The 57,056-nt window shown below is 46.8% G+C and carries 57 protein-coding genes and 1 riboswitch (2 of these 58 cut by a window edge); of the genes, 15 read left to right on the top strand and 42 right to left on the bottom strand.

Annotated features, from left to right (window positions below):
* Positions 1–864: the 5' portion of a thiolase family protein gene (locus tag C9J03_RS07435; protein ID WP_044621121.1), read on the bottom strand. The gene continues 339 nt to the left of window position 1, outside the view; only the first 864 of its 1,203 coding nucleotides appear in the window; it begins with the start codon at positions 862–864; its stop codon lies beyond the left edge, outside the window.
* 148 nt (positions 865–1,012) lie between these two features.
* Between C9J03_RS07435 and C9J03_RS07430 the strand changes: the two genes are divergently transcribed.
* Genes C9J03_RS07430 through C9J03_RS07410 form a run of 5 tightly spaced genes read left to right on the top strand, consistent with a single transcriptional unit; the run spans position 1,013 to position 5,986 of the window.
* Positions 1,013–1,405 (top strand): MerR family transcriptional regulator, encoded by a 393-nt coding sequence (locus tag C9J03_RS07430; RefSeq protein ID WP_044621122.1) that lies wholly within the window; start codon positions 1,013–1,015, stop codon positions 1,403–1,405.
* 23 nt (positions 1,406–1,428) lie between these two features.
* Positions 1,429–2,598 carry an isovaleryl-CoA dehydrogenase gene (locus C9J03_RS07425; RefSeq protein ID WP_044621123.1) on the top strand — a complete coding sequence of 390 codons (1,170 nt, stop codon included), beginning with the start codon at positions 1,429–1,431 and terminating at the stop codon, positions 2,596–2,598.
* Positions 2,599–2,607: 9 nt separating this feature from the next.
* The gene (locus tag C9J03_RS07420) at positions 2,608–4,212 is read left to right on the top strand and encodes a carboxyl transferase domain-containing protein (protein ID WP_044621124.1); all 1,605 of its coding nucleotides are present in this window, start codon (positions 2,608–2,610) and stop codon (positions 4,210–4,212) included.
* Positions 4,213–4,221: 9 nt separating this feature from the next.
* Complete coding sequence (locus C9J03_RS07415; protein WP_082060475.1) at positions 4,222–5,064, top strand: enoyl-CoA hydratase-related protein; 843 nt, start codon at positions 4,222–4,224, stop codon at positions 5,062–5,064.
* A complete protein-coding gene (locus tag C9J03_RS07410; RefSeq protein WP_044621125.1) occupies positions 5,057–5,986 on the top strand; it encodes a hydroxymethylglutaryl-CoA lyase in 930 nt (309 codons plus the stop codon). Before C9J03_RS07415 ends, C9J03_RS07410 begins: the two co-directional genes overlap by 8 nt.
* Positions 5,987–6,138: 152 nt before the next feature.
* Here the strand turns inward: C9J03_RS07410 and C9J03_RS07405 are convergent, their stop codons facing one another.
* Positions 6,139–6,420 (bottom strand): hypothetical protein, encoded by a 282-nt coding sequence (locus C9J03_RS07405; protein WP_044621126.1) that lies wholly within the window; start codon positions 6,418–6,420, stop codon positions 6,139–6,141.
* Positions 6,421–6,739: 319 nt separating this feature from the next.
* On the opposite strand from C9J03_RS07405, the gene C9J03_RS07400 reads away from it, so the two are divergent.
* Positions 6,740–7,825, top strand: a complete 1,086-nt coding sequence (locus C9J03_RS07400) for a hypothetical protein (RefSeq protein ID WP_052829618.1) — start codon at positions 6,740–6,742, stop codon at positions 7,823–7,825.
* A gap of 146 nt (positions 7,826–7,971) precedes the next feature.
* Here C9J03_RS07400 and C9J03_RS07395 read toward each other — a convergent pair whose 3' ends face one another.
* From C9J03_RS07395 to C9J03_RS07350, 10 genes are all read right to left on the bottom strand, one after another.
* Complete coding sequence (locus tag C9J03_RS07395; protein ID WP_039460106.1) at positions 7,972–8,160, bottom strand: hypothetical protein; 189 nt, start codon at positions 8,158–8,160, stop codon at positions 7,972–7,974.
* A gap of 111 nt (positions 8,161–8,271) precedes the next feature.
* Complete coding sequence (locus C9J03_RS07390) at positions 8,272–8,823, bottom strand: GNAT family N-acetyltransferase (RefSeq protein ID WP_044621127.1); 552 nt, start codon at positions 8,821–8,823, stop codon at positions 8,272–8,274.
* Positions 8,824–8,941: 118 nt separating this feature from the next.
* Positions 8,942–10,966 (bottom strand): elongation factor G, encoded by a 2,025-nt coding sequence (gene fusA / locus C9J03_RS07385; protein ID WP_044621128.1) that lies wholly within the window; start codon positions 10,964–10,966, stop codon positions 8,942–8,944.
* Positions 10,967–11,305: 339 nt separating this feature from the next.
* Positions 11,306–12,484 (bottom strand): tetratricopeptide repeat protein, encoded by a 1,179-nt coding sequence (locus C9J03_RS07380; protein WP_044621129.1) that lies wholly within the window; start codon positions 12,482–12,484, stop codon positions 11,306–11,308.
* Positions 12,481–13,098 carry an energy transducer TonB gene (locus tag C9J03_RS07375; protein WP_044621130.1) on the bottom strand — a complete coding sequence of 206 codons (618 nt, stop codon included), beginning with the start codon at positions 13,096–13,098 and terminating at the stop codon, positions 12,481–12,483. Before C9J03_RS07375 ends, C9J03_RS07380 begins: the two co-directional genes overlap by 4 nt.
* The gene (locus tag C9J03_RS07370; protein ID WP_044621131.1) at positions 13,098–13,502 is read right to left on the bottom strand and encodes an ExbD/TolR family protein; all 405 of its coding nucleotides are present in this window, start codon (positions 13,500–13,502) and stop codon (positions 13,098–13,100) included. Before C9J03_RS07370 ends, C9J03_RS07375 begins: the two co-directional genes overlap by 1 nt.
* Positions 13,502–14,062 carry a MotA/TolQ/ExbB proton channel family protein gene (locus C9J03_RS07365; protein ID WP_082060476.1) on the bottom strand — a complete coding sequence of 187 codons (561 nt, stop codon included), beginning with the start codon at positions 14,060–14,062 and terminating at the stop codon, positions 13,502–13,504. Before C9J03_RS07365 ends, C9J03_RS07370 begins: the two co-directional genes overlap by 1 nt.
* Positions 14,062–15,393, bottom strand: a complete 1,332-nt coding sequence (locus C9J03_RS07360; RefSeq protein ID WP_044621132.1) for a MotA/TolQ/ExbB proton channel family protein — start codon at positions 15,391–15,393, stop codon at positions 14,062–14,064. The genes C9J03_RS07365 and C9J03_RS07360 overlap by 1 nt, the downstream gene beginning before the upstream one ends.
* A 1-nt stretch (position 15,394) precedes the next feature.
* Entirely contained in the window at positions 15,395–16,156 is a 762-nt protein-coding gene (locus C9J03_RS07355) for a DUF3450 domain-containing protein (protein ID WP_044621133.1), read from the bottom strand.
* A gap of 194 nt (positions 16,157–16,350) precedes the next feature.
* The gene (locus tag C9J03_RS07350) at positions 16,351–18,444 is read right to left on the bottom strand and encodes a TonB-dependent siderophore receptor (RefSeq protein WP_044621134.1); all 2,094 of its coding nucleotides are present in this window, start codon (positions 18,442–18,444) and stop codon (positions 16,351–16,353) included.
* A 270-nt stretch (positions 18,445–18,714) separates the two neighbouring features.
* Here C9J03_RS07350 and C9J03_RS07345 point away from each other — a divergent pair, with 270 nt between their 5' ends.
* Complete coding sequence (locus tag C9J03_RS07345) at positions 18,715–19,155, top strand: hypothetical protein (protein ID WP_044621135.1); 441 nt, start codon at positions 18,715–18,717, stop codon at positions 19,153–19,155.
* 45 nt (positions 19,156–19,200) lie between these two features.
* Here C9J03_RS07345 and C9J03_RS07340 read toward each other — a convergent pair whose 3' ends face one another.
* Positions 19,201–20,583 (bottom strand): ATP-binding protein, encoded by a 1,383-nt coding sequence (locus tag C9J03_RS07340; RefSeq protein WP_044621136.1) that lies wholly within the window; start codon positions 20,581–20,583, stop codon positions 19,201–19,203.
* A 246-nt stretch (positions 20,584–20,829) separates the two neighbouring features.
* On the opposite strand from C9J03_RS07340, the gene C9J03_RS07335 reads away from it, so the two are divergent.
* Positions 20,830–21,459 carry a hypothetical protein gene (locus tag C9J03_RS07335; RefSeq protein WP_044621137.1) on the top strand — a complete coding sequence of 210 codons (630 nt, stop codon included), beginning with the start codon at positions 20,830–20,832 and terminating at the stop codon, positions 21,457–21,459.
* A 24-nt stretch (positions 21,460–21,483) separates the two neighbouring features.
* On the opposite strand, the gene C9J03_RS26465 is transcribed toward C9J03_RS07335, so the two are convergent.
* Both C9J03_RS26465 and C9J03_RS07325 read right to left on the bottom strand, forming a co-directional pair.
* On the bottom strand, positions 21,484–21,993 hold the full coding sequence (locus C9J03_RS26465; RefSeq protein WP_044621138.1) for a hypothetical protein: 510 nt from the start codon (positions 21,991–21,993) through the stop codon (positions 21,484–21,486).
* Positions 21,994–22,041: 48 nt separating this feature from the next.
* Complete coding sequence (locus C9J03_RS07325; RefSeq protein WP_044621139.1) at positions 22,042–22,563, bottom strand: nicotinate-nicotinamide nucleotide adenylyltransferase; 522 nt, start codon at positions 22,561–22,563, stop codon at positions 22,042–22,044.
* Positions 22,564–22,745: 182 nt separating this feature from the next.
* Between C9J03_RS07325 and nadE the strand changes: the two genes are divergently transcribed.
* Entirely contained in the window at positions 22,746–23,582 is an 837-nt protein-coding gene (nadE, locus tag C9J03_RS07320; RefSeq protein ID WP_044621140.1) for an ammonia-dependent NAD(+) synthetase, read from the top strand.
* Positions 23,583–23,635: 53 nt separating this feature from the next.
* Here nadE and C9J03_RS07315 read toward each other — a convergent pair whose 3' ends face one another.
* The 10 genes from C9J03_RS07315 to C9J03_RS07270 all read right to left on the bottom strand — a co-directional run bounded on the left by C9J03_RS07315 (position 23,636) and on the right by C9J03_RS07270 (position 33,346).
* Positions 23,636–24,151: an HD domain-containing protein gene (locus tag C9J03_RS07315; protein ID WP_044621141.1), complete on the bottom strand. Its 516-nt coding sequence runs from the start codon at positions 24,149–24,151 to the stop codon at positions 23,636–23,638.
* Between the two features lie 200 nt (positions 24,152–24,351).
* Complete coding sequence (locus C9J03_RS07310) at positions 24,352–24,522, bottom strand: YoaH family protein (protein WP_082060477.1); 171 nt, start codon at positions 24,520–24,522, stop codon at positions 24,352–24,354.
* 67 nt (positions 24,523–24,589) lie between these two features.
* The gene (locus tag C9J03_RS07305; protein WP_197078545.1) at positions 24,590–25,795 is read right to left on the bottom strand and encodes an NnrS family protein; all 1,206 of its coding nucleotides are present in this window, start codon (positions 25,793–25,795) and stop codon (positions 24,590–24,592) included.
* A 156-nt stretch (positions 25,796–25,951) separates the two neighbouring features.
* Positions 25,952–26,815: a DUF2861 family protein gene (locus tag C9J03_RS07300; protein ID WP_052829620.1), complete on the bottom strand. Its 864-nt coding sequence runs from the start codon at positions 26,813–26,815 to the stop codon at positions 25,952–25,954.
* A 6-nt stretch (positions 26,816–26,821) separates the two neighbouring features.
* Entirely contained in the window at positions 26,822–27,484 is a 663-nt protein-coding gene (locus tag C9J03_RS07295) for a response regulator transcription factor (RefSeq protein ID WP_044621142.1), read from the bottom strand.
* Entirely contained in the window at positions 27,459–28,898 is a 1,440-nt protein-coding gene (vxrA, locus tag C9J03_RS07290; protein ID WP_044621143.1) for a sensor histidine kinase VxrA, read from the bottom strand. The genes C9J03_RS07295 and vxrA overlap by 26 nt, the downstream gene beginning before the upstream one ends.
* A 280-nt stretch (positions 28,899–29,178) precedes the next feature.
* Complete coding sequence (gene pntB, locus C9J03_RS07285) at positions 29,179–30,555, bottom strand: Re/Si-specific NAD(P)(+) transhydrogenase subunit beta (protein WP_044621144.1); 1,377 nt, start codon at positions 30,553–30,555, stop codon at positions 29,179–29,181.
* 10 nt (positions 30,556–30,565) lie between these two features.
* Positions 30,566–32,122 carry a Re/Si-specific NAD(P)(+) transhydrogenase subunit alpha gene (gene pntA / locus C9J03_RS07280; RefSeq protein ID WP_044621145.1) on the bottom strand — a complete coding sequence of 519 codons (1,557 nt, stop codon included), beginning with the start codon at positions 32,120–32,122 and terminating at the stop codon, positions 30,566–30,568.
* Positions 32,123–32,558: 436 nt separating this feature from the next.
* Positions 32,559–32,840, bottom strand: a complete 282-nt coding sequence (locus tag C9J03_RS07275) for an HlyU family transcriptional regulator (RefSeq protein ID WP_044621146.1) — start codon at positions 32,838–32,840, stop codon at positions 32,559–32,561.
* 314 nt (positions 32,841–33,154) lie between these two features.
* Positions 33,155–33,346 carry a hypothetical protein gene (locus C9J03_RS07270; protein ID WP_039461026.1) on the bottom strand — a complete coding sequence of 64 codons (192 nt, stop codon included), beginning with the start codon at positions 33,344–33,346 and terminating at the stop codon, positions 33,155–33,157.
* Between the two features lie 269 nt (positions 33,347–33,615).
* Here C9J03_RS07270 and C9J03_RS07265 point away from each other — a divergent pair, with 269 nt between their 5' ends.
* Complete coding sequence (locus tag C9J03_RS07265) at positions 33,616–34,560, top strand: hypothetical protein (protein ID WP_044621147.1); 945 nt, start codon at positions 33,616–33,618, stop codon at positions 34,558–34,560.
* Positions 34,561–34,653: 93 nt separating this feature from the next.
* Positions 34,654–34,826: riboswitch (FMN riboswitch) on the top strand.
* 160 nt (positions 34,827–34,986) lie between these two features.
* Entirely contained in the window at positions 34,987–35,664 is a 678-nt protein-coding gene (gene ribB, locus C9J03_RS07260; protein ID WP_044621148.1) for a 3,4-dihydroxy-2-butanone-4-phosphate synthase, read from the top strand.
* A 352-nt stretch (positions 35,665–36,016) separates the two neighbouring features.
* Here ribB and C9J03_RS07255 read toward each other — a convergent pair whose 3' ends face one another.
* Positions 36,017–37,780 carry a bifunctional metallophosphatase/5'-nucleotidase gene (locus C9J03_RS07255; RefSeq protein WP_044621149.1) on the bottom strand — a complete coding sequence of 588 codons (1,764 nt, stop codon included), beginning with the start codon at positions 37,778–37,780 and terminating at the stop codon, positions 36,017–36,019.
* A 173-nt stretch (positions 37,781–37,953) separates the two neighbouring features.
* Here C9J03_RS07255 and C9J03_RS07250 point away from each other — a divergent pair, with 173 nt between their 5' ends.
* Complete coding sequence (locus C9J03_RS07250; RefSeq protein WP_044621150.1) at positions 37,954–38,883, top strand: YeeE/YedE thiosulfate transporter family protein; 930 nt, start codon at positions 37,954–37,956, stop codon at positions 38,881–38,883.
* A gap of 62 nt (positions 38,884–38,945) precedes the next feature.
* Here C9J03_RS07250 and C9J03_RS07245 read toward each other — a convergent pair whose 3' ends face one another.
* Positions 38,946–39,338: a VOC family protein gene (locus C9J03_RS07245; protein ID WP_044621151.1), complete on the bottom strand. Its 393-nt coding sequence runs from the start codon at positions 39,336–39,338 to the stop codon at positions 38,946–38,948.
* A 251-nt stretch (positions 39,339–39,589) separates the two neighbouring features.
* On the opposite strand from C9J03_RS07245, the gene C9J03_RS07240 reads away from it, so the two are divergent.
* Positions 39,590–41,281: an ATP-dependent endonuclease gene (locus C9J03_RS07240; protein ID WP_044621152.1), complete on the top strand. Its 1,692-nt coding sequence runs from the start codon at positions 39,590–39,592 to the stop codon at positions 41,279–41,281.
* Between the two features lie 5 nt (positions 41,282–41,286).
* Here C9J03_RS07240 and C9J03_RS07235 read toward each other — a convergent pair whose 3' ends face one another.
* From C9J03_RS07235 to C9J03_RS07175, 13 genes are all read right to left on the bottom strand, one after another.
* Complete coding sequence (locus C9J03_RS07235) at positions 41,287–41,787, bottom strand: DUF3833 domain-containing protein (RefSeq protein ID WP_197078546.1); 501 nt, start codon at positions 41,785–41,787, stop codon at positions 41,287–41,289.
* A 53-nt stretch (positions 41,788–41,840) separates the two neighbouring features.
* Complete coding sequence (locus tag C9J03_RS07230) at positions 41,841–42,362, bottom strand: chalcone isomerase family protein (protein ID WP_044621154.1); 522 nt, start codon at positions 42,360–42,362, stop codon at positions 41,841–41,843.
* A gap of 48 nt (positions 42,363–42,410) precedes the next feature.
* Positions 42,411–42,902, bottom strand: coding sequence for a DUF2878 domain-containing protein (locus C9J03_RS07225; protein WP_197078547.1), 492 nt, complete (start codon positions 42,900–42,902; stop codon positions 42,411–42,413).
* A 61-nt stretch (positions 42,903–42,963) separates the two neighbouring features.
* The gene (locus C9J03_RS07220) at positions 42,964–44,199 is read right to left on the bottom strand and encodes an SAM-dependent methyltransferase (RefSeq protein WP_044621156.1); all 1,236 of its coding nucleotides are present in this window, start codon (positions 44,197–44,199) and stop codon (positions 42,964–42,966) included.
* Positions 44,196–45,053: a DUF1365 domain-containing protein gene (locus C9J03_RS07215; RefSeq protein WP_044621157.1), complete on the bottom strand. Its 858-nt coding sequence runs from the start codon at positions 45,051–45,053 to the stop codon at positions 44,196–44,198. The genes C9J03_RS07220 and C9J03_RS07215 overlap by 4 nt, the downstream gene beginning before the upstream one ends.
* Positions 45,053–46,402 carry an NAD(P)/FAD-dependent oxidoreductase gene (locus C9J03_RS07210; RefSeq protein ID WP_082060478.1) on the bottom strand — a complete coding sequence of 450 codons (1,350 nt, stop codon included), beginning with the start codon at positions 46,400–46,402 and terminating at the stop codon, positions 45,053–45,055. The genes C9J03_RS07215 and C9J03_RS07210 overlap by 1 nt, the downstream gene beginning before the upstream one ends.
* A complete protein-coding gene (locus C9J03_RS07205; RefSeq protein WP_231580581.1) occupies positions 46,399–47,142 on the bottom strand; it encodes an SDR family NAD(P)-dependent oxidoreductase in 744 nt (247 codons plus the stop codon). The genes C9J03_RS07210 and C9J03_RS07205 overlap by 4 nt, the downstream gene beginning before the upstream one ends.
* The gene (locus C9J03_RS07200) at positions 47,142–47,573 is read right to left on the bottom strand and encodes a nuclear transport factor 2 family protein (protein ID WP_044621158.1); all 432 of its coding nucleotides are present in this window, start codon (positions 47,571–47,573) and stop codon (positions 47,142–47,144) included. The genes C9J03_RS07205 and C9J03_RS07200 overlap by 1 nt, the downstream gene beginning before the upstream one ends.
* A 45-nt stretch (positions 47,574–47,618) precedes the next feature.
* Positions 47,619–49,049, bottom strand: a complete 1,431-nt coding sequence (gene phrB, locus C9J03_RS07195; RefSeq protein ID WP_044621159.1) for a deoxyribodipyrimidine photo-lyase — start codon at positions 49,047–49,049, stop codon at positions 47,619–47,621.
* On the bottom strand, positions 49,036–49,860 hold the full coding sequence (locus C9J03_RS07190) for a MerR family transcriptional regulator (RefSeq protein ID WP_052829621.1): 825 nt from the start codon (positions 49,858–49,860) through the stop codon (positions 49,036–49,038). The genes phrB and C9J03_RS07190 overlap by 14 nt, the downstream gene beginning before the upstream one ends.
* Positions 49,850–50,797, bottom strand: a complete 948-nt coding sequence (locus tag C9J03_RS07185; protein ID WP_044621160.1) for a YbgA family protein — start codon at positions 50,795–50,797, stop codon at positions 49,850–49,852. Before C9J03_RS07185 ends, C9J03_RS07190 begins: the two co-directional genes overlap by 11 nt.
* A 108-nt stretch (positions 50,798–50,905) precedes the next feature.
* Positions 50,906–51,220 (bottom strand): divalent-cation tolerance protein CutA, encoded by a 315-nt coding sequence (gene cutA, locus C9J03_RS07180; protein ID WP_044621916.1) that lies wholly within the window; start codon positions 51,218–51,220, stop codon positions 50,906–50,908.
* Between the two features lie 102 nt (positions 51,221–51,322).
* Positions 51,323–53,350, bottom strand: coding sequence for an alpha-amylase family glycosyl hydrolase (locus C9J03_RS07175; protein ID WP_044621161.1), 2,028 nt, complete (start codon positions 53,348–53,350; stop codon positions 51,323–51,325).
* Positions 53,351–53,789: 439 nt separating this feature from the next.
* Here C9J03_RS07175 and C9J03_RS07170 point away from each other — a divergent pair, with 439 nt between their 5' ends.
* The gene (locus tag C9J03_RS07170; protein ID WP_039460994.1) at positions 53,790–54,140 is read left to right on the top strand and encodes a hypothetical protein; all 351 of its coding nucleotides are present in this window, start codon (positions 53,790–53,792) and stop codon (positions 54,138–54,140) included.
* Between the two features lie 80 nt (positions 54,141–54,220).
* Here the strand turns inward: C9J03_RS07170 and C9J03_RS07165 are convergent, their stop codons facing one another.
* Positions 54,221–55,126 carry an AraC family transcriptional regulator gene (locus tag C9J03_RS07165; protein ID WP_044621162.1) on the bottom strand — a complete coding sequence of 302 codons (906 nt, stop codon included), beginning with the start codon at positions 55,124–55,126 and terminating at the stop codon, positions 54,221–54,223.
* Between the two features lie 83 nt (positions 55,127–55,209).
* On the opposite strand from C9J03_RS07165, the gene C9J03_RS07160 reads away from it, so the two are divergent.
* Entirely contained in the window at positions 55,210–56,595 is a 1,386-nt protein-coding gene (locus C9J03_RS07160) for an MATE family efflux transporter (protein ID WP_044621163.1), read from the top strand.
* 140 nt (positions 56,596–56,735) lie between these two features.
* On the opposite strand, the gene C9J03_RS07155 is transcribed toward C9J03_RS07160, so the two are convergent.
* Positions 56,736–57,056, bottom strand: partial view of a hypothetical protein gene (locus C9J03_RS07155; RefSeq protein WP_044621164.1) — the 3' portion only. The gene runs 846 nt beyond the window's last position; 321 of the gene's 1,167 nt are visible here — the last part of the coding sequence; the start codon falls outside the window, past its right edge; the stop codon is at positions 56,736–56,738.

The raw sequence follows: 57,056 nt of genomic DNA, 5'->3' as shown, positions 1-57,056 counted from the left end.
AAACTCAGACGGATGCCGTGCATGGCTGGCATGGGCGGCGATAACAGCTAAAGGCTTGTGGCCCTGCTGCCTAGCAAGTTTGCCGTCCATTAAGATAAGCGCGGCAGCTCCGTCGGAGATGGAACTGGAATTGCCGGCCGTCACCGTTCCCCCCTCAGCAAACGCCGGGCGAAGGACGGGAAGTTTGGTCAGATTAATTTCATTAGGGTGCTCATCTCGGCAAACAACCACGTCCCCTTTGGGGTTGGCAACCTTGATCGGGATGATTTCACTCTCAAACCACCCCTGCTCTTGGGCAATCAACGCCCTTTCCACCGACTTAACCGCCCATTTATCCATACTCTGGCGGGTGTAATGGCGCTCATCGGCCACTTTTTGGGCATAAACACCCATCAGATCACCATCGTAGGCATCCTGCAAACCATCAAGGAACATATGATCATGCAATGTACTGTGCCCTAATCGCAGGCCGGAACGAATCTTGCTCTGCAGATATGGCGCATTACTCATGCTCTCCATCCCACCGGCAACTTCGGTCTGATTGGTTCCCGCCAGAATAGCATCGTGGCCCAGCATGACACTCTTCATACCAGACCCACACACTTTGTTGATGGTGGTACAGCCAATATTGTCTGGTATCCCTGCTTTTAGCGATGCTTGTCTGGCAGGAGCTTGCCCACAGCCAGCCAGTAGCACATGGCCGATCAATACTTCATCTATCATTTCTGGCGAAAGCCCGGAATGCTCTAATGTGCCTTTGATGGCAATACTACCCAACTCGGAAGCGCTAAATGACGATAGCTCCCCTTGAAAACTGCCGATAGGTGTTCGGTTTGCCGCGATGACCCACACTTCCTTACCCATATCAAAGCCCTCTTGGTGTGCTGTATCTCTGCAGGCGATTTCTTGACGTTTACGTAAGCATAGCACTAACATTTACGTAAACGTTAAGAAACAATTCCAATACACATTGCAGCTGTAAAGCCATTACCTAACATTGGGGGCAAGCAAGGTGGAAACGTTCAAAATAAGCGAGTTAGCCAGAGAATTTGACATCACCACCAGAAGCATCCGTTTCTATGAAGATGTGGGATTATTGCAACCCGAACGGCAAGGTAATACACGCATCTATCAACGCCGCGACAAAATCAGGCTCAAACTGATTTTACGTGGCAAAAGGCTGGGTTTCTCTCTGGCCGAAATTCGTGAACTGTTTGATTTGTACGACACCAACCAAAGCTCATCGCAGCTCAACAAAATGCTCAATATCATCGACACCAAACAAGAGGTACTGCAACGCCAGCTTGAAGATATCAACGTGGTGATGACAGAGTTACAGATTGCGCGGGACAAGTGTCTGCAGGCTTTAAATACTCAAGTTGCCAATAATCAGCACAAGCCTTAATCCCTCTTACAACCGGAGCGCTTATGAGAGATAGCTTCACTCCCTTAAATTATGGCCTCGGTGAGACCATCGACCTGCTACGCGAGCATGTCAATGGTTTTGCTGAGCAGGTCATTTGCCCTCTCGCGACAGACATTGATAAAGCCAACCAGTTTCCCAACCATCTTTGGCCGTTAATGGGTGAAATGGGATTGTTGGGCGTCACTGTCAGCGAGGAGTATGGTGGTGCCGATATGGGCTACCTTGCCCATGTTGTGGCGATGGAGGAGATCAGTCGTGCATCGGCCTCTGTCGGATTGAGCTATGGCGCCCATTCCAACCTCTGCGTCAATCAAATATATCGCCATGGCAGCGATGAGCAGAAAGCCAAATATCTCCCCCCACTGATCAGTGGTGATCATGTCGGTGCGTTGGCAATGAGCGAACCCAATGCAGGGTCGGATGTCGTCAGCATGCAACTCAGAGCCGAGAACCATGGTGATCATTTTATTCTCAACGGCAGCAAAATGTGGATCACCAACGGTCCTGACGCCGATACCATTGTGGTCTACGCAAAAACCGCACCGAATAAAGGCTCACACGGTATTTCCACCTTTATCATCGAGAAACAATTTCCAGGCTTCAACCATGCGCAAAAACTCGACAAGCTTGGCATGCGCGGATCCAACACCTGCGAATTAGTTTTTGATAACTGCGTAGTACCGGCAGAAAACGTGCTCGGGGAGCTCAACAAAGGCGTGCAGGTTCTTATGAGCGGCCTGGATTACGAGCGTGTGGTTTTGGCCGCAGGCCCCCTTGGGATCATGAGAGCCTGCATGGATCTTGTGCTGCCCTACGTTCACGACAGAAAGCAGTTTGGTCGCTCAATTGGCGAGTTCCAGCTCGTCCAGGCTAAAGTCGCTGATATGTATACCCGAACCAATGCGGCCCGCGCCTATGTCTATACCGTCGCTAAGGCGTGCGATCGCGGTGAAGCCACCCGCAAGGATGCTGCCGGTGTCATTCTCTATGCAGCAGAAATCGCAACCCAGCTCGCACTCGACACGATCCAGCTGCTGGGAGGAAACGGCTATATCAATGAGTTTCCTGCAGGACGCCTGCTCCGCGATGCCAAGCTCTATGAAATTGGTGCAGGTACATCAGAAATACGCAGGATGTTGATTGGACGCGAGCTTTTTGAAGAATCCAAGTAAGGACGGAAGATGGCAATAATAAAGTCTACAGTCAACCGAGACGATACCTTTTTCTCTAACAATTTTAAAAAACTGGCCGAAGTTGTCGACCAGCTGCAGACACATGTTGAAGCCATCAAACAAGGCGGTGGTACAAGCTCGCAACAAAAACAGCAGGACAAAGGCAAGCAACCGGTGCGAAGCCGAATCCAGGCGCTACTCGATCCTGGTAGCGAATTTCTCGAAATCGGCCAATTTGCTGCTTGGAATGTTTACTCCGAACCGATCCCTTGCGCAGGGGTCGTCGCAGGGATAGGCCGGATCGAAGGGATAGAATGCATGGTGGTAGCCAATGATCCGTCGGTCAAAGGGGGAACCTACTACCCCCTGACAGTAAAGAAACACCTTCGAGCGCAAGAGATTGCGGAACGGTGCAACCTGCCCTGTATCTATCTGGTCGATTCCGGTGGTGCCAACCTGCCCCATCAAGCCGATGTGTTCCCCGATCGCGATCATTTCGGTCGAATTTTTTACAACCAGGCAAGGATGTCCGCCAAGGGTATCCCGCAAATAGCCGTTGTTATGGGATCCTGTACCGCAGGTGGGGCCTATGTCCCCGCAATGGCCGATGTTTCTATTATCATCAAAGAGCAAGGCACTATTTTCCTTGCGGGTCCTCCCCTGGTAAAAGCGGCGACTGGCGAAATCGTCACTGCAGAGGAGTTAGGCGGTGCCTATGTACACTGCAAAACTTCAGGGGTCGCCGACTACTTTGCCAACGACGAGCAACATGCGATAGAACTGGCAAGGCAAGCTATCGAAAGTTGTGGCCTTCCTTCGTTTGCACCATTGAATCAAAGTGCCGCGGCTCCACGTTATCCTGCAGACGAACTGTTTGGTATTGTCGGCACCGACTTGCGCACACCATTTAACATCAGGGAAGTGATCGCACGTATTGTCGATAACTCAGAATTCGATGAGTTCAAGACACTATACGGTACTACGCTGGTATGTGGTTTCGCCAAAATCTTCGGCCAACAAGTAGGCATTGTCGCTAACAATGGCATTCTGTTCTCAGAATCAGCTCAAAAAGGTGCTCACTTTATCGAGTTATGTTGCAAGCGCAAAATCCCCCTGCTGTTTTTACAAAACATCACCGGTTTTATGGTTGGCAAGAAGTGTGAGTCGGAAGGAATTGCCAAGCACGGAGCAAAAATGGTGATGGCTGTCGCGTGCGCCGATGTACCCAAGTTTACCGTTATCATTGGGGGATCATACGGGGCCGGCAACTATGGTATGTGCGGCAGGGCTTACAGTCCCACCATGATGTGGATGTGGCCCAACGCCCGTATATCTGTGATGGGGGGGGAGCAGGCTGCGGGGGTTCTTGCACAGGTCAGTCGCGACAACAAGCAACGTAACGGCGAAAACTGGTCCGAGGATGAAGAGGAGGCGTTCAAACAGCCAATACGCGAGCTGTATGACCAACAAGGGTCCCCTTACTATGCCAGTGCCAGACTGTGGGACGATGGCATTATTGATCCACGTGATACACGCTTTATTGTTGGCATAGCCCTACATGCCAGCCAAAGAGCACCGGTATCGGATAGCACCTTTGGCATATTTCGAATGTGAGGCAGCAGTATGAATTCACATGGCACAAATCACCAATCTTCTCCGCCAGATCTTGGTAGCGACGCGGTTCTATTTGCCATTGACGAAAAAGGCGTCGCCACTATGACTCTGAATCGCCCAGAAAAAAACAATGCCTTTGATAGCCAATGTATTTCCACCATGTTGTCCATCCTACTTCAGCTTAAGACTAACCCCCAGGTCAGAGCCCTAGTCTTACGGGCAAGCGGCAGCCACTTTAGTGCCGGAGCCGATTTAAATTGGATGAAGTCTCTCGCGCAATTCAGCATGGAGGAAAATATCCAGGATGCCGAAAAACTTGCCGAGTTACTTCACCAATTGGATACACTACCTGTACCGACAATAGCCTTGATACAAGGTGCAGCCTTCGGTGGTGCGCTGGGCTTGATATGCTGCTGTGATATTGCCATCGCCAGTAAAGATGCTCGCTTTTGCTTGAGTGAAGTCAAACTCGGGCTGGCTCCGGCGACAATTGGCCCCTATGTCTGTCGAGCCATGGGGCAACGGCAAGCCAGGCGCTATATGCTCACCGCTGAGCTCATTAGTGCAACACAAGCCAAGGATCTCAATATCGTTCACAAGCTAGTACCCGGCGTCCAGCAGCTGGATCAGCGATTGGAAGGTTTCATTCGCCAGATTGTGACAAACAGCCCCAATGCGATTCGTGAGGCCAAATCACTTTGCCACCTCTGCGAGTCGCCAACCATTGATTATCCACTACGACAGAAAACCAGTGAAATAATTGCTCAATTGAGAGTTTCCCCAGAAGGACAAGAAGGCTTAAGTGCTTTTTTGGAAAAACGTCAACCTAACTGGCTTGCTCATCATGATTAAACGACCAGACACTTCCTGCGACTTTCCTAAGTCTGTTTGCATTTACGAAGTTGGGGCTCGTGACGGGCTGCAAAATGAAACCTGCTTACCTAGCCAAAGTAAGATAAATTTTATTAACTTGCTGTCACAATCCGGCCTCAGTCATATCGAGGCCGGGGCTTTCGTCTCTGCCAAACGTGTCCCTCAGATGGCCGATTCTCTTAATGTAATGCGAGCCATCAAGCGACAAGATAATATTACCTATTCCGCCCTCACCCCTAATATCCAAGGCTTCGAAATGGCCCTGAGTGCTCGGGCCGATGAAGTTGCCATTTTTGCGTCAGCCTCTGAAGGCTTCAGCCAACACAATATCAATTGCTCAATCAGCGAGAGTTTAAAGCGCTTCGAGCCAGTGATGGCGTTGGCGCAGCTTCACGGTATTCCTGTAAGAGGCTACTTATCGTGTGTTATCGATTGTCCTTATGATGGCCCGACCCCAGCAAACCAAGTACTGCAAATCACCGAGCAACTAATCGGTATGGGCTGTTATGAAGTCTCCCTGGGAGATACTATCGGTACAGGTACCCCTTTCAAAGTTGCCAACTTACTGGACACCATCAATAGTCAAATCCCAAGCCGTAAAATTGCCGTGCATTTTCACAACACTTGGGGCCAAGCCTTACCAAATATTTATCAGGCATTATCGATGGGGATCGATACCATAGATGCCAGTGTCGCAGGGTTGGGAGGTTGCCCATACGCACCAGGGGCGAGCGGCAATGTTGCCACCGAGGATGTCGTCTACCTGTGCCATCAATTAGGGATCGAAACGGGTTTAAATTTAGACGTCTTGGCTGCTGCAGGATGGATGATCTGCCAGCAACTCAACATATCACCACGCTCCAACGTATCTATCGCGATGAAAGCTAGACAGTTACAGTAAATCGTGTTGCCCATGCAAAAAAAAGTGGTAACTGCAATAGTTACCACAAACTCACCATGAGCTACATTTCTATCCAAATCTACAGTAACAACGAATATTGAGGCTCCACTGTTCGTTGCATGGTTGCATGGTTGCATGGTTGCAACGCTAAGTTAATATGTTTCAGAGCGAAGGAAACGCTGTTCAGCTTCCAGTTCACTGACTGCTCGCCAGAGCTTTTGTTCTCGCTCCTGAAGTTTGTCATGTAATACACTGCCCGGCTTCACCTTAAGCATTTCATTCGGTCCAATATATTGTTCGGCTTCGTTATTAAAAAGCAGCCTGAACTCTTCCATGGTCGGTAAACGATTATTATGCTCCTCAAATGATTCAAAAATATCAACAACTTTGTGCGAAACATCCCTTTTTATTCCTTCAAAATCAACACAGTCCATCAGCTTCTCCAAATATTAAATCACAAGTGTTAATCAATTTAGACCTCTATAAGAGTAGTTGAAAATTCGTTGATTTATTTGTGATTGAATTTTTATGCGCAACAAATTATTTCACATAATAAACTTATGTTTTAATTGCTATAAAATAATTTGAACAGCCTTCATTTAAGCTCTGGCGAGTGTTATTTTTTTAATTTTTTAGAATCAGATCTCATTTTAATAAATAATACCACTTGGTATGTCGTCAATGCCTTAGCGGTCTATACTTTGTATATATCAATAAATTCCTATTATTCATGCGGTTATTGGGAGATAAACGATGTGCTGGTATTGGGCTCCCTTTGATAACTTGTTGAAGGCTGTGGTATTGAAGGGGATTATCGCTCTACTTTTTCTTATCCCCTTCTGTACATTTAGCACTGAAATAAGAGAGGAGCCTTATGACATCTATTACGATAGACTGTACTCTGATATCCATGATGAAGACAGTTTGCAAGACTGGATAGACGACACACAGGATACTATTTCAGATACTGTCTATGACTACAGCTCTTCCATCGATCACTTTATTGCCAAAAAAGACGAAGAATTGCCCTTGACCAATCGTAGCTACCTTCGGCTAAAACTGAAGAGTAGATACACACACCGCGACTACTTTGATACTGATGCAAGCGTTAAGCTCAAAATTGATCTTCCCCATACCGAAAAGAACTGGAAATTCGTGCTCGACACTGACCCTGACGACTTTGACCGCTTAGAAGATAAACAGCGTGGTATCAGTAACAACTCAGACAGTAGTTTATCTGGCGCAGTGGGAGGGGTACAACTACAAGGGCAGCAGTGGGGAAAATGGCGGACAAATCTCGATCTTGGCTTGAAAATCAAGCTTCCCCTTGATCCCTTTGCACGAGCCGATCTGAGGCGTATTGATAGGCTTAGCTATAAATGGACCAGTCGAATTAAGCAAGAAATCTTTTATTATGATTCCAAAGGCCCTGGGGCGCTCACCTCACTGAATTTTTACTTTGCCAGCCCAGAAGATCCCAGTACCATCCTTAAAATCAGTTCGTCGGCCCAATATTTAGATACGGATGATAATTGGGAGTTTGTACAACAGGCGGAAATCTTTGACCGAATTAACCAAGATAATTTACTGCAATATTCCATCGGTTTTAGCGCCGACTCCACACCGAATTATTCAATCACTAACTCTTGGGTGTCTATCGCGTGGAAACATCGACTTTACAGTGACTGGCTTTATATGAGCATTACACCGGAGCTGGATTTCCAAGATGCATTTCAATATAAAGTAAATCCGGGGATCATGTTTGAACTTGAGCTATTCTTCACCGCCGAAGGTGGCATCGATAGATTAGCCAGAAAAATCCCGAATCCAACTAACTAGTGAAGCTAATTAGTTTTTTAATTCTGTGCATATTCGCTGACTTGGCGAACCGCATTGAGTAGTGCAGTATTACGAGCCATCAACACTCCATGATAGGTTTAAATACTAACCAGTAACCTATCATGGAAATGGATATTGGTAAGATATTACTGTGGCAGCTCTATCTGAATAAGCTCACCATCGTTGACTTCGAAGTGTAACGACACCGAGCCCTGTTGGTGAGTCTGCTTGATGACCTTTACTTCTCGGTTAGGGAAACGATTACTCACAACAGCCACAAGCTCCGACAGCAATTTTTGTTTATCATCACCGGATAGGTTTACTCCAAGGGACATTTAACCTCCAAACAAAATGATTCTGTTTAAAATAAGCGACCAAGTGGAAAGTAACTTAAACGTCGAAAATAGCTATCTAGTTGGAGAGATCATAGCGAATACGATCCAGGTTCAGCAGCCACGCTTGACCACATCTGGTGTCGTTTTGCTATATACCACAGTATGCCCTAGCTCACCTGATGGTAACCGCCTTTCATTTTTCTTCAAGCATTCAAACTCAAAACCACAACGCTCGGCAACAGCACGGCTTTGGGTATTCTGCTCTGCTGCGGTGATTTCAACACGGTTAGCATGTAACTCCTCAAACGCATACGCTGTCAACCGTTCAACAGCCTCTGTCATGTACCCACAGCCATATGCCGAAGTTCTCAGCCAATAGCCTATTTCAAAATAGGGGACAGTTTTATCCCTTATCAGTAACCCGACCGCACCAACAAACCTACCAGTTGCTTTCTCGATAATGGAATAGCGAAGCTCTCCCTCAAAGGCTTCAAAATTAGCTATCGCCTGATTGGTATTCTCAATGGATGCACCTTCGGTCAGGGCATGGGGCACCCAGGGCAAGTACACAGCGAGTTCATTCTGGCTTTCGAGTATTGCCTCGAGCATCATTGGCGCTCTGTCCAGAGAAGGCGGTAAAAGTTTTAACCTTGGTGTTTCCATATTCCATTTCCCTAATTACACCCGAACACCATACCAAGACAGTTGCATACACTCAATAAAAAGGCTCCTGATTAAAGGAGCCTTTTTGTATGAATACTAATACGTTGAACACAAGTATCTAGCACGCTTCTGTCGCAGCGCTGCATACCTTTTTCTGTACGGTACTAGGAGCTGGCTCGTAGTGACTCAGTACCATACTGAAACTACCCTCACCGCCCGTCATCGCCCTCAGACGCTGGGAGTAATCTAACAACTCATTTTGCGGGATCTTCGCCTGTAGCGAGGTAAAGTTATTCTCTTCAGACTGGGTACCTAATATCACTCCTCGGTTAGCTGCTAAATCTCCGCTAATATCACCGACAGAGTCCGTTGGAATCTGCAGGTTAAGCTCTACGATTGGCTCTAACACGATAGGGGTAGCATTATTCACAGCATCAAGGAATGCTTTCTTACCTGCTATCACAAAAGCGATTTCTTTTGAGTCTACAGAGTGATATTTACCATCATAAACGGTGACTTCTATATCATGAATCGGATTTCCGGATATCGCCCCTTCCTCTACCGCTTGCCGGATCCCCTTCTCCACTGCAGGGATCAAGGATGTCGGAATCGCTCCGCCCACCACTTTATTGACAAAAACAAAGCCCTCCCCACGATCCAAAGGCCGAACTTTAAGCTGTACCTCACCAAACTGCCCGGCACCGCCGCTTTGTTTTTTGTGACGATAGTGACCTTCTGCTTGCTGGGTTATCGTTTCGAAATATTCAATACTCGGCTGCTCGGTATTAACGTTGAGCTTATAAACCGAAGCCATTTTCTCCAGTGCGATTTTCAAGTGGAATTCACCCTGGCCGCCCAAAACAGTTTCATTGGTACGGGTACGATGTTCAAGACACAGGGAGGGATCTTCGGCTGCTATTTTATTGAGCACCTCCGATAGCTTCTGTTCATCCCCCCTTTTGGTCGTTTGAATCGCCAAGCTATACATCGGTGCTGGAAAATCGATAGTTTTCATGATGACTTCGTCTTCATCATGGGAATCATGGACCACTGAGTCAAAATTCAAGTCATCCACTTTTGCCAAGACACAAAAATCACCAGCCCGAGCACTGGCAATCTCTAGACGCTTCTTGCCTTGTAGCTGATATAAGTGCCCAACTCTAAACGCCTTGCTATTCTCACCGATAAAAAGCTGAGAGCCCGCGTTGATTTCGCCTTGGAAGACCCGCAAATAAGCCAGTTTTCCCAGGTACGGGTCAACACTAACTTTATATACATGAGCCACGGTATGATCTAGCTGTTCACAGTCAACCCGAACCTGCTGGCCATTTTTTTCCAGCATTGGCGGATTACCTTCCGCAGGCATCGGCATAATTTCTGCTAATGTTCGCAGCAACAGGGAAATCCCCAGCCCTGTTTCCGCCGAGACACAACAAATCGGAATGACATGGCCAGTCCTTAGGGCTTCTTCAAATGGATCGTGTAACTGCTCAGCTGTGAGCGAGGAGCCTTGCTCAAGGTACAGCTCCATCAAATTCTCATCAACCTCGATAACCTGATCGATTAGCTGTTCATGCGCAGCCTCAACGCTACTCCATAGGGTCGACGCGTCATAATCTGGCTTGAAGTAGCAATCGACGACCGATTGCCCATCGCCCGACGGCAAGTTGATCGGCAAGCATTCCTGGCCGAAGTGAGACTGTAGTTGGTCGATGAGCTGAGGCACTTTGTCCGGATTGAGATCGACTTTGTTAATGATGATCATCTGACACTTCTTCTGCGACTGGGCAAAAGCAAATAACTTCTCTGATACTTGGTTCAAAGGTGTATTGGCATCAAAAACCAAGGCTGAAGTTTCAACAGCGGGATAGATACTCAACGTCCGCCCCAATAATTCAGGCAAGCCCGGGGTATCGATAACATTCATACGGTGCTTTTGCCAACAAAGAGCGGCTGGCGTAGCTTCGATACTGTGTTGATAATGGATGGATTGGTCATCAAAGTCCGTGACAGTGTCACCCTCTTTGACACTTCCGAGATGTGTAGAGCATTCTGACTCAAACAGCAGGCGCTCAATCAAGGTCGTTTTACCTACCCCACTTTGACCAACTACTGCGATATTGCGAATTTCATTCATGGACATAACTGCCTCCGAAGTTCAGAAAGACAAACGCTAATTTTTCAGCATGCATGGCGGTCTCCCGCCTTCTCGTCTTCCAGGTCAATTTTCGGATGGGTACGTCCATAAGCAGAGGCCCAAATCGCCGCAAGAATATTAGTAAGAATAACCAAAATTTACTATTTCATTGTCTCGAATAGCTTGCGCCGATTGGCTTCGTTTTAATGTGAGTTATTTCATACGGCTGAAGATTGTCTGATTTTTGTTACAAAAAAAGGCTGCATTTGTGACATTCAACATAAGGAGGAAATGTCACAATAGCAGCCTCATACCCATTCATGATCAGGTTCTCAGCCTGATGAGTTAGCTTGCCATCTCTCTTTTCTGAGACAAATACTTTATCCAACTTTTTGAGGCAGTGGTTGACTCAATGTTATCGGCCTGCTTGGCAAAGATGACCGCTTTTTCAAGGTTATCGAGCTTGTAATATGCTCGGACCTTGGCCAAGGCGACATCAGCTTCGTACGCTTTGTCTTTGACTTTATCAAGTTCAGCGATGGCTTGCTGGTAATGACCTTGTTGCAGAAGTAATTGAGCCAAAGGCCAACGGTGTTTGTTATTCAACGCTGCGGCTTGACGCCATACCGTGATGGATTTATCCCACTCCTTGGCAATCTGCCAATACTGCGCTTGCAGGACTAAAAGATCCACATCTGAGTCGGCACCATCAAGTTGAGAATACACAATTGCGGCCCGCTCAGGGATACCACGTTGGGCATAGAGTTGGGCTAAGGTCTTCAAATCTTGCTGGGACAAATCCACACCTTGCCTACGTGCCAACGCCAACGTATCCAGTGCCGAATTGGACTGGCCTAAACGCAGCTGGATACCTGCCGTCTGCTGCCACCAGACAAGCTTGTTTGGCTCAAGAACAATCAAGCTTTCCAATGTTGGTAATGCCGCTTTCCACTGCTTAAGCTGAAGCTGGGCACCGAGCTTGATTGTTAAAGGTTGAACATCAAGTTTACCCGCCAATTCCGCATATGTCTTTATCGCACTAAGTGATTGTTGCCACTCAGAAATCTGATAATGTGATTGGGCAATGCGTAGCCACAGCTCATCTGCATTCTGGTTCTCAGGAACGTTGTTACTCAAAGCGTAATAGTGTGGCAACGCCTGCTTGAATTCTTCGCTAGTAAGCAAAATATCAGCAAGCATACGCTGGGTAAGCCAAGCCTGCTCGTCCTGCAACAAACCTGAATTAACGGCATCAGTCAGGTTCGCAATCGCCTTGGTTTTGATGTTTTGCTGCCAATAGAACACCCCGAGCATACGCTGAACATAGGCTTTATCGTATGCACGAGATAGGTTCAAGCCCTCAAGCATCGCAATAGCATCAGCCAGTTTCTCATCTTGCTGTAGATTATGAGCACGTTGAACTCGCCCAGCCGTATACTGTGAAAGTTCTGCCGACACCGCCTGTTCAGGCATAAAGCCAAGCGGAAATGACAAGGCAACAAGTAATGTCAATTTCTTGATCATTTCTGTATCTTAAACTCCAGTCTTACCGTTTGACCAGCCTGGGCTATTGACTTGCCATCAACAACTTTAGGCTGATACTTCCATTTTCTCAGTGCTTGGATCGCTTCTCGCTCAAATAAACGGCGAGGCTTGGCATCCAGCACGCTGATATCCGTTGGACGACCCTGCGGGTCAATGGTGAATGACATGACAACATAACCTTCAGCCCCCTGTTTCATGGCTCTTGAAGGGTACTTTGGCTCAACACGGTATAGCGGCATGGCCTGCTGATTCGCTCCAAAGTCTGAAAATGTAGGAGCATTGATCGCCAAACCTGACACCGAAGCATCCAAGTTCAAATTTGGCATTGAAGGCACAATCGTATTGCTGACTGCTTGATTCATCGCCTGCGGCATGGCCTGTGGCGGTGGCTCCGGTGTTTCAGGCGGCTCCGGCACTGTTCGCTGCCGGCGCTGGGCCTCGCGCTCCTGCTCTACCATTACCATATCAAATGCCAGCAGTTGCTTCTCCACTTCAGGACGTTGGCTTCCGTTATCGACCATCCATGCCATAAACGTGAACAAGCCCAGCGCCATTAGGAAAGCCGCAGGAATGGCAATCAGTACACGCAGCATTAACGCTTCTCCGCTGCCAACGCAATCTTTTGTACACCTGCGCCTTTTGCCGCATCCATTACTCTAACAACGGTGCCGTTGTAAGCATGTTCGTCAGCCTGGATCACAAGCGATGCTTCAGGCTGCTCGAGCAGCAAATGCTCCAGCGTGGCCTGAACGCGCTCAACATCAACAACACGTTTGTCGATATACACATCATTGGCAGAGGTAATGGCAATGAAAATACCCGCATCTTTCTGGCTTATCACGTTACTGGCCTGAGGGCGATTCACTTCAACCCCAGACTCGCGGACAAATGAGCTGGTAACAATGAAAAAAATCAACATGATAAATACAATATCCAGCATAGACGTCAGGTCTACCTGGGCGTCTTCACGGGCTGAAGACGGACGACTCAGTCTCATTACTGACTCCTCAATAGTTTTTCTAACTTTATTTCGCGCTTGTAGCAGGACTTGGATAAACGTGAATGTACAAACATCCCCGATAGCGCCGCAACCATACCGGCCATGGTAGGCAGTGTGGCCAGGGAGATCCCGGATGCCATCAACCTTGGCTGGCTGCTCCCTTGGGTAGCCATCACGTCAAACACCGAAATCATACCGGTTACCGTCCCCAGCAAACCAAGCATTGGACAAATGGCTACCAGTACCTTGATCAAGTTCAGGTTTTGGTTGAGCGCAATATGCGCTTGGCTCAACCAGCCATCGCGTATTGAACGTGCATACCAAGAAGAATGGTCAATCCTTGCCTGCCACTGTTCCAGCCATCGTTGCCGTTGTTTCGGGTAGGTAATGAGCAGGTATAACACCCGCTCAATCACCAGAATCCAGCAAAACATCACGACCGCGGCCAGCCACCAGAGTACCTGACCTCCTTGGTTCATAAAGATCTCTAGTGAGTATTTCCAAGCATCAAAGAATGAAGCTTGCACTAGCGGAACTTCATACAGGTTGCTTTCCATTATGCGGTCATTCCTGCTTTTTCAGCTTGCTCGGCTACCAGGCTGATACCCTGCTTTTCAAGAATGCTACGGATAGTTTCAGCTTGGGTCGTCAACATATTGTGCGCCAGTAGCAGAGGCATTGCCGCTACCAAACCCAAAACTGTTGTTACCAGAGCCATAGAAATCCCCCCCGCCATCACTGTGGGGTCACCATTACCAAACTGAGTGATCACCTGGAAGGTTTCGATCATACCGGTTACCGTGCCCAGTAGCCCCAGCATCGGCGCTAGAGCAGCCAGCAGCTTCAACATCGATAGGCCTTTCTCCAAGCCTTGCTGCTCATCAACAATAGTTTCTAGCAGGCGAAGTTCCAGAGCCTCTACACTGCGGTTTGGCTCTTTACTGTAAACACTAAGCACTCGGCCTAAAGGGTTATTGCCCGGAGTTTCAGGGGTTTTAAGCTGTTTCTTGATCTGCTGGCGAATCGCAAACAGCTTGGTGCCGCGGATAAGGCCAATACCGAGTCCAACGGCAAGTAAGCCAAGGATGATCTTACCGACCACGCCACCGTGCTCGATACGATCTTTAAGCTCAGGTGCATTGGCCAGCTGTTCGAGCATAAATCCGCGAGAGGGGTCGACGACCATAGCTAGCATGCCGCCCTGCTCCAGCTCGGATAGCTGATTGCTAACTGGGCCGTTTTGAGGCTGTTTCAAATACGGTTTAGCCGAACCACGTTTTCCGTCCCAGGCAAGGTAGCCTTGATCGCCTATTAGGCCAAGGCTGCCTAAACGGTATGCATCGACGTTGGCACTTTTACCCTGGCCATCGATAAAGGGTACTGATACCGCTCGAAGCTCACGGCTTGCCGTAATTTGCTCTTCAAGCCCTTTCCACAAGCCAGTCAGCTCTTCTAATGAAGGAAGCGTTCTGGCCTGAACAATACTGTCGATAACCCGACGGTATTGGTTGCGGTCAACGCCCGTCACAGAGAAGCCCATTTCTGAATCAAGATCTTTAGCGGCTTGGCGAACTACGCCAAACAGCTCACCTAGGCTGCCCGTTTCCAGTCGAAGCTGCTGTTCAAGTTTTGCCAGCTCGTTTTCGTTTTTGCTAAAAGTCGTACTTAGCTTGTCAGTTTCACCCTGAAGCTGTTGACGCTGCTTAAGCAGTACATCACGCTGAGCTTTGAACTCCCGCTCAGTCATCTTGAAGCCTTGCTCGCGTTCGGCATTATGCTGCTGCTGAGCTTGCGCTTCTTGACGGGTGGCTTGAACCAGTGAGGTATTTGCAGAGACAACAGGGACAGTAAATAGGCACAATGCTGCCACTAACGCTTTGATTTTCAAATTACTTAGTCTCCACGTTAACTGAAACTGGCAGTGTGATCAGGCTTGGTGCTGCTTGCTTTGAAGCGATAGCAAAGGCCTTGTTAATGTCTGCGGCAAAAGAGTGATCAAGAGGTTGCCATACAGATTCCTTCTCATTCCACGACCAGTAGTTCGTTCCATCAAGACTACGAGCAACAAGGGAAACACGACCAAGGTAGAGCATGTCCGCTTCAAGCACACCACTTTCAAGCGCGACTTGGCCTTGGTAGATCCCCATCTTGGTACCGTAATCAAGCTCGATTTGGTATGCCTCAAGAATTCGGCGATATTTTTCAGCATCACTGATGTCAGCCTGTACCATCATTTTTTCTAGCTTTTCGATACGTGCTAAACGTTGTTCCTTACGGATTGGCTTATCAGACTCAACATTGACTTTCAGGCCATTAAGCATGTTGTACATCAAAGGAACCACCCCCTGCCGGGTCTCTTTAATGCCTTCAATCTGCTTGTTGAGGCTAGCTTTCTCTAGGTTCTGGCTTAATACCAAATTTGCAAGGTGGTCGTGGTAGACCTGAAGATTTTTCACTTCTTCCTGAAGCTGCTCGATTTCCGCTTTCATCGAAAGCGTGGCTTCAGCACTGCGGTCAATTTTTTCCTGGCTGCTGGCAGAGGCCGCATTCATTGAGCTTTCTAGGTTACGAGCTTCACCCAGTGTACTGGCTTGCACGCCAGCGGTGAGACTAAGTACCAATAGCGCGAGGCTAGTTTTCTTGATATTCATTCTTAAAATCAATGCACTAATAACAATTAAAAATCTTCAATCTATGAAGGCTATACCAAAAACAAATAAACCCATCCAGTTGTGGCCGATGAGTGACAGTCAAGATACACCAAATTAAAGTAGATACCATTTGGATTTCATCATTGATAACACAACTAAGGGGGAAAGCACGCTGCTCCCCCTTATTAATCCATTTAGTAACGTACTTGCAACGTTGCGATGAAATTACGTCCTTCACCGAGTGTCACATTGGTATTGTCCCCCCCCATCATGTAATCAGTATCAAAGACATTCTCGACATTGAATCGTGCAATGAAATCTAGGTCCTGATCATAATGGATAGTATGTGACACACCCATGTCGATACGAGTATACGCATCTTTCTTAAACGAATTGGCATCATCGCCATAGCGCTCACCAACGTAAGTCACACCCAGGTTAACATTGGTATTGTTCTCAAACGCGTAACGAGACCAAATTGTCGCACCAAACTCTGGTACATCAGCCGGGCGCTTACCTTGATAATCCGCATGGCTCTTATACTCAGCGTCTAGATACATCGCGTTGCCGTGCAAAGACAACCGATCTGTCAGGTAACCTTGCAATGCCAATTCTGCACCACGGTGGACTTGTTCACCGCCTTGTGTTTTGGTGTAGGTACCATCCGAGTGTTGAATATCAAGGGCAACATCTTCCAGCGCAATATCGAACAACGCACCAGTTACAAACAAGCGCTCGTCAAAAAGCTCCCATTTGGTTCCCAACTCATACTGTTTACCCTTGCGCGGCTTCAGGTGCTCACCATCATTACGGTACTCTTTGCCTTTACCACTTATGACTTCACCTTGTGGTTCAAAGCTTTCCGAGTAGGAAGCATATATAGAACCGTTACTGTGCGGGTGATAAATTACAGCAACTTTAGGCGTGAGTGCATCATCGACAAGATCACTGCCTTTGGTTTCTTCACGGTCATAGCGAAGTCCAGCCAATGCTTGCCACTGGTCGTTGAACGTTATCATATCTTGAATATAGAAACCGTAAGAGTCACGCTCTGTTGGTGTTTTAGGCCCTGCATTCTTGTAGCTCAAGCCGTCTGGCTTTTCGAGCGGCTTACCAACCTCAGCGGTAAGCCCTTTAATCGAGTCAGTTTTTCCAAGGTAGTAATAACCCAACCAGTTGGAGCCAACCAGTAACTGATGATCAACACCTAGTGCCGAAAATTCACCGACAACATCAAGATACGCTGTATCAAACTGCCAGTCATCCAGTCGGTCGTAACCTTGGTATTCGAATGTGCCCGTTTCTGGGTTGTATGTCTCAGGCTTGGAGAAACTTTCGGTATCGTGACGCAAGAAGTTCTGGTGATTGTAGCTCGCAGACATACGCCACACATTTGTCAGTTGAGCACTGATATCGAACCCGTAGTTTTCGACATTGTTTTCAATTTCTGACCACTGGGCATCCCAAATATGGTTTTCGCCCAATACCACTTCACCGTTTTTCACGTATGCACCCGAGTCTACACCGCCCTTGTCACGTGTTTTATCGTAGTGAACAGACACAGTGACGTTGTCGTTGACGTCATAATCAACAAACAACCCGCCGACAAATCGTTCTGTTGATGGAGTGCTGCCGTCAGTATACGTACGCCAATTGTCATAGGTTTGCTGTGAAACAACCGTACGGGCTCGCAACGTCTGCGCTTCATTCAACACGCCGCTGACATCGACAACTGTACGTGATTCGTTATCTGAACCAATATCCTGGCTAACATTAACCTGAGTCTCGTAAGTAGGCTTCTTAGAAACCATGTTAATCAGACCACCTGGTGCTGATTTACCATACAGTAGACCCGAAGGGCCTTTGACAACTTCCACTCGCTCTAGCAGTTCTATCGGCTGGCGATAATGAGACCAATGCTGTTTGCCATCACGAAGGAAGCCGCTTCCACTTTGCAGCTCAAAACCACGCAGTGAGTAAGTGACTCGGTTACGAGTTTTATCTCCAATGGACACACTGGAGTCGTTCTCGAGTACTTCATCCAATGAGCTTGCACGTTGCTCATCAATCAGTTGTTCATCAATGACAGATACCTGCCCCGCGGTTTCCAACTGGCTCGCTTCAATACGCATAGCTGTTGTACTGGTATCAGCCTTGTAACCATAATCTCGGGCGGTTACCACCATGTGTTCATCAACATCTGTTGTTGCAATGTGCTCTTGGGCATAGGCAGTTGGCGCAGCGAGGATTGCACCGATAAGTAAAGTCAACTGACTTTTGTTAAACATATTCCGTTACTCCAAATCATTTCAGATACAGCGCCATATTGTTGGTTTATTTATTTGGCGGCTTAGTCGTACCCACATGCATTTTTGTGCTGGAGGGAATATAAGTGATAAGCATTACCATTTGCAGATAATTTACATTCTTTGCATTCGTAAAGGTCTGTAAACGTACGTCAAGCTGTTACCGCTCTCAGTTCTCCATACAGGAAATGTGTCATTTTCATGGCAGACAGGTATAATGCGATGTTTTTTTAAATTATCGGTACATTTGAAGTGACAGAAGTAAACCTAGATAACGTTCGTCAGCAACTGACAGCCCTTAACCTAAAAGCAGACAAAATGCGTATCGTCACCGTCTCTGCGATGGACGAGGATGTACTTGAATCGTGTACATCTAACGAGGGTGAATGTTTCTATAACAGCTATATGAATGTCATCTACGGTAAAGGTGAGCGTTACGTTCTCGGCTATCGCCTAGAAAATGAAGTGATTGACCATGCAATTATCCGTAAAGGCGATCAGTACTTTGATCCTACACTGCAGGCCGAAGGTGACTTCAAAGAATACCAGTACGCTGTAATGGCTGAATTCACAGTCTTCGACATGATGAAGCATGCCAAAAGCAATAAAGACTTTCCGCCGGACGTAGACTATATCTTCAGCAAAGCCAGTAAATTCAAAAATGTAATCGATGTTGAACGACTAAAGAAATAACACACAGCCCGATGCATTCGCACCGGGCTTTCTTTTTTATGAAAATCAGAATGTTGTAGGCAATTTAACTCTAACCCTAAAACCATTTGTGAGGTTTTCCGCACCGACTCTACCGTTCATAATAGAGGCCGCCTCCTTGACAATAGCAAGCCCCAGCCCGTATCCACCCGATTGTTTCTCACGCGAAGACTGTACCCGGGTAAAGGGGTCAAAGATGGTTTCGATGCACTGTGGTGATATGCCTGGCCCGTCATCTTCGACCCACAGTTCTAACTCATTATTTTCCGTAGCACTCACCGATACACGGATATTCGCTTGCTCACCCGCATACTTGATGGCATTGCCAATCAAATTATTCAAAATACGCAAGATCAACCCGCGGTCTACCAGCGCAAGCTGTTCAACGCTTGCAGCTGTGTAGCACAGCGTTTGATGCTCCATTAAGGCATCCTGCATTTTTTCAACTTGTAATACACACAAACAGGAAAGGTCCGTAGGATGCAGCTTTAACTGATAGCTAGCATTTTCAAGCCTGCTGTATTCGAGGATCTCGCTAACCAACATATTCATTTCTGTCGATTCGCGCTCTAGACGCGTTAACAAGCCATGGTACTCTTGGGGGAGTTTGCGTCTTAGTAGGTGTAAAGCCAAATCATGTCGCGCCAGAGGTGTTTTCAATTCATGGGAAACATCCCTGATCAAGTACTTTTGTTTCTCTGACAATACGTTGATACGTCGGGTCATATGATCAAAACTATTTGCCAATGCAGTAAATTCGGTCACTGTATCACCCACTTCGCGACCCACCCTTACCGAGAAATCACCTTCCGCTAGCCGATGGCTGGCTATCTTCAGCTTATTTAGTGGCGTTTGTAAATACCTTGCTAACAGCAGTGACAGCGCGCCGAGAATCAACCCCGCAATCACAACCTGAATTATCGTGAAGTAGTAAGTAAAGTAACGCGCTGGATGACGTTCATATGGAAACTGTATGACCAAGGTATGCCCTGTCCTCAGTGGAAGCGCGATGATTGGCTGGTTTACCTTGTTATCAAAAATGGTGTCAATATCTCGGGCAAATTGCAGCTTGAACTCGAAGTGCGGATGCATATCCCGCCCACTTATCACCTGCTGATTGTGATCAAGCACAAATAAATAATATTTCTGTCCTCGTTCCCAATCGGCCAGTTCATCCATGTCGCCTGCTTGGATATTTACTTCAGCCTGATAGGACAGCTCAACCATTTCTGTTTTGATTTTTTCAGGGATATGCAATAACCCTCTTATCATCGCGGCTTCTGCAAGATGCTGCAGCAATAATATGATAAACAAGCTAAGCGCAAACGACGAAAACAGCTTGAACGCCAACCCCTCGCGATCACCCAAACAAAATGCCGACCTTAATTTACGAATAACAATACAACTCATTACAACTTACAGGTGATTTTTTGCTAGAGTAACATAAGGCTAAACGAAATATGTATTTGTTTCTTTACTTAGATACCACCACACTGAGCACCGTCTCTTGCGGTTTATTTCGTGCTAATTATTAATTCATGTACCAAATTAACAAATCTGGGTGACACATCTGTCTTATTCGTTGTGTATAAGGTTTAATAACCCATGGCATAGCCGAAAGATACAATAGCAATTTTATTTGCAAGGACGCCAAAAATGAAACGCTTCATCATTCTGACTTCATTTATTCTGCTGTGGGGATGTAGCAACGGCATCTACATCAAAGTCCCTGATGAGATTGCAACCAGCACGCACGAAACAGGTTACCTTGCCGGTAGCTTAGGTGTCACAACTGAGTGGCCGTCAACTGGTGAGGGGATCATTACTACCCTATCTATTCGGCCTCTAGGTAGAGCCCAAACAATTAGCCTAACAAATACGCAAACTAAAACCGATTTCGAGTCGGCGACAGACAAAGGCCAAATTTTCGTTGCTGAACTTCCTGTCGGACGCTATGAAATCAACCAAGTTCAATTCAAAGGCACCAATGGAAGGCAGACTGTTCGCTCCAAATCCAACCAGGATCTGGCGATATATTTTGATATTACCGAGCACCAAGTCACGTACATTGGGCAATTCATGACATCTAGCCTGGTTGCTAACAGTCAACTTTGGAATACCCCATACCCTACCGGTTTGGGCCTTATTCGCCACAGCTACCAGGCCGAAAGAGATCGAGCATTAATGGCTGAACGCTTTCCCGAAATCAAAGTGTATTCTTTCTACGAGGCGAACTTGGATGGCTATGAGGCCAATAAACTTGCCTCCAAAGTGCTTGAACAGTAAATCAAAAAGTGAGGGGTGGTATCTTTACTGAAATGGGATCTCAACTTGGATAAACACATCCTCCAAATCGCGATCCTCATGCCACCGATAGTCCAAACGTAACCGTGGTGACCGGCCGTTTTCACCACCGATTCCAAAACTCATTTGTAATCCGTATTTCTTGATCAGCTCTTTGATTTCATCCACATCGAGCAAGTCGTCCTCAGCAAACTTCTCAGGCATCCATACGCCTAAGCCATAAAAACTGGACGATACTGTCGAAGACAAAAAAGGTGAATCGAACTCTCGAGCCCAATTGTCCCAAAAACTTTCTTTGGGTTTACTTGCAAGTTTCCATTCTAATTGGCTGGGACCTTTCGCTTCACCAACATAGGCGTCTGACAAAGTAAAGGGGAAACATTCTGGCCTGTCTGTGCTGTAACTATCTGTTACCAGCTGTTGAGATGATTGACCGTCCGAAGGAGGTAGGCAGGGTGTTGCGTTCAAATAGAAACTTGATAACAACAGTCCGGAAGATAACGACAACACAAACATGATTACTGCTTAACCATACTCACTACAACATTACGACACTGCCAACACCTAATTGACATACCACTTATTCTCACTCAGCATTGTAGCAACCTTATTTGTCGTTAAATGTGAGATTTTTCGATTATTGATAATCTGCTCACGAATTTGGGTGCTTCGGACCTTGACCGTCTCGGGACAGGCTAGTACCTGCCACCGCTTCATGATTTCATCAGCCTTGAAGAACTTAGCAAAATTGAGAAAGTTGTCTGGACCAATGACGAAGGTTAGGTGTGCCGCCGGATACTGTTGTTCTAATGCCTCGAGCACTGCAAATGTGGTAATGGCTTCATCCCCTACCGCAATCTCTTTTTCAAGTGTCGAGAGCTCGAGGTTATCCATTGCAAGATCCTCAATAAAAGCTTGCACCAATTGACAACGCAAATCGAAGTCTAACATCTGCTTACCCCATGCATGGCTGAAGCTTGGGAGTAAAATAACCTTATCAAAATGAGTTAAACGCTCGATCACTGACTTATGGCCAAGGCTCGGTGGATTAAATGCACTACCGAAAATGGCAATTGATGCTGTCATGACTGGAATGTCCTTTTTTTATGCCGTTTTGCTGAATATTTTACTTATTTCGCGTAAGAGGATTGATCCTTACATAGAGTTATCGCATATTTTGCAAAAGGTTTAGTGCATTTCATCTTTTTTTTGCATTAAATAACGCTATGTGGTTACAAATTGGGCACGCCCCTGAGGATTGATTCATTATGGAACAGTTAATCCGCGACGAAATGCGCGTATTACCAGAAATTGATGTGGACTTTGAAATTGAGCGCCGAATTGCGTTTATTCAGAAGAAACTCAAACAGTCAGGATGCAAATCACTGGTTTTAGGTATCAGTGGTGGTGTTGATTCAACCACACTCGGCCGTCTAGCCCAGCTTGCCATTGAAGGCTTGAATGCTACCGAACAAACTAAAGCGTATCAATTCATTGCCGTCCGTTTACCTTATGGTGAACAAAAAGACGAGGACGAAGCGCAACTTGCACTGTCATTTATCCAGCCTAGCCATTCTGTTAGCGTCAATATCAAAGACGGTGTAGACGGCATCCATGCCAGCACGCTTCAGGCGCTGGAAGGCACAGGCCTTACGCCAGAGAGTGAAGGCACTGTCGATTTCGTTAAAGGCAATGTAAAAGCCCGTACCCGCATGATTGCCCAGTATGAGATTGCCGGCTTAGTCGGTGGCCTAGTATTGGGAACAGATCACTCGGCTGAAAATATCACCGGTTTCTACACCAAGTTCGGTGATGGTGCTTGCGATCTTGCTCCGCTATTCGGCCTGAGCAAACGCCAAGTGCGTCAAGTTTCGGCTAAGCTCGGGGCTCCAGAACAACTTGTGTTCAAAGTTCCAACCGCAGATCTCGAAGAGCTCGCTCCACAAAAAGCTGACGAAGATGCTCTGAATATCAGCTACGACCAAATTGATGACTTCCTTGAAGGCAAAGCCATCGACAAGCATGTTGCCGAGCGCTTGGTGGGGATCTACAACGCAACGCAGCACAAACGCCAGCCAATTCCTACCATTTACGATGAAGGATAAGTCTGGCTATTGTCGGTAAAATATAACAAGAAGGGCTCAATATGAGCCCTTTTTTATGATGCTTCCGAATAACGTAATAAATTATCAAGCTCCCACCAAATGGCTTCACACAAGCCTTTGCGATATACCGACTGTTTGAATACGTGGTGTTCTTCCTGATAAAGCTGGTAATAATGGTGATTGCTGTACAAGCTCGCGCGTACATTTGCCAAACGATCGCAGGCTTTGACGATTAAGGCAATTCTTGCCGCCTCTTCGACCGTATCCAGCGTTGCAAGTCGCAGGTTAATGTGATCCTTTCTGGCTTGTCTATTTTCTAGTTTGTCATCTGTCATGTAGCTGACCGCGTCAGCGACTAGAAAACCAAAATCCGCGACCAATTCGTCTATCGTTGTTTCAGTATCTTCAAGTACATCATGCAGCTGTGCCACAATCATTGCATCAGTGCCGAACGGGCTTGCCAAACGAGAAACTGCATCGAGATGGATATAATATGGAACGTCACCGTACATCTGTCCTGTGTGCTTGGCCCGTGCCAATGTACGGGCCTTGAGGTAACGGTTATTCATCCTTCCCTCCTTCATCTAAACCTGACAACGACCATACCCCAACCCAATAAGGCCAGATCATAAATTAGGGTATGAACACTCTTATAAGCTCGATTTTACTCAATTAGCGACAAACAACTGGGATTTATTGCACGATTTGATGAAAAAACGGGCACCGATAGGTGCCCGTTTTATGTAATTTGTATCAGGGGTAAGACAAATTAACGCTGATCGTCTTCCGACTCTGCTTTTTTCGCTTCCGCTTCACGAATTGCATTAGCGACCATCATAATTGCTTCACCACTGCTGATCCCTTGTGCCATCAGCTCATGGATTTTTTCCGCAGCTTCTTGTTGCTGCGCGTGAGTCAATGTCGGCGTGTTGTTAAACATAATTCATCTTACCCGAAATAATAGAGCACATAGTTTATTGACTTGAGTCGATATTGTCACCTGCTATTTAACCCGGCCGACCATCTATACGGGGCTGAGTTAAGATCGGGCAATACACCACTGAAAAGATTGCAAAGGCCAACGCCCACAATCCAGCTGAAATGATATAGCCCTGAATCGTCATCGTTGGCTGTAAGGCAATAAGTAGCGTACGGGAGAGTGTCGCCAGCACCAAGGCAACAAATGCGACGACTATTATGGGCTTAATCTGTAACGCCCGCCCGGTATGGCCAAGAGAGACCCGTGCTATCATAGCCAAGATCATACAACCAATACCGCCGACAGTAACTATATGTAGCGCAATACTATAGTTCATGCGGCCAGTTGAATAGTGTTCGGCTAGCAATAGCATACCGACAATCATCGCAAGGTAAGCGAAGTGCAATAACCAAAGTAATGGAACACGTATTGTGGATAGCGTGCGCCAGCGAACGAAGCGGATCAAATGCATGATACTCGCTACCGCTAGCAATGCGGGAAGTGTGAATGCCGATACTTGCTCCGGCAAAGGCAGTAAAACATTGAGCAATAGCAACCAACTAGGCACCAAAGCACCATATTCCAACCCTTTAATTCGGGTAATCTGCTCAGTGTGTGTCCCGCGCCAGGTAAAGAAAGGGATCACCCTTCCGCCAACGACAAGCACGATAACACTGATGACCATAACCGTTGCAAAAGACACAGCGCGCAGTGGAATATCACTCCCCCCTAACGCAATGAGGTGAAATAAAGCGTTCAGTACTGTCATTAGTACAATCAAGGGAGCAAAAAACAAGTTGTTCCACTGGCGACGCATGATAATCGGCTGAGCAAGAAAACCAGCAGCCAATGGCATCCACATAAGATCAATCACCATCCAGAGAACATGTGGCGTACTGGTAAACATACCCAGCCTTGCAATCAGCCAAAAAGCAAAAATTACCGCGAGCTTCCAGCCCCTAACCCCAGGATTTCCGGTCCAGTTTTGTACTGCGGTTAACAAGAAGCCAATGATAATTGCACCCGTAAAGCCAAATAGCATTTCATGGCTATGCCACCAAATTGGATTGCTATACATATAACCTGACAGTGCAGTATTACCTGCCCAGAATCCTCCCCACAGCAACATGGAGACGGCAGACAACATACTGGCTGCAAGGAAAAACGGTCGGAAGGCTAAGCGAAAGAGAGGCAGGATCTTTTGCTCTTTTTCGCTATCAAGAATTTGCATCATGGTTTCATCACCCACTTTAAACACGCATAAATAATACACCTTTAAAGTTGCAATGAAAATACACCTTTAAGAGTTAATCTGCAGAAATGTAAAAAAACTTTAAAATCATAATCTTATAACAACCACACCGACCAGCTATTGACTGTTCAGCTGAGTTTACATGTCTGAATGTTCGACCGGTCGAGTAATACTCTGGATATCACGGATAGCAATTTCCCCCTGCCATCGGCTGTGAATAATACCGACACTCAACCAATAACGGCCATCAGGAAGATCGATATCAGGCAAAGTCGTGGGGAGCTTACCATCGACATTCTCTGTCCATAGTGGTGTCCATGATGTGTCATTGAGATCGTATATATTCATTGACAAAACAGGGGATGGGCAGACTTTGTCAGGAAGACCGTTCCTTTCAATCCGCCAATTTCGGCTGTCTACCCAACCTATGCGCTGCTTGCTGTGAGGCCGAGTAAGAAGCACCCAAGTCTTATAGCTTTGCTCACCATCCGCACTGATGATCATCTGATATAGTCCTTCACTGCTGGCTTTTTCCAATCGTCTAGTTTCTATAGAAAAATAACCGCCATTATTGGTTTTTGGCGTCGCAGACAGCACAGGCTCTTCAGGCCAGCGAATAAAGTCGATATTAGTGATTCGCTGCTCAGACGTTCCGGTAATGACCAAGCGAGGCAAAACCTGATTTTGGTTTTGCACCATCTCACGCTGGATACCCAGGGTCGTTAACCATGGTGGCAATGCAGTACCATCAAGACTGCGCCCACAATCTTCGGTGATTGCAAGCTGGAGCAAATCATTGAGGTTATTTTGTTGATCTACGCTGGGAGATTGCTGCCAAGCTTGTACCATAGCATCAAAACTCTCGCTGGTTTTGCCCTCAAGTAGCTTTTGATGGCCCATCGAGAAAACATCTTGAGAAACAAACCAGCTGGCAAGAACATTCGGCGCCCACAGCGCCGAATGCAAAACCAACAGTGAACAGGCAATCGATAAATTGGACATAATAAGCTATGCAGACTTCATTCGATAACCAACCCCACGCAAGGTTTCAATTTCAATACCCGGTAGTTTTTGTCTCAATTGAAGGATATGCGTATCTACAGTTCGGGTTGTGGGATAATGGTTATAGCCCCAAACCTGATCAAGAAGTTCATCCCGAGTAAACACTCGCCCAGCATTTTTTGCCAAAAATACCAGCAGTTCAAATTCGGTACGGGTCAATGTGACACTGTCACCCCCTTGATTCACTTCACGACTATCAAGGTCGATGGTAATGTTGCCAACCGCTACCGTATTGCTCGGGGCTGCCTCGGGTGCGCCGGAGCGAAGGTGAAGGCGAATTCGAGCAAGAAGTTCTTCTTCTGCAAATGGCTTTGTTAGGTAATCCTTGGCACCAGAATCAAGGCCAATGACTTTGTCGGTAACCGACACCATCGCAGTGAGCAAAATCACAGGAACGTGTTTAATCTTCAACCAATCACTCAGGTAACTTAGAGAGTCACCTTCAGGCAACTGACGGTCAAGTACAACGAGATCAGCCTGAGCCCACAGCTCAGCAACATTAGACGCACAATCAGCATATAGGCAGTGGTAACCTGCCCCTTTTAAGCTCTCGAGTAAACCATCGGCAAGGTTGCGGTCATCTTCAACCAGAAGCAGAGTTTGATTCACACGGTATCTCCAATATAAAAGTTGTCGGAGGGCCAACTAATTTCATTCGCCCTCCCATTCTTCGGATCATCGATTCAACGATTGTAAGCCCAAGCCCGAGTCCGCGTTCGCTTACGAATGGCTTTCTTAATCTTGCCCAGTCTTTTGCACCAAGCTGACCGTTATCTGAAACGCTTACAATGAGTTTTCCGTTTGAATACGATGACGTTAATTTTACTGGCTTTACGCCATACTTGTGGGCATTTGACAACAAATTGTCAATACAGGTACCCAACCAATATATGTTCACATCTACAGGGCGATCCTCAGTGAGATCCAGTGTTACTTCATACGGCTCGCTCAGGTACTCTACCCACTCATTAAACGAATCAACATGTTGCACACTTAGTTCTTGTTGATTCGCTTGTAAATAATCTTTACTTGCTTCCGCAAGTTGTCTCAAGCGCCGAGAATCTTCTGTCAGTCGCCTAAACTCATCATATAAGGTTTCCGGCAACGCATCAAAGTGTCGACGAAAACCCTCGACTGTCATCGCCAAACTCGCTATGGGAGTGCGCAGCTCGTGAGTCAGTATCTGAAGGACCAACATCCGCTCTTGCATGGCTCGTCGGCGAATTCGCCAGCGATAGAAACCCCAGCCAAACAACAGGCTGATGTTTACCACCAACAGGCCTACCAATAGGTAGAAAGTTAAGTGTGACTTATCTTCTTCTTCCCAACAGATATTACCGCTTTTCAGTATACAAAAGCTGGTTGTATTCAAGCGGGTAAAATTCACATCAAACTTGTTGAGGATTGGCGACCACCTGGGCTGATCATACACATGGTACTCATTCCCATTGCGAATCCACAGCTCGCCATTCGATATAAAGGCTTCTGCACCAGCAACATAGACGTGAATCTCATCACGACTCATCCGTTGCAGCCGCCCGAGCGCAGTATTAGTCGGTGCTAAATCCCGTTCTTGGATATGAAGAAAATCACCAAGCTTTTCCCCAAGATCCGGGTGCTTTTCCAAATACCTTGATGCATAACTTCCCCCGCCAGGATGAATATAGCCCGCTCTAGAGAACCAGCCGATCGGTAAAACGGTGTTATTACAAATTGCCCGGGTAAATACCAGCGGCTGAGTTAGCAAAGGCGTTACCGGCCATGGGCCCTTACAAGTCAGCGAGTTATTATATAACCGCTGCAATGATTTCAGTGGGTATGTCGCCGATTGAGGTAGCAGCGCTGACGGTAACAATAGTTGCGTTGGAAACTGCCCTTGTAGCTGTCTGAAATCATAAGTCGCTACTGAATCACTTTCTAATAGCTCAGCCCGGACCGCATTGAGGCGCTCGGGTAAGTTTTCTGCCAACGCAGTATCGGTGCCGACAAACAGCAGTGAGAACAGTAAGACGTATTTTTTCATAAGTGAAGTCTATCACCCCGCTTTTCGGATATGTCAGGGCTTTGTCATTAGCCTGATGGATAAATGTGCATTCAAACCGCGTAAGTTACCTCAAAAAAGAACGGCTATTGTATACAAAAACTTAATTCTATCGTTATTTTGCTTTTACTAACAACTCATTATCGCTACTAGGAATTTTGCCATTCAACACTTACCCACCTTTGGGTAAACGCAGGCCATAAAAAAGGGAGCCAAAGGCTCCCTTTCAACAGCTGTCTCATTGTGAGCAGACAAGCCCTACTTAGATATGCTCTAGGATCTTATTACAAGACTCTTTCGCATCACCAAATAGCATCTGTGAGTTTTCTTTGAAGAATAACGGGTTCTGCACGCCGGCATAACCCGTATTCATCGAACGCTTGAAGACAATAACATGCTTGGAGTTCCACACTTCCAGCACAGGCATCCCCGCAATTGGACTGTTTGGATCTTCTAGCGCAGCAGGGTTAACCGTGTCATTTGCACCGATCACCAACACCACGTCTGTTTCAGCAAAATCTTCGTTAATTTCGTCCATTTCCAAAACGATATCATACGGAACTTTTGCCTCCGCCAGCAATACGTTCATATGGCCAGGTAGTCGTCCCGCAACCGGGTGGATACCGAAGCGTACATCAACACCTTTGTTACGTAGCTTTTCAGTAATTTCATGTACTGGATATTGCGCCTGTGCAACTGCCATACCGTATCCAGGAGTAATGATAACGGAGCGTGCATCTTTTAGCATTTCAGCAACTTCTTCTGCTGATGCTTCATGATGTTCGCCATGATCTTCATCCGCTGCCGCGGCCGAACCGTCGGTACCAAAACCACCCGCAATAACACTGATGAAAGAGCGGTTCATCGCCTTACACATAATGTAGGACAGGATAGCACCTGAAGAGCCTACCAATGCGCCGGTTACAATCAGGAGGTCGTTAGCTAACATGAAGCCTGCTGCCGCCGCGGCCCAGCCCGAGTATGAGTTCAGCATCGAAACCACGACAGGCATATCCGCACCACCGATGGATGCAACCAAATGGTAACCGAAAGCAAATGCAATCAAGGTCACAACAACCAGCGCAGCTGTCGAGCCTTCTGCCTTGACAAAGGCAATCATCAACAACAAAGAAACTACAACAGCTGCCAAATTGAGCTTATGGCGATGAGGCAGCATAAGCGGTTTCGATGAGATCGAGCCACGAAGCTTACCAAATGCCACCACCGATCCTGTAAAGGTGACCGCACCAATGAATACCCCTAGGAAAATTTCCACCAGGTGGATATTGAGCATAACTCCTGTTAGTTCACCGTGATCGAAATAGGTATTGAAGCCAACCAGCACTGCCGCCATCCCCACGAAGCTATGGAGAATAGCAACCAGTTCTGGCATTTCGGTCATTTCTACTCGCCGTGCATAGTAGATACCAATCGCACCACCAATGATCATCGCGATGATAACCCAAACAGTACCCTGTGATTCAGGGCCAAAAATGGTCGCGATCAAGGCGATTGCCATGCCGGCAATACCATAGTAGTTACCCGAACGTGCCGTCTCTTGCTTTGAAAGGCCCGCCAACGACATAATAAATAATACAGCAGCAACAATGTAAGCTGCTTGTACGATTCCTGCAGACATTTGTTACTCCTTATTTATCTTTACGGAACATTTCAAGCATGCGCTTGGTTACGGTGAAACCACCAAATATGTTGATACTGGCTATCAGTACCGCAATAAAGGCAAGGAAAGTCACTAAACCACTACCTTGGCCTATCTGCAGCAACGCACCAACGATAATGATGCCGGAAATCGCATTTGTTACTGACATTAGCGGGGTGTGTAGTGCATGCGTTACATTCCAAACCACGTAGTAGCCCACCACACAGGCCAATACAAAAACAGTAAAGTGAGAAAGGAATTCCGCTGGTGCATAATTTGCAATCCAGCCAAATGCAGCGATACCCGCCGCCATCAAACCGTACTTCTTGGCCGGTGAGGTCGGCTTCTCTTCTTTCTTGACTGGCTCTGCAACAGGTTGGGCTTCAGGAGCCGGAGCAGCAGAAACCTTGATCGGTGGTGCCGGCCAGGTAACTTCACCTTCCTTGATCACCGTTAGACCGCGGAGCACTTCATCATCAAAATCAATATCGATGGTGCCGTCTTTTTCTTTGCACAGCAGCTTGAAAAGGTTAACCAAGTTCGTGCCGTACAGCTGAGATGACTGAGTTGGCAAACGCCCGACCATATCGGTATAACCGATCACCTTGACCCCATTGTCAGTCGTGATCACTTTGCCTGCCTCGGCATACTCACAGTTACCACCGTTGGCTGCGGCCAAGTCAACAATCACACTCCCCGGCTTCATTGAATCAACCATTTCTTTAGTGATCAATTTCGGTGCCGGGCGGCCAGGGATCAATGCCGTCGTGATTATGATATCAACATCTTTGGCCTGCGCGGCATACAGCCTCTCTGCCGCCTTGTTGAAATCATCAGACATTTCCTTGGCGTAGCCATCACCGGTTGAAGTGTCTTCCTTAAAATCAACTTCAAGGAATTCGGCCCCCATGGATTCGACCTGCTCTTTAACTTCAGGGCGAACATCAAAGGCTCTGACAATAGCCCCCAAGCTACCTGCAGCACCAATGGCCGCAAGACCAGCAACACCGGCACCGGCTACCAACACTTTGGCCGGCGGTACTTTACCCGCAGCAGTAATCTGGCCGGTGAAAAAGCGGCCAAACTCATGAGCCGCTTCAACGACTGCACGATAGCCCGCAATGTTAGCCATTGAGCTCAATGCATCGAGTGCCTGTGCTCGTGAAATACGGGGAACAGAGTCCATCGCCATCACATTGATGTTTTTACCAGAAAGCTTTTCTAGTAACGCTTCATTTTGAGCGGGCCAAATAAAGCTGACTAAGCTCGCCCCATCTTTGATCAAGTCAAACTCGTCAACACCCGTTTGGTCATTAACTTGTGGCGCGTTGACCTTCAGAATAATATCCGAAGCCCATACATCTTCTAATCCAACCACAGTGGCGCCTGCAGCCTCATACGCAGCATCATCGAAACTTGCATGAATACCGGCATTCTGCTCGACAGCAACACTGAACCCCATTTTTATAAACTGCTCAACCGTTTTGGGCGTAGCAGCTACCCGCGTTTCATTCGCGAATATTTCCTTAGGCACACCAATTTGCATTATCAATCCCTAAATTACGGCAAATAAGTAACAATTTTTTATCCAACCACGCACACAATATCAAGCACTTTGTAGCTGAAATACAAAATTAAATTACATAAGCGTTGTTATGATTAACAAATGTTACCTTCTAACAGTAAGAAAATAACGTTCCGAACACCTGGACAGAGGTCAAACCACAAATAAAATTAATAATGTATGCACTCAACAATGCATAAATCACTAACTTTTCTCAGCTTTACGCTAGAAGTGTCCATTTTCAGATATCTGAAAGGTGTTATTGTCGTTTAAAACACCAAGGAGATGAGGTTGGTCCTGAAAAGGATAAGACAATCATCATTCCCTGATGAGTGTTGCACTACATACATTCGTTGCAGCTCTCCCTACCAAATTAAATTGCCTGCTAGCGGTAGAGAAGACTAGCAGGCAACAAAGGTTAGCTGAATATTTTATCGCCAGTTTGATCGATAAACATCTTCGCCTTGTTGATCATGAAAGATTCGGCATCAGCTTTGGAGGATAACAAATCAGATCGGACAAACATGTGTGTTTTTACTTCACCATCAAACTGTTTGCAAATTCGCCCAGCTATACGGAACTGTCCGCCTTCAGCCTTCGGTTCTGGGTAGATCAAATAACCTTCATATTCAATCGGCTCCACAGATTCAGCCTTGGCTTCCTGTTTACTAAAACCAAATAATTTTGAGAAGAAACCCACGTCAATTATCTCCAAAAAGCGCTTTTATACAGTGACATCATGCCATAATCTAATAAAAAAAAATGAAAGCAAGATTAAATTCTTGAAGATTAGTCGCTTTAACGAATTTCCCTCTAACTATCTGCTAATCTGACCGTTTCGTAAGATAAAGTTTTGCACAGCATTCGGATAAGATTGATTTATCTCAGATGTCGCCCTATCACCGACCATAGCCAAAGCTTTGGCGAAGAAAATTCCACTTTGCTGTACACGCTGAAGCACAAACAAAAAAGCGCCGGTAAACCAGCGCTTTAGTATTCATCTTTTGCATTTGTCTAGCGGTACATGCCAATATCTTTCTGGATATGGACCGGTAAATCTTGAACATTGTATTGTTTTGGTGAATCTTTGCGACCAAAAACGATATCAAATGCGTGTGCAATCAATCCTTTGATATTAACCGCATAGGCTTTTTTGTCCATTGCGGTAGGGGTTGCGATGGTGTCAAAGTTCATTGCCTGTGCCATGATTGCCTCTCGTTTGTATTTTTATCAACTGTGGTTATTTTAAGCTGATCAGATTGCAACCAAAAATGACAATATTTCCACAAAAGGATTAGTTTTTCTAATAAGTTAAAACCTCGTTAAACCACCAAACCAGCAGATGAAAAGTCATGTATTCTTTATGAATAAACACACGATAATTGAATATTTTTTGCTTATTTAGGTATTCCCTTGCACTGCAAAAGCCATTACCGTAACAATAAATCAACAATTAAATTTTGTGGAATGTTGTGATGCTGCACTTTATCTCCAAACACTCGTCAGTTTTACTGATAATAGCAACCTTGGCAGGCTTGGCTTGGCCACAAGCTTCATTGATAGTTTTCCCTTTTTTACCTTATGTATTGTTCTTCCTGATGCTGTTTACACTGCTTGGCATCGAACAAAAGGCCCTGCTAGCAGAACTCAAGCTGAAAAAGTCTTGGGGTTACGCCTTGCTTCACAGTGTAGTCATGACCGTTTTTGCATGCAGCCTCGGGTATTTTTTCGGAGCGTCTAATTCTCTGCTCATTTCAATTGCTGCAGTGTCAGCGACAGGCTCCTTATTCGCAACCCCGGCTATTGCACGCTCCGTGGGGCTCAATGCTCTAACAGCAATGGCAATGACTATCGCTACCACGCTGTTAATGCCTATAGTTCTCTATATCAATTTACTCCTATTTCAAAATGATGAATTTTCACTGGATATTGCTAGCTATCTGATGCGTTTGGCCATATTTATCGCCTGTCCAATGGCATTTTCAGCATTGGTTTACCATTACGTGCCCAGACCGACCCTAACCCGCATTCACAGTAAACTCTCACAAGTCACCATCATATTGGTTTTTGCTTTTCCGTTTGGGCTTGTTGGACCATTGAGAGGTATTTTTGATACCGCTCCTTCGCTAGCATTGCACTATATCTTCATCTCTTTCGGTTTGTGCTTGCTGTTTTTTGTCGCCAGTATTTTATTTTATCTACGCCAGGGCAAAGATATCGCTCTCCTTGCTGCTATAACATCTTCCAACCGCAATGTGTTACTCACATTTACAGTTGCTGGCGCTTATTTGGGGCCTGATTTTCTGTTACTGCTTGGTGCTCTACAGCTCCCAACTTACGCACTGCCGTTGTTGGTTAGGTGGGTAAACAACTACATCACAACTCGTTATTATTCACCCCAAACTGGTCACTCAAAATAACATCTGGGGATAAATTAAGTGCTTGATATCATAATTATCAAATAAATACCGGCTATCGTCTTGCACACCAATTTCCTTTTCCTTATAGTGCAAAGGAATTCTCAGGGCGGGGTGAAATTCCCCACCGGCGGTAGTCCTTCAACAGGAAAGCCCGCGAGCGCTTATTTATTGATTTTCAATTGATAAGGTCAGCAGATCTGGTTCAGTCAGGCAATGCCTTACCACTCCAGAGCCGACGGTTATAGTCCGGATGAAAGAGGATCTCAGTACAGTACTTGTCTATCAAACGGACAAGCATTTTCTATACAGTGCGATCACCCAAGCGGTGATGCTGTATATTGCTTCTTGCCAGTTGCTTGTTTGACTGTGCTTGCTGACTTTCCATGCCCTGATTCTGGTAAATGTTTATTTTAGGAGTTTCTTACCATGAATCAGTCTCTACTAGCCCCGTATGGTTCTGCGTTTGAGCGCGTAGAAGCCGGTCTTGAAGCTATCCGCCAAGGTCGTGGTGTTTTGGTTGTTGATGATGAAGACCGCGAAAACGAAGGCGATATTATCTTTGCAGCCGAAACCTTAACCAGTGAGCAGATGGCTCTAATGATCCGCGAATGTTCTGGGATTGTTTGCCTGTGCCTGACCGATGAGCGCGTCAAGCAACTTGATTTGCCGATGATGGTGGAGAATAACACCAGTGCAAACCAAACCGGCTTTACCGTAACAATCGAAGCGGCCAAAGGGGTAACCACTGGGGTCTCTGCTGCTGATCGTGTCACCACCATCAAGGCGGCAATTGCTGATAACGCCGTACCAGCAGATCTCAGCCGTCCTGGCCATGTATTCCCGCTCAAAGCGAACCCTGAGGGTGTCCTAGCTCGCCGTGGCCATACAGAAGCGACGGTTGACCTGATGCGCCTATCCGGTATGAAGCCATATGGCGTTCTATGCGAACTGACTAATCCGGATGGCACAATGGCCCGCCTGCCTGAAGTGATCGAATTTGGCAAACTGCATAATATGCCAGTACTTACCATCGAAGATCTGGCTGCCTATCGCTTGGCCAAAGAAGTGGCAAACGCTGAATCTATTGAGACGCTAACAGCCTAATCCCGATATTAATACCGTTGCCGTGTATCATCAGAGCTCGGCAACGTTTAACCTTCCGTTCATGCCGTCGGCATAAAATGCATCAAAACAGCCCAAGCGGATACCCACCCCATAACAACCGCTATATCGTTCCAGTCTTTATTCATCCTTGACCCCAGATCGTGAAAATACTGTGATATGAAACGCATCCTGTGAATAGGACAATATTCGCTTCATTTAATTCACATAATTAACAATAAACAGCATCTGTTCAGATATAACGACCGGAAAGGTATTTACTTTAATCAAAAAAAACCGGTAAGCAGCACTTACCGGAGATTACATTTAGCAACTATCTGTGAGGCAGTACCGCTTAAGCGACATGCTCTTGTTCACAGCCGCACGGTATAAAATCGATCATGGTCTGCTCAAAAGCACCGAACGAGCCCCTATCTCTAGCATATTCCTCAAAGGCATCAGCCATCGTGATATTCAACGGTATCGGGTCGATATTACTGTTCACCAAAGCGCCGTATCCCTCTTTTCCCGTTGCGGTATAGCCCGATGACACTGAAAGATAATTGGCATGATCCTGAATATCTTCCCATACGCCATTCCGATAAAGTTTCAGCACCTCAATTCGCTGCCCTTCAGCTGCACAGCAACGATAGGTGTATTTCAACCGAGAGGTATAAGGAAAGCTCCCACTTCCCGTCCCTTCAACACCATTATCAATGGCATTGTTGATAGCACCTTCCAGTGCAGCCCGCAATTGCTTACCGCTGACTTCATAGACCATAAGCCCTATCGCGAAAGGGAGCAAACGGCCGGAAATATCTGCCGCAGTGATTGGTCCGGCATGCAATGACGCCCTTACGCCGCCAGCATTGTGAATACCAAAATCAACCGCATGGCCGCGCTGCCGCGAAGACCAAACAAAGCTATCAACAACGAGTGGCGCTATCTGGCTGGGCCCTTTATGGTCCGGAACTCGGATGTGGCGCAGGGATTCAGTCAACACCGCTACCTGCTGGGTTTGAAGCTCTCTAACTGCAGGCCGATAGTCTTGGTTAAGCACATTTTCTATCTGTGGGTCTTTTACACAGAAGCACACGTTCCCTTGCGCACTGAGGTAGTCTTTCACCACCTGATGGGTGGAATCATCAAGATGCTCGCTTCGGCTAGCATCAACAGTAAACTGCCTGCCCAGCAGCAGTTGATTTCTACCCGCGGCTCTCGCCACTGTACCATCGGCATTGAAGTCAAGTTCGAGCTGCCCCAGAGCCAGAGCATTGCATCCCGCCTGAACCACATAGGTTCCGTTGATCTGCACCGCATATTCATCACCAACGCTAAAGCCGATATTGCTAAAATCACCCTGCATTGTATGCGTGTGGCCGCCAATAATCGCACCAACACCATCGACCTGGCTGGCTAGCTCTAAGTCCCGTTCGTAACCTAGGTGGCTTAGAACCACGATTTTATTGATACCCGCACGCTTTATCGCAGCAACGGTATTTTGAGCGACAGCAGTCACATTGAGAAAATGGGTGTCAGGATCCGGGTTGGCAATACCTGCCATGTTTTCAATTGCTAAGCCAAAAACAGCAACGGGCTCGCCGTCGACATCCTTGACAAGATATTTTGCGTGCTCGTGTTCACTGTCATAGGCCATTACGTTTGGCTTAAGGGACAAGGGATTGGCTTTATCCTTGTTTTCGTTAGATAAGTCCCAGTTTCCAGCAAGCAACGGAAAATTGGCTAGATCCATAAAGTCAGCAACAACCTGATTGCCCATATCAAGCTCATGGTTGCCTAACGCCATCGCATCTATGCCAATAGCATTGAGCAAGGTCGCATTGGCTGTTCCTTTGTACAAGGAAAAGAATAACGTTCCTTGAAAGCAATCACCGGCGTGAACAAACATAAATTCACGTCCATGCATCATCGCCTGCTTTTTGGCTTCTCTCACCGCTGTCGATACCCGAGCAAAACCACCACAACTTGCGAACACCGACATTGTTGACCCAGAAGAAGGCGAAGGGATCTGCAAAGCGATTGTCGATGGCTCAAAGTGCGAGTGAGTATCATTGATGTGGGCAAATGTTATCTTTGCCGAGCGATGAATTTGTTTCATAAAACGTTGTAGGCCTCCACATTTTGCGAAAGGTTATCTTATATCAAAAGCAGTTCAAACTCAGATTTTTATGAGAATTTATTTTTATTTCACACTCCTTACCGCGAATTAAATCACACTTACAAATACCTATTATATTTAAACCCATGACAAATCAATGACGACAGATACTAATGATGCAAGTAATCTTTGCTATCTTTCTTGCCATGGTATTAGGCTATCTTGCCCAGCGGACAGGGCTCTGCCTGGTTCGCGCGGTGCATGAACTTATAGCCCGCCGTCCAGCCTTCTTACTAGCCATATTATGCTGCGGCTTCTGGTATTGGCTCATCGTCCCCTTTACTGGAAAGGAATGGATCCCGTTCTTGGCCAATCGCTTCGATGGCACCATTCATTTTCTGGTTGGAGGTATACTGTTTGGTCTTGGTGCCGCCTTGAATAAAGGCTGCTCGATTTCGACCATTTCTAAACTAGCCAGCGGACATTATTATATGCTGGCAACCGTTGTTGGCTGGATCATCGGCTGGTTGCTGTTACCCGTACTCACACCAGCGGTCAGCTACCGGCCAATTGAACCAATATACTCTCCCATCCTGCCAGTACTGATCCCACTACTATTAGTTTTGTTTTTTTCGATAATCAAAACGACACCGGAACGGCGTAAATTACTTTTCGGGGTGATGTTTTTCGGGATCACTGCAAGTATCTTGACCTTAATTGAACCTCGGTGGTCCCCTAGCCAGTTGCTCAAGGACATCTCTTACAGTGTTTACCACCAGGACACAGACAACTGGCCCGCGCTTGAAAGGTACGCTGTTATTGCTGGCTTGGTCACAGGAATGGCTATAGGAGCAAGAAGCCGGCTATCACTTCGGGATTTTGAATTCCGCTTGAAGCAACTACTTTCCCATTTTTTTGCCGGAACCGTTATGGGAGTCGGCGCTTCTCTGGCACTCGGCGGAAATGATTCTCAGCTTCTTATTACCCTACCGACGTTTTCACCGGCAGGGGGCGTCGCGGTTCTATTTATGATCATCGGTATAACAACCGGCTTAGCGATGCGCAAAGCCTACCACCGTATGCTCAACAAGGACAAAGTTTAAAACCACGCGGCAACGCGCGTGGTTTTAATCAGGTTACCCCAAGAAAGAAGTAACGGGTTCAGTTACTGGTAACGACCGTGTCGCTGCAGGAACTCAATCTTGTAGCCATCTGGATCTTGCACAAAGAAAAACTTCGCTAACAGCTGGCCTTCTCGGAAAAACTCTTTGATATCTGCAGGCTCATAGCCAAGTTCGCTCAATTTTTGATGCTCTGCTTCAAGTTCATCAACTGCAACAGCAATATGGCCGTAACCACTGCCATGAGTGTAACTCTCTGTACCTTCATTCCAGGTCAGCTCCAACTCCATATCATTCTCTTCGTTACGAAGGTACACCAAGCTAAAGCCTTCGAAATCCAACTGCTCTGCAACATCCAGATCCAGTGCTTCTTTGTAGAATTTCAATGATTTATCCAAATCACCAACGCGCACCATTGAGTGGATAATTTTCGCCATCTGACATCTCCAAGATAATCAATAAGTTAGTATATGTTATTAGACGCTGACTATAGCAACTAGGCAACCAGACAACAAGAAGTTTCCCTTGCGCTTTCAGAGAGTTAAATTTTCAATAATGTGACAAATACATCCCCAGATCAGCCACTTATAAGATAGGCTTAAAGTATGGGTCCAATAAGCGCTTTAGCGCCACATACGCTAAGCATTATTACTTCACATCATTCCCGTTTCATTATGTTGAGGTGGCTATGCAGCTAAAACGCATCGAGATATCCGGTTTCAGGGGCATCAAACGGTTGTCCCTATCCTTCGACGAGCTTACTGTCCTTATTGGTGAAAATGCCTGGGGTAAGTCCTCATTGCTCGATGCGCTTGATATCGCCCTATCCCCTGACGCTAAATTCCATACTTTCCATTTTGATGACTTTCATGTCGACTACAGCGCCGGGCACGCAAAAATGAATCATCTCAACATTGTTCTCCACTGGCACGAAGACTACCCCGGAGAACATAAAGCCCGGCGTTACAAAGCATTTTCATCCGTCTGGGTCAAAAGCCAAGACCAATGTAAAGCCTTGTACTACCAGATCACCAGCAGCGTTGACGATGATAAAATTACTACCCACCGACGTTTTCTCAACAAGCATGGTGATCCCATCCCCTGCGACGACAGTAATAAGCTCGCCAAGCAGCTGATGGTATTACACCCGATTGTCAGAATACGAGATGCTAGACGGCTGCGTGAATACCGGCCAAGCATTGAGACAAATAAAAACGGGAGCAATGGCAACGGTCATAGTAACGGCAATGGCGCCGAACGACGTAATGATGAAAATGTTAGAATCCAGCGGCGATTAGACAACACTTGCCGGCGTCTAATGACCAAGCCAGGCCATGTGAGCCAAGCCGAGATAAAAAGTAGCGTTAATGCGTTACGGGCGTTGGTCGATCACTACTTTGCTTTTACCCCTCATTATCGCAACCAGCATTTTGATCGAGCCCATTTCCCTGAGCGTGCGCAATACGCTATTAACCCGCTGGAGCAATTAACAGAACCGGAAACAACCAAACAAAGCCGGCTAGTGCTAATGGGGCTACTCAATGCATTCATAAGAGCCAGAGGCCCTGTCGAACTGAAACGGATTTCTCGACCAATCATGATCTTAGAAGATCCCGAAGGCCGTTTACACCCGACGATCCTGCATCAGGCTTGGACATTTATCAGCAAAATGCCGATGCAAAAAATTCTGACCACGAATAGTCCGGATCTCTGCTCTGTCGTACCGCTAGAATGCGTCCAAAAGCTGATCAGGCAACCTAGCAAAACCCAAGTCTACTCGATCCTCAACCACAAACTGAGTCGAGACGAAGAGCGACGGGTAACTTTCCATCTCAGGGTGCACCGCCCCAGTGCGCTCTTTGCCAGAGCCTGGCTATTGGTCGAAGGCGAAACGGAAGTCTGGCTCTTTAATGAACTCGCGCGAATTTGCGGCTACAACCTTGCCGCAGAAGGGGTACAGATTATTGAATTCGCCCAAAGCGGGTTGAAACCACTGATCAAAGTGGCACGCCATTTTGGCATAGAATGGCATATGATCGCCGACGGTGATATGGCCGGCAAAAAATACGCGGATACGGTCAGGAACATTCTCGGCAACGAGGCTGAGCGCCATCGGTTAACCATCTTGCCTAAAAGAGATATCGAGCACTTTCTTTTTTTCAACGGTTTCGAGCCGCTCTTTCGTGACCTGGCCAATGTCCCCATCGAATCTCCAGTGACGCCCAAGAAAATCATTCAGCGCGCATTGAAGCGCCATGCCAAACCCGACGTCGCCCTGGCAATGATTAACTTCATTGAACAAGAGAACATCGACAATATCCCAATATTATTGCGCTGGATCCTTAAACGTATCGTCGCTATGTCGAGGGGGCAGAGCTAACGGGCTCACTGCTGCTTTTCGAAAAATAACGTCACTTTACCGACAGTAAAGCCCCACTTGGTCATCTTTGCGGTATTAAACAGGTGCTTTTCGTCTTGCAAATGCATCCAGTCGTTAAAAGTAATGTCGTAGGAGGTTCCATCCACCGGTATTCGCAATACATATTGCCAATGTAGGGTATTACCCAGGGCGATACCTTTGGCTTTACCGACAACATCATCAGCGCGGCCGGTGTAAGTACCATCAGGTTGCTGGGTGATCACCCAGACGCGGCGCTGTTTTTCACCATTATCAAAGACAAAGTCCTCCTCTAGAGTAAGAGTGTTATCGTCTACGGTGCCTTTGATATCAACGGTAAAGCGCCTGGTTTGTTTGCAGCTCCGATCTTGCAGCATTCCCCATGCGGCAACATTGCCGTCAAAGTATCTGAACAGGTTAAATACCGGTCTGGTGTTTTGATAATCTTTAATTGCCGCGCTACAACCCAACAAGCCTAACAAACACATGAAAAGCCACCCGTATTGCCAAGCTCTTCTTTTAAACTCAATAACTAGTGACATTAGCGTTTACCTATTAACTGATTGCGAATATCTGGGTATGCCGTGTTTGGCGATAGCCATATCTGCAAAAAAGTTTGAGACATCTCTATATCTTGCAACACTCCAATTTGATAATTGTCTTGAAAAAAAGCCCCCTGTTTGTCGTTAAAGACAAAAATCAATCGATCGCCTTTTTTAACATCCGGCCAGATTTGCTCTAAACGTTGACTCCAACGCTCACGCTTGGTCGCACTTACCCCTAGGTGCCGCCACTGATCCTTGGTTGCTTCAATGAGATCTTCACTGTCGATATTACGGTGGTATCGAATAACCAAAGCAAGATTGTCCCCCTCGCCCTGATATACGCCATCTGGTGAGCGCAGTTGCGAATCATAAATAACCCACGGTCCCCAGGTTAACCTAGCCTCTCCGACAGATGGCCACACCTGCCAGGGTGTCGAGGCCCCGGCGTGGACAGTGAACAAGCACAGTATTGCAGCTAACAATATTTGATAACTCGATATGGTTAATAATTGTTTCATATTTCCCCCTGGTACAGGGCAATTGCAAAATAAGCTAATGGAAACTGTTTAAGCCGAACAAGACGCACTGCGCTTTAACATCCGCGCAAGTAATAGTGAGAAAAACAACCAACTAGCAAAGAGAATAACCAGTGTTAAACCAGCCCCCAGCGGCCATTCAACCGCTTGCAAACGGTATCCGGCAAAATAACTCAAAGCACCACCGACTCCCCCGATCAAGCTGATCAGATGTATCGGATATTGCTTGACCAGATCCCTCATAAACCACACGAAACAACCAAAACCTAACCACAGCATCACCAGCCAAAAAGGCAGCAATGCACTCGGAAAAGCCAGAACGTTGGACGCACTGAGGATCCCGTCCATCAACACACCCGCCCCCGCAATTAGAAAGGCGTACCGTCCGACCTTGGGAAAGAACCACCAACAAGCAAGAAAGGAGAGAACAAGCAACCACACATAGGCTTGCTGCCCTAACACCGCAATAAGCCAATAAACATTGAACAAAAGGCCTGCCAGAATAAGCTTATAATCAGACATCATTATCACCTCTGTTGCTTCTGCCCAGTAGCGGTATGCCAACTCTATCGGTAACGAGCGGTCATCGCCATCCACCTCGGCTGGCAACAAGCTGTACAGTACTGATACTGCGCTCTAGAAAACCACCCTCGCAGTAACATAAGTAGTAGCGCCACATCCTGATGAACTGCTCGTCAAAACCCTGCTGTAGGTAATGATCTATGTTGTTGTTGAACTCCTTGTGCCAATCTGACAAGGTTCTCGCATAATCCATACCGATATCTTTGAGATCACGGATAACAAAGTCGGTATGCTGGGTAAGGTGTTGAGAAAGTACAGTCACCGACGGCAAGAAGCCACCTGGAAAAATATATTTTTGTATGAAATCAACACCTTTGCTGTAACTATCGAATCGCTGATCCGCAATGGTTATAGCTTGTATTGCCAATAGGCCTTCTTCTTTGAGCAGCGACTGACATTGCTTGATATATGTCGTCAGGTACTCCTTGCCAACAGCTTCTATCATTTCAACCGACACGATTTTGTCGTACTTGCCGGTTAAATCTCGGTAATCTTCCAACAAGAGCGTAATCTTTCCTTCAAGCCCCTGTTCATAGATACGTTCTCTGGCCCATTTATGCTGGGCATCTGAAATCGTTGTTGTTGTAACCTGGCATCCATAGTATTTAGCAGCATGAATGGCCAATGCTCCCCAACCGGTTCCAATTTCTAACAGGTGATCTGTCGGCTTGAGTTCCAGCATTTGGCACAAACGATCCATCTTGTTAAATTGTGCCTGGGATAAACTGGTCTCTTCACTGCCGTAGATTGCAGCCGAATAAAGCATGTTTTCGTCTAGGAAGGTACGATAGAAATCATTGCCAAGATCATAATGAGCCAAGATATTTCTCTTTGAAGCCTGCTTGTTGTTGCGTCTCGTGTAGTGGAGCCACTTGTTCTTAAAAGCAGTAAACCAACCGACCTTCGCTTCAATTTTATCTAGGATAGGAAGATTTCTGGCCAGCACCTGGACAACTTTTGTTAAATCAGGCGAGTCCCACCAACCGTCCATATACGCTTCTCCGGCCGCTATGCTGCCGCCATCCAATAACCGTTTGTAGAACCCCTGATGCTTAACCAGCAACTGTGCCTGCAACCCGCTGCACTTGTCACCAAATTGGAATGTTTCACCATGTACCTCTGACACCGTCAGTCCACAGCCTGTGAGCTGCTGTAAAACAGTGGTTACGATTTTCCTCGCTACACGATCTGTTCCTGACAGTGCCAATGATCCCTGGCTAACTTCGCTACTTATCATGGCTTCGACTCCTTATTATTTGATGGTGGAGGAAAATGCTCGGTTTCCTTCGCAGCTACTGGAGATTGATTGCTATCCGGGTGGGAATAAAATGGCACCTTCTTGAGCCAAAGCCTCAATGCTTGCCAATAAATCCCCCAAACGACTTTCAGCGTTTGAACTGGTGTTTGATAGATGTGCTGCCACAGGGTTGACGTCGTCATTGGAGCCCGCTTGAGCGACATTGTCGCATCCAATACCTTTAGGTCTGTCCGACTGTCATGAATATCCAAATGAAGCAGTAACCTTGACGACGGTGCTCTTAGTTTCCAGTAATATCGTTGGCTCATCGGATTGAATGGGGATACATGAAAAGATTTTTCTTCCAGCCACTGCCGCTGCAGCCACCTATCGCTGGCGGGTAAGGCGTAGTAATGCCTCTCATTCCAAGGAGTATTGCTTACCTCGGCGAGGACCCAGCGCCATTGCCCGTCTTCGTCATACACGTAATACAAATTCAACGGACTGAAATAAATACCGGCATACCGCAACTGACAGAGCATTAAGACCGTTCCGCTGACTGGCTCATTGGTCAGTTGCTCAAGCTTGGCGAAAACAGCAGCTTTTAATGCCACTCCCTGTTCAGCAATCCCAGCCTTGGCGGATTGATTCACCTGCTCAGCCCCTCTGAGGTAATCCGATACTTTGAACCGGGCAAACTGGTACCACTGGCAGCCAAAACCAAACACCTGCCGCTCAAGCTGCACGAGCTCATCTAAATTTATAAGCGGCATAAACATCGGATACTGAAATTGGTGCGAAACCGGTGAAAACCGACGATGCCTGATAACTCCAGAAAATAGGCCGCTGCGCATCAGGCACCCCCTCTCCGGGCCGCTATCTCTGACACGGCTTGAGAGCCCTCAGCAAAACCCTGTCGATGGGGATGCCTAACAGGAGTCTGGCGCTGAATGGCTTTTACTACATCAAGGGCACTGCGTACGCCGTCTTCATGAAATCCGTTGTACCAGTATGCACCGCAATACCACGTACTCTCCACGCCATTGATTTTATCCCGGCATTGCTGAGCCTGAATGCTTTGCTTGGTGAACACCGGATGGGCATAGACAAATTTTCGTAGTATCTTCTCAGGTGCGATTTGCTCATTCTGGTTCAGTGTGACACAAAAGGTTTCCGGAGCAGTAATGCCCTGCAGAATGTTCATGTTGTAGGTTAAAGTCGTTTGCTTGTTTTCCCACTGCCCCTCATCGTTATTACCCAAAAAATAGTTCCATGCCGCCCAAGCCGCCTTGCGCTTGGGCAATAAGAAATTATCTGTATGTAACACCACATCATTTTTCTGATAGCCGAGAGCCCCCAGTACGGCCTGCTCGGTTTCGTTGGCATCGGTAAGCATATTCAGGGCCTGGTCACTGTGACTGGCAAAAATAACATGGTCATAAATCTCGCTGACGCCATTTGCCGTGACGACCGCCTTACCGTGAGTGCGCTTGACCGAGGTGACCGGAGTTGAAAGCCGGATTTTATGTACAAATGGAGCGACGAGCTGTTTGACGTACTCCCTTGAACCACCCGGTATGACATACCACTGTGGACGATTAGTAACCTCAAGCAACCCATGGTTACGGAAAAAACGGACAAAAAAAGCCAGGGGGAATTGGCGCATATCGGCCAACGTCGACGACCAAATCGCAGCCCCCATTGGCAGGATGTAATTCTCGCAGAAATAGCGATTAAATTGATATTGGTTGAGAAAATCACCTAGCGTTTGAGTGTGGGCATAACTATGAGCCGAGCTAATATCGACGTCTCTCGCCACCCGGTTAAACCGCAAAATATCATAGATGAAACGGTAAAATTTAGGGTTCAACCAATTTCGCTTTTGGGCAAACATAGACAAGAAATTGTGCCCGTTATACTCCAAGCCATTAAGTGTGTTGTGGACACTGAAACTCATCTCGGTTGGCTGACCGGTGACCCCAATTTCAGCCAGCAACTTTTCAAAATTGGGATATGTTCGGTCATTGAAAACAATGAAGCCTGTGTCGATGGCATACCTACCGCTAGCCACCTCGACATCAACCGTTGCGGTATGGCCACCAATATAATCATTCGCTTCATAAAGGGTAATGTCATGTTGCTCGTGCAAGTAATGAGCACATGTCAAACCAGAGATACCGCTGCCAATAATTGCTATCTTCATGCAGTTCTTCCTGTCATACGTTTTACGGCGGCCAATTGCATCCGAATCGGTAGCAATGAAATACACTTCAGAATAAAGCTGAATCTAGTAGGAAAATGAATTTCTTTTTTGCCTGCCGCAATACCGGCTCGAATTTTTTCCGACGCGAATTCCGGCGTGACTATCATCGGCATGGCAAAATCATTTTTGTCGGTCAATGGCGTTTTAACAAATCCCGGACTCACTAAGCTGACCGTGACACCTTTACTTGCCAAATCTATAGCCAGCGTATGGGCAATATACGCGACTGCCGCCTTGGATGAGCCGTATGCTTCTGCCCGGGGGAGAGGAATATAGGAAGCAGTAGAGCCGATAATCACCAGGTGAGTATTTTCATTAAACGATGACTGCAAAGCTTCAATGCAATTGAGCATGCCGAAAATATTAACGTCATATACGCGGCGAAACAACGCCACATCAATCTGGCCATGCTCAATATATTCACAGGTCCCGGCATTGAGTATGATCAGATCTGGTGCGTTCGTTAACCCACCCAGCTTTTGGTTAACATCGCCATAATTAGTGATGTCGAAGCTGATAGCGGTGATCTTATCGCTAGTATCAGCCAACGCCTGTAGCCGTTCTTGATTTTGACCGCAGCCAAGTACCGACCACCCCTCCCTCGCATAATCAATCGCAAGCTGCTGGCCGATCCCCGAACTTGCACCCGTTATAAGAACTTGTTTTGTGTTGGTCATCATTACAGCCTCGCTTTTATCTGCCGAACGATTGGCCCTAACAGCGGTATGCCTTCATAAATCATCTCGCCCATATCGAAGTAGTCCCGATGGTAAATCACTTTCCCTTCGGCAAAGACTAAGCGTGAGCAGCCATTAACCAGACGTTTCTTGCCGGACTGGAGCTTTGGGTGTTGGAACGTCATTGTCCATTGCACATACGCAGTCTCGCCACAACAGAGCTGTTCAGTAATGTTGAAGCTGCAGTACTCGACAGCGTCAAACAGCCGGGAAAAATATTTAAAAAGCTGCCGGTAGCCTTCCACTCGGTGGGCCGGATCTTCGAATACGACATCGTGATGATAGATCTCTTCCAGCCCCGACAAATCTTGCTTATCGAGGTACTGATAGATTGCAACAAACTTATCCGTTAGTTCTGAGGTTTGCTCATCCATAGGTGCTCCCACATTAGTTCAGCATGCCCCACCAGTCATTGACGCCTATTGAGCTTCTTTGGCAATTTTGAATGAGCTAATTGCCAAAAGCCTTGCCTGTTTGTGGTCAACAATGGGTTTGGGGTAATGAATCTGCTCGCTACCTGGCCAAAGGTGTGGCTGGTGAATATATTTGTCCGGCACGTCCTTTAACTCATGCAACCAAGTACGAATAAATTCTCCTTTTGGATCAAAACGTTCTCCTTGGGTAGTGGGATTAAACACCCTAAAGTAAGGCTGTGCGTCTGTCCCGGTCGAAGCGGCCCACTGCCATCCACCGTTATTGGATGCAAAATCACCATCGATTAGCTTTGACATAAACCACTGCTCCCCGGCTTGCCAATGAATCAGCAGATCCTTAGTTAGGAAACTGGCAGTGATCATCCGCAGCCGATTGTGCATCCAGCCTGTTTGGTTCAGCTGACGCATTGCGGCATCCACAATCGGAAAGCCCGTTAGCCCGTGCTGCCAGGCTGACAACAACTCGCTTGATTGCTGCCACTGCACATTTTGGGTCCAGGACTGAAAAGGTTGGCCGCGGCACAAATCAGGGTATGCCACCAGAAGATGACGGTAGAATTCACGCCAAATTATTTCATTTAACCAACTAAATGCCCCACTTTCAGGCGCATCCAAACACATTGGGCTCACCGCCATCAGTACCGCTATGCACTGGCGCGGGGACAACATCCCCAGAGCCAGATAAGGAGACAAGCAACTTGTCCCGTCTATGGCAGGGATATCTCGCTGTTGATGATAGTCTTCGACTTTTTCATAGCAAAATGTCACTAGACGCTGGCGAATGGTCTCTTCCTCGACCGGCCATGCCATACTGTCTGAAGATGGATAGGTCACCGTGATTTGGCCAGGTTCATCAACAACCACCGGATTTTCAACCGGCTCTGGAATAGGCAGCGGTGTTGGCGATAATGCCCGGAACTGTTTTAGCCATTCTCTTCTGAAAGGTGTAAAGACCTTAAATGCCTCGCCTTTTTGCGTTTGCACCTTGCCTGGTGCAATCACACAACTATCGTCAAATACACTAAACTTGACCTGCTCTTGGGCTAGGCGATGGCCCGTCTTGTCATCGCGCTGGAGCTCGTTCCATTCGTATTGCTTGTTGCAAAAAACATGCGAGACACCATGCTTGCTCGATACCTCAAGCAAGGTTTGTGGGATCTGCTCAAAATCAGCGACTTCCTTGAAAATAAGTGGGATACCAAGCGCTTCCAGTTGCTGCTGCAAAATTGGCAGTCGGCGACGAAGCAAATCCACCTGTATCGGGGCAACATGATGTTCATGCCACTGCATCGGCGTGGATACATACAAGGCTATAAGCTGATCACATTGCTCTGCCGCAATAAACAAAGCGGTGTTATCCACCACACGCAAGTCAGCGCGGAACCAAACCAGGCCAATATGTTTATGCTGACTCATGTTGCCACTCCAATAGTTCTGGGTGAATAGTATTAATCAGCCCAAAGGACAGCAGCTCAGAGCCGGTCATACTGATTAACTGCTCTATTTGCGCCAATACGTCTGTTGGCAACTTATTATTACCATCGATATAGAGTTTTTTGTCAGACCATGAGTTAAGCAGTGACGTCAGTGGGGCTAATTTCCCTTGATATCTCGGTAGTATGGTGACACTGTAACCAGCCTCAGATAACTCCACCGCCTTTAGCCAGAAACGCGAGCTAGGTTGCTGGTCAAAACTCATCAAGATACACGCTTTCTTATTGCGTTTTCGTGAAGCCGCAATTAACGATAAACAGCGCTCTTGAAGCACAGTGTCCCAAATCACCCTTTGCACATCCTGTAGCGGGTTGTCTGGTTGGCATATTTCATTGATAACAACTCGCACGATTTTGGATTCCAACACCTTGACAGGATACTCTTTCATCAATTGGATAAGCTGCTTGTCCAGGGAGCTGGCGTTTAACTGCGCGAGCGCGGAAAGTATATTGCCAACCCCCTTTTGGCTGTCGTTCTGCTCATCGTTATTGTTGTAGGGCGTAAGCTTTCCAAGCATGGGTTTTACTTTGCCGATAGCGACCCCTTTATCAAGCCATTCAACAATTTCCCGGATAGTCTTGATGTCCTGAGCAGAGTATAAACGGTGTCCTTTTTCCGTTCTTTTGGGATTGATCAGACCATAACGTCTTTGCCAAGCCCTTAATGTCACAGAGTTCACCCCAGTTATTTCTGAGACATCTTTGATGGCATAGTACTTGTTTTCAGAGTCCATAACGTAGCTTCAAATCTTCAGGGTAAGGGTCAATAAAAGTTTGCAACTGCAGATACGGATCAGGGTATTCCCGTAAGTAATGCTTGATCAGTGCCAGAGGGACTAGAATAGGTTGGTGCCCTTCCTTATAGCTCATAATCAAATCTGATAATTCTTTCTTTTGCTCCTTGGTCAACGAGCGCTTGAAATAACCTTGCAGGTGCATCAACACATTGGTTTTATTTTTTCTCGACGCCCGCTCTTTTATAGCCTCCATGAATTGCAATCGATATTCCAAATAGAATTCATCAAGGTCCCACTCGCTAATGTGGGCAACCATACTACCCAATGCTTTGTAGGCGCTCGGGCTATGCGCCATTAAAACCAGCTTGTAGCGCGAGTGAAATTTAACGATGGATTTTGCTGAAAGCTGATCACGCACCGAATGGTATAAATCATGAAGGGCGAAGATCCGAAAAACAAAGTTCTCCCTCAATACAGGATCGTTTAATCGACCGTCTTCCTCGACAGGTAACCAAGGCATTTTGCTCATCAGTTCTCGGGTATAAATACCGACAGATCCGCCCGGAACAGTATTATTGTTGGGTATGTGAAGTTTTACCCGCTCCATACCGCATGTCGGGGATTTGGCACAAACCACATAACCGCACAGATCATCGAACTGCGACGCTTTCTGGTGGGCAAAAGCAACCATCTTGTCGGTATAGTCGACATCTTGCTGCTTGCTCTCTACTAACCGTATTTCATCGGAAGGCAATTGAAGTAAACGTATGACTGGACGGGGCACCTGCATGCCAATCCCCATCTCAGGACAAACCGGCTTGAAGGTAAAGTATTTGGAAAGTTCATCGACGATGAACCGATTGAGCTTGTGGCCACCATCGAATCTGACCCGCTCGCCTAGCACGCAAGCACTAATTCCCACAGGTATCTGCATGACTGTCCCTACCTTGTACAAAAATCACATCTTGTACAAGGAAGAATAGACGATCGGTTCAGTTATACAAAAAATTTTTTTGTATAAGGGTAAAGGAGTCAGATCAACTCATTGGCACTCTGTTTCTATCCAACGCAAATAATCACTGTAGCCGGCAGTTATGGGGAGCTGGATGATTTCCGGCGTATCATAATTGTGGTTGGCAAGTATATCCGCTTCCACTCGGTCATACAGCGCGGTGGTGGTTTTGATTATCACCAGTTTCTCTTGGTCCTGGTTCACTTTCCCCTCCCAGTGATAGTAACTTTCAATCGCCTGGACCTGTATACACGCTGCCAATCGCTTTTCTATCAAAGAGTGAATGAGTTTTTTACCGATCGCTTCATCGGCAAATGTTGTCATCACTACACACTTATCCCCCATCTTCGCCTCTTTATTCAGAAAACTATTTAAGAACAATAACAAAAGAGGGAGCATCTCGCTCCCTCTTGACTTAAATAATGCAAACATTTACAAACGGTTGAATCACGGACACTTCGATACCATCAACTGCTCCGGCTCGCCGCTATCAGAAAACGACAGGCTCCAAACATATTTGCCGGCTTCAGGTAATGTCACAGCCGTATCTTTACCGTAGCCGCCACGTTTTAGCGTCGCGATTTTTCCTGGCGACAACTCCAGTCCATCAGCAGTGAACTGCGGTGACCAATCCTTGCTGGCATATTGCATTCTATAGGCGCCGGCTTTCTCATCCACAACCGCTTGATAAGTGTTATTACCTACATAGCTGTATGCGCGGTTGGGCTTGTGTTTCCAGCCAGCATCAACAAAATCGCCCACCACGAACAAGGTCTTGCCAACTGGGCCTGCACTGTCAACGGCAGGGTTATCACACTGGGCCATAAAGCCCTCGCCCATCAACGATGCGGATGTAGCGGCTGCAGCCTTCATCAAACCAGCGGCTGACGGCTTTTCAATTGACAGGAACTTCGCCTCAAACGGCTCAAGTTTGATGGAATACTTCCCATCGACAGCGCTGTAAATTTTACCCGTTAGCAAATCAACCAGCTGGCCCTCAGATGCAATCTCACTGGCTTTCAATACGACGGTGTCAGACTGTGCCGTTGTGCTGACCATATAAAGTAATGTGTCATCATCAGCCTGTTTGTGATCAACATAAACCGTTTCGTTCGCAACAATATTGCTACGCTCGCCTCGGCTGAGTGCTGGATGGTCAGCCCTCAAGGCCATAAGCTGAGATACATATTGCTTCAGATCCCGTTGGTTCTCATCGAGCGTTGCAGTGATCCCCTCGATATTGGCGCTGGTGCGAGCAACATGATCATCACACAGTCCTCGTACTGCGCAGTCTTGTTCAACTTTGTTCGCGTAACCGTCCAGCTCATCACCAATTTCTTCACCGTAATACAGGGTGATCGGGCCGGAGTACGCGGCCTGGAATGACAAGGCCGCCTTGTGCCTATTCCAGTATTCCGGTTGTTCCGGCGAAGCAATATTACCTCGCTGCAGCAAATCGCCGAATCGCACCAAATCGTGGTTGCCCAGCATCAGGTTAGGCTTGGCATGGGAAGGATAAAGGCTGTGCAGGCTCATCCCTTCATCCAGCCATTTGCCTCCTTTGTTACCAATGCTGTTTTCATTGACAGCAAACGTCTCGACGACACGATAGCGGACCGGGAAGTCAAAGGCAGAGCACAATGCGGGATTCCCTTCCATGCCATAGCCTGTCTCTTTGATGTAATTCTCATTGTTCCAGATCTCTGCCACCATGTAACCCAGCGGATTGACGGTTTCTCCTTCTGAATTAACATAACTAACCGACTTAGATGCTTGGTCTACACTGGCTCTGATCGCTGCCCATGCCTCGGTAGGTACTTGGTAAGCTTGGTCAAGGCGCCATCCGTCAATCTTGAGCTCTTCAATCCAGTAGGTTGCAACCTCTTGGTAAAATTCGAGGCTCTCCGGGTAGCTGACAGGGTTGTTTTCGCCGGCAGGTAAGCGCCCCTGCGGCGAAGGCACGACATTGCCTTTGTGATGGCCGAACACCCCGTCAAAGAAAACATAGAGCCCTTTTTCGTGCGCTTTTTCAACCAGCTCTCTGGCCTGGTCCATAGTGCCGAACCTTGGGTCAACCGCAAAATAATTGCTGGTAAAGTACCCCGTCGCATCTAGCCTGTCGGCCCAGTGGTCCTGTCCATCAACAGGGATAGAATCAAAAATTGGCGTCAGCCATATTGCATTCATCCCCAAGGACTCGATGTAATCCAGTGAATCTATGATGCCTTGCAAATCACCTTTGTGATGGCTGGTACCATAGCCTGTGCCGTGGCCAATGCTGCTATCGCCATTTACAAAGCTTTCAACCATGATCTGATAAATACGCAAGTCATCAGATTGCGTCATCATCGTGGTATCGCACAGATAAGCGTTCGAGTTTACGCCAGCAACATCAACAGCATTATCTGCACTATTGCAGGCTGCCAACGACGCGGCAATGGCCACAGCTAGCAAAGATCGTAGGTTCCTTTTCACATCGAGTCTCCAAGTTTGTTTTTATATTTTTCCTATTATTCATATCTTTGGAAAACTCATACCCTCCCCCCGTCCACTTTGGTAGGCGTAGACAAGGGGCGTAGAGACGACGAGGTAAATCCGCATCAAAATTGGACGATCAAATGCTGACAATCAAGCAGTTAACCTTGTACAAAACGAGAGTCAAAGCAAAATTTCGCCCCTTGCTATCAAGTTTCCCCGTTACATACTGTTAAGGAGTGCTAATTTCATTATCTTTGTTTGCACCAGATACCATGTTCGTGAATAAGCACTCAAATTTCATAATTTCTTCCGCTTAGCTCCGAAAGTGTACAAAACTCCAACACTTACTCAGTCAGCCGTTATAAACCTGTCGTTGATCCGAATTACACTGATAGAATACGCGCAATAAACATTGCTTAATGGTAGGTACCTAATCATGCAACATGACCAATTCGAAACACTGGTTAAATCTCTTTGTGAATTGGACTCTGTCCCGCAAGTTCTGGAAGCACTCAAAGCCAGCGACGACACAGAAATTGCTGAAGCCGCAGCATCGCTAACAGGCCAATTCAAACTGGCTGAAATTGACGGTGAACAGCGCATTTATCATGTTTCTCTGCAGGACAATGATGAAGGCGAGCAACAAGAATATGCCGAGTGGATCATGAACGTCGGTGATGACGTGATCAAGTTCGTGGCGTGGTTTTTCTTTGATATGTTTGACGTAAAAGCGAAAGACGTTTATCAAGCCGCTGGCCGCACATACCAGCAGCCAAAGCGAAAGTAATCCCGTCATGGTAACGGGCTTATCGGTTCAATCTGCCGACTGAACCGATAAGACTCTTCTGAGCAGGCCATAAAGTGGCATCATTCCAGCAATAACAATCTCTTTCGGTATTCCCGCGGTGAGCAACCATGATACTGGCGAAAACGGTGGGTAAAATTGAATGGGTCCTGATAACCCAAGCGCTGTGCTACCATGCCGATGGTCCATTCCCGGTAATACAGTAAATCCACCGCCTTCTCCATTCTGAGTTGAATCAAACGCTGCTGCGTTGAACAGCCATACAACTGCTTGGTAATGCGATTTAGTTGCTCTGTACTGAGAAAACACTGCTTAGCGATACCTCTTACCGTCCAATTGAGGTGTAGCTGTGATTCGATGTCATTAAATACACTTTGAACACGTAATACCGAATTCGAAGGGGCCAGATTGGCGCTTCCGAGCATCAAGCGGGATAACTCACTGGCGAACAGTTTCCGATAACTTGCTCGGCCACCAATTTCACTGTGCAGTAAATTCATTACCGACCATACTTGCTCACAAATGTGGCTATGCTCCACCCTTTGCCCATGGGTCACTAACGGCAACCACTTCTCTCCAGGCTTTAACAGTACCCAAGCCATTTTCCAGCCTTTTCTTTTGTCTACCAGCTCAAAACGAAACGGCAGCCCTGCCGGTAGAATCGTGAGCGTATTTGGCATCAGATGATACTGGCGTTCGGTAAGGGTTAAGAGGCCCACTCCCTCCAGGGTCAGTAACAAAGTGTGATTGGTCGTGGCGACCCGCTCTATTTCATATCCCTCGGCCAGCTCGGCCAACCCAGCCATAAAGAAACCGTTATCAGTTAACTCGGGCAAGTCGGACTGAGTAAGAAAACGCTCTTTACATGACTGGGCTAAATAAACCTCTTCTTTCCAATCTGTTTTGGGCTGTGCCAGGGCAAATCCCATGGTGACAGATTCACACAGGTTTTCTGTATTTTCTAACATGTCACTCCAATGACTGGTTCGCTATAGTTGCCGTCGATTACCAAGCCGACCTATCTCTAATTGGTATGATTCGGAGACTAACGATGACAACAATAAAAACAACACACACCACACTACCTCATGACCTGTTTGCTCGCATAGCAAAACTGGCTTTTCCTGTTGCCATTCAAAGTGCCCTGGTGGCGATTCTCGCCCTTGCTGACGTATTGATGGTAAGCGATTTCGGCCAATCCGCGACTGCCGCAGTAGGGATAGCATCCAAATGGCACTTTGTGGCCATCATGATCATGGCAGGGCTTGCTTCTGCAAATGGCATCTTAGTTTCCCAATATTGGGGAAAAAAAGATAGCATTCATGCAAAAACAGTAACCATTCAGGCCATGAAGCTTGGTGCTAGCATTATGGTACCCGTTACTTTGGTCATCACCGTGTTTGCCACGCAGATCATGCAGTTGCAGACTAATGATTGGCAAGTGATCATGCAAGGAAGCCAGTACTTATGGTATAGCTTTCCGGTTCTGATCCTGACCCACGTCATCATCACTTTGGAGTCGAGCCTGCGTGCCAGTGATGACGCTATGCTGCCACTGATATTGGGCGCGATAACTATTGCCCTGAATATTGCCCTCAATTTCCTATTGATCAAAGGTGGTTTTGGGATACCTGCAATGGGTGTGGCAGGTGCCGCACTGGCAACCACCATTGCTCGATTTGCACAGGTATTGATGATGTGTACCGTTTTGGTTTACCGCCAGCATTGGTTGATTGTTAGTCGCGCGATCCGTAATCACCAAACACTCTGGATGACTTACCGTAAGCTAGCGATTCCGCAGTCGCTGAACGCCCTGCTGTGGGCCCTGGGTACGCTGACCTACCAAATCATCTTTGGTCATATGGGAACAACGGAACTTGCGGTGTTTAGCATGATCGGACCTTTTGAGTCACTGCTTTACTCCCTGTTTATGGGGATCTCTGTGGCGTGTTCGGTTTTGATCGGCCAGTCCCTGGGACGAGACGAATTTGATAAAGCACAGGCGATGACAGTCTTCTTCCTTAAATTTGTACTGATTTTAGGATTGGGGATGGGACTGTTCCTTTACCTAAACCACCATTTTGTTCTTTCTTGGCTCAACCTAAACCAAGAAGCACTTATGCCGCTAGCCAAACCCGCGATGTATGTAATTAGCATCGGCATTACCTTAAAAATGCTTAATATGATTATTATCAACGGAATTCTTCGCACCGGCGGCGAAAATCTATTCTGCCTGAGAATGGACTTTATTGCGATGTGGATGATCGGTATACCGTTTACCGCATATGGTGCATTTATTGGTGAATGGTCTTTTGGCTGGGTATATTTGGCACTATTGGTTGAAGAAGTAGTCAAACTCTCACTCTGCTTCAGCCGCTATTTGAAACGCCGCTGGCTAAATAACCTTACGGTTCAACCACAGCCTGCAACGACATAAATCTATGTCGGTGTCATAAAAAAACTGGCTACGTATATTAAATACGTAGCCAGCCTAATTGAACACTAAGCCAATATTATTATGCTGCTCTACCCACTACGAGTGAAAACAGGAAAATTGATATCACGGCTGCTAGCAATTTAAGCTCGCGTTTCTTCATGTACGCCTCCTTTAACTGGGCTTAGAATCAAACTACGTACCATCATGATGAAAAAGCCTGTCAGCACTAGGTTCAATGCCAACGAAAGCATACTGATCGTCACAATAGGTCCACCAAATCCATAACCGATACTGATCATCAATACACCAGCACCTACTTCACCGCGAGGCCACATACCAATCGATAAAGCTAATCGCTCTTTCACAGTGGCTTCATTGCGGTAACAAAATAGCGGGAACATTTTGCCGATGTTCGACACAATGGAAATCATAATGACGTGGAATACAATTTCGCTCATCTC

Source organism: Photobacterium gaetbulicola, from assembly GCF_003025515.1.
Taxonomy (GTDB): domain Bacteria; phylum Pseudomonadota; class Gammaproteobacteria; order Enterobacterales; family Vibrionaceae; genus Photobacterium; species Photobacterium gaetbulicola.
The sequence above is the reverse complement of the archived record's forward strand: the minus strand, read 5'-3'. Positions and strand labels throughout refer to the sequence as shown.

What these genes read in the sequence shown, in the direction of transcription:
- C9J03_RS07400 (WP_052829618.1), top strand. Translation starts at nt 6,740, where the DNA reads ATGTGCTGGTATTGGGCTCCCTTTGATAACTTGTTGAAGGCTGTGGTA.
- C9J03_RS07375 (WP_044621130.1), bottom strand. Translation starts at nt 13,098, where the DNA reads ATGCTGCGTGTACTGATTGCCATTCCTGCGGCTTTCCTAATGGCGCTG.
- C9J03_RS07415 (WP_082060475.1), top strand. Translation starts at nt 4,222, where the DNA reads ATGAATTCACATGGCACAAATCACCAATCTTCTCCGCCAGATCTTGGT.
- cutA (WP_044621916.1), bottom strand. Translation starts at nt 51,220, where the DNA reads ATGGGGGATAAGTGTGTAGTGATGACAACATTTGCCGATGAAGCGATC.
- C9J03_RS07370 (WP_044621131.1), bottom strand. Translation starts at nt 13,502, where the DNA reads ATGAGACTGAGTCGTCCGTCTTCAGCCCGTGAAGACGCCCAGGTAGAC.
- C9J03_RS07240 (WP_044621152.1), top strand. Translation starts at nt 39,590, where the DNA reads ATGCAGCTAAAACGCATCGAGATATCCGGTTTCAGGGGCATCAAACGG.
- ribB (WP_044621148.1), top strand. Translation starts at nt 34,987, where the DNA reads ATGAATCAGTCTCTACTAGCCCCGTATGGTTCTGCGTTTGAGCGCGTA.
- C9J03_RS07220 (WP_044621156.1), bottom strand. Translation starts at nt 44,199, where the DNA reads ATGATAAGTAGCGAAGTTAGCCAGGGATCATTGGCACTGTCAGGAACA.
- C9J03_RS07420 (WP_044621124.1), top strand. Translation starts at nt 2,608, where the DNA reads ATGGCAATAATAAAGTCTACAGTCAACCGAGACGATACCTTTTTCTCT.
- C9J03_RS26465 (WP_044621138.1), bottom strand. Translation starts at nt 21,993, where the DNA reads ATGTTTGTGTTGTCGTTATCTTCCGGACTGTTGTTATCAAGTTTCTAT.
- phrB (WP_044621159.1), bottom strand. Translation starts at nt 49,049, where the DNA reads ATGAGTCAGCATAAACATATTGGCCTGGTTTGGTTCCGCGCTGACTTG.
- C9J03_RS07390 (WP_044621127.1), bottom strand. Translation starts at nt 8,823, where the DNA reads ATGGAAACACCAAGGTTAAAACTTTTACCGCCTTCTCTGGACAGAGCG.
- C9J03_RS07200 (WP_044621158.1), bottom strand. Translation starts at nt 47,573, where the DNA reads ATGGATGAGCAAACCTCAGAACTAACGGATAAGTTTGTTGCAATCTAT.
- C9J03_RS07165 (WP_044621162.1), bottom strand. Translation starts at nt 55,126, where the DNA reads ATGTTAGAAAATACAGAAAACCTGTGTGAATCTGTCACCATGGGATTT.
- C9J03_RS07315 (WP_044621141.1), bottom strand. Translation starts at nt 24,151, where the DNA reads ATGAATAACCGTTACCTCAAGGCCCGTACATTGGCACGGGCCAAGCAC.
- C9J03_RS07265 (WP_044621147.1), top strand. Translation starts at nt 33,616, where the DNA reads ATGCTGCACTTTATCTCCAAACACTCGTCAGTTTTACTGATAATAGCA.
- C9J03_RS07250 (WP_044621150.1), top strand. Translation starts at nt 37,954, where the DNA reads ATGATGCAAGTAATCTTTGCTATCTTTCTTGCCATGGTATTAGGCTAT.
- C9J03_RS07170 (WP_039460994.1), top strand. Translation starts at nt 53,790, where the DNA reads ATGCAACATGACCAATTCGAAACACTGGTTAAATCTCTTTGTGAATTG.
- C9J03_RS07255 (WP_044621149.1), bottom strand. Translation starts at nt 37,780, where the DNA reads ATGAAACAAATTCATCGCTCGGCAAAGATAACATTTGCCCACATCAAT.
- C9J03_RS07395 (WP_039460106.1), bottom strand. Translation starts at nt 8,160, where the DNA reads ATGTCCCTTGGAGTAAACCTATCCGGTGATGATAAACAAAAATTGCTG.
- pntA (WP_044621145.1), bottom strand. Translation starts at nt 32,122, where the DNA reads ATGCAAATTGGTGTGCCTAAGGAAATATTCGCGAATGAAACGCGGGTA.
- C9J03_RS07410 (WP_044621125.1), top strand. Translation starts at nt 5,057, where the DNA reads ATGATTAAACGACCAGACACTTCCTGCGACTTTCCTAAGTCTGTTTGC.
- C9J03_RS07160 (WP_044621163.1), top strand. Translation starts at nt 55,210, where the DNA reads ATGACAACAATAAAAACAACACACACCACACTACCTCATGACCTGTTT.
- C9J03_RS07405 (WP_044621126.1), bottom strand. Translation starts at nt 6,420, where the DNA reads ATGGACTGTGTTGATTTTGAAGGAATAAAAAGGGATGTTTCGCACAAA.
- vxrA (WP_044621143.1), bottom strand. Translation starts at nt 28,898, where the DNA reads ATGAAAAAATACGTCTTACTGTTCTCACTGCTGTTTGTCGGCACCGAT.
- C9J03_RS07335 (WP_044621137.1), top strand. Translation starts at nt 20,830, where the DNA reads ATGAAACGCTTCATCATTCTGACTTCATTTATTCTGCTGTGGGGATGT.
- C9J03_RS07235 (WP_197078546.1), bottom strand. Translation starts at nt 41,787, where the DNA reads ATGTGTTTGTTAGGCTTGTTGGGTTGTAGCGCGGCAATTAAAGATTAT.
- C9J03_RS07365 (WP_082060476.1), bottom strand. Translation starts at nt 14,062, where the DNA reads ATGGAAAGCAACCTGTATGAAGTTCCGCTAGTGCAAGCTTCATTCTTT.
- C9J03_RS07325 (WP_044621139.1), bottom strand. Translation starts at nt 22,563, where the DNA reads ATGACAGCATCAATTGCCATTTTCGGTAGTGCATTTAATCCACCGAGC.
- C9J03_RS07380 (WP_044621129.1), bottom strand. Translation starts at nt 12,484, where the DNA reads ATGATCAAGAAATTGACATTACTTGTTGCCTTGTCATTTCCGCTTGGC.
- C9J03_RS07245 (WP_044621151.1), bottom strand. Translation starts at nt 39,338, where the DNA reads ATGGCGAAAATTATCCACTCAATGGTGCGCGTTGGTGATTTGGATAAA.
- C9J03_RS07190 (WP_052829621.1), bottom strand. Translation starts at nt 49,860, where the DNA reads ATGGACTCTGAAAACAAGTACTATGCCATCAAAGATGTCTCAGAAATA.
- nadE (WP_044621140.1), top strand. Translation starts at nt 22,746, where the DNA reads ATGGAACAGTTAATCCGCGACGAAATGCGCGTATTACCAGAAATTGAT.
- C9J03_RS07305 (WP_197078545.1), bottom strand. Translation starts at nt 25,795, where the DNA reads ATGATGCAAATTCTTGATAGCGAAAAAGAGCAAAAGATCCTGCCTCTC.
- C9J03_RS07205 (WP_231580581.1), bottom strand. Translation starts at nt 47,142, where the DNA reads ATGATGACCAACACAAAACAAGTTCTTATAACGGGTGCAAGTTCGGGG.
- C9J03_RS07350 (WP_044621134.1), bottom strand. Translation starts at nt 18,444, where the DNA reads ATGTTTAACAAAAGTCAGTTGACTTTACTTATCGGTGCAATCCTCGCT.
- C9J03_RS07225 (WP_197078547.1), bottom strand. Translation starts at nt 42,902, where the DNA reads ATGTCTGATTATAAGCTTATTCTGGCAGGCCTTTTGTTCAATGTTTAT.
- C9J03_RS07300 (WP_052829620.1), bottom strand. Translation starts at nt 26,815, where the DNA reads ATGTCCAATTTATCGATTGCCTGTTCACTGTTGGTTTTGCATTCGGCG.
- C9J03_RS07310 (WP_082060477.1), bottom strand. Translation starts at nt 24,522, where the DNA reads ATGTTTAACAACACGCCGACATTGACTCACGCGCAGCAACAAGAAGCT.
- C9J03_RS07230 (WP_044621154.1), bottom strand. Translation starts at nt 42,362, where the DNA reads ATGAAACAATTATTAACCATATCGAGTTATCAAATATTGTTAGCTGCA.
- fusA (WP_044621128.1), bottom strand. Translation starts at nt 10,966, where the DNA reads ATGTCCATGAATGAAATTCGCAATATCGCAGTAGTTGGTCAAAGTGGG.
- C9J03_RS07340 (WP_044621136.1), bottom strand. Translation starts at nt 20,583, where the DNA reads ATGAGTTGTATTGTTATTCGTAAATTAAGGTCGGCATTTTGTTTGGGT.
- C9J03_RS07355 (WP_044621133.1), bottom strand. Translation starts at nt 16,156, where the DNA reads ATGAATATCAAGAAAACTAGCCTCGCGCTATTGGTACTTAGTCTCACC.
- C9J03_RS07210 (WP_082060478.1), bottom strand. Translation starts at nt 46,402, where the DNA reads ATGAAGATAGCAATTATTGGCAGCGGTATCTCTGGTTTGACATGTGCT.
- C9J03_RS07425 (WP_044621123.1), top strand. Translation starts at nt 1,429, where the DNA reads ATGAGAGATAGCTTCACTCCCTTAAATTATGGCCTCGGTGAGACCATC.
- C9J03_RS07215 (WP_044621157.1), bottom strand. Translation starts at nt 45,053, where the DNA reads ATGCGCAGCGGCCTATTTTCTGGAGTTATCAGGCATCGTCGGTTTTCA.
- C9J03_RS07270 (WP_039461026.1), bottom strand. Translation starts at nt 33,346, where the DNA reads ATGGCACAGGCAATGAACTTTGACACCATCGCAACCCCTACCGCAATG.
- pntB (WP_044621144.1), bottom strand. Translation starts at nt 30,555, where the DNA reads ATGTCTGCAGGAATCGTACAAGCAGCTTACATTGTTGCTGCTGTATTA.
- C9J03_RS07185 (WP_044621160.1), bottom strand. Translation starts at nt 50,797, where the DNA reads ATGCAGATACCTGTGGGAATTAGTGCTTGCGTGCTAGGCGAGCGGGTC.